At 66.6% G+C, this 57,671-nt stretch carries 38 protein-coding genes and 4 pseudogenes (1 of these 42 running past the window's edge); 21 read left to right on the plus strand and 21 right to left on the minus strand.

Features of this window, described 5'->3' with window-relative positions:
• Nucleotides 1–90 precede the first annotated feature (90 nt).
• From ABIA35_RS44245 to ABIA35_RS44255, 3 genes and pseudogenes are all read right to left on the minus strand, one after another.
• Nucleotides 91–438, minus strand: a pseudogene (locus ABIA35_RS44245) (integrase); the annotation flags it as partial.
• A gap of 332 nt (nt 439–770) precedes the next feature.
• On the minus strand, nt 771–2,192 hold the full coding sequence (locus ABIA35_RS44250) for a hypothetical protein (protein WP_370346826.1): 1,422 nt from the start codon (nt 2,190–2,192) through the stop codon (nt 771–773).
• Nucleotides 2,193–2,674: 482 nt separating this feature from the next.
• Nucleotides 2,675–2,869: pseudogene (locus tag ABIA35_RS44255) on the minus strand (transposase); the annotation flags it as partial.
• Nucleotides 2,870–3,143: 274 nt separating this feature from the next.
• On the opposite strand from ABIA35_RS44255, the gene istA reads away from it, so the two are divergent.
• From istA to ABIA35_RS44275, 4 genes are all read left to right on the plus strand, one after another.
• Nucleotides 3,144–4,406 (plus strand): IS21 family transposase, encoded by a 1,263-nt coding sequence (gene istA, locus ABIA35_RS44260; RefSeq protein WP_370346824.1) that lies wholly within the window; start codon nt 3,144–3,146, stop codon nt 4,404–4,406.
• Complete coding sequence (istB, locus tag ABIA35_RS44265) at nt 4,403–5,218, plus strand: IS21-like element helper ATPase IstB (protein WP_370346822.1); 816 nt, start codon at nt 4,403–4,405, stop codon at nt 5,216–5,218. The genes istA and istB overlap by 4 nt, the downstream gene beginning before the upstream one ends.
• Nucleotides 5,219–5,252: 34 nt before the next feature.
• Entirely contained in the window at nt 5,253–5,429 is a 177-nt protein-coding gene (locus ABIA35_RS44270; RefSeq protein ID WP_370346820.1) for a hypothetical protein, read from the plus strand.
• A gap of 448 nt (nt 5,430–5,877) precedes the next feature.
• Nucleotides 5,878–6,249: a hypothetical protein gene (locus tag ABIA35_RS44275; protein WP_370346818.1), complete on the plus strand. Its 372-nt coding sequence runs from the start codon at nt 5,878–5,880 to the stop codon at nt 6,247–6,249.
• A 37-nt stretch (nt 6,250–6,286) separates the two neighbouring features.
• Here ABIA35_RS44275 and ABIA35_RS44280 read toward each other — a convergent pair whose 3' ends face one another.
• On the minus strand, nt 6,287–7,342 hold the full coding sequence (locus tag ABIA35_RS44280; RefSeq protein WP_370361988.1) for an integrase core domain-containing protein: 1,056 nt from the start codon (nt 7,340–7,342) through the stop codon (nt 6,287–6,289).
• Nucleotides 7,343–8,445: 1,103 nt separating this feature from the next.
• On the opposite strand from ABIA35_RS44280, the gene ABIA35_RS44285 reads away from it, so the two are divergent.
• The 3 genes from ABIA35_RS44285 (at nt 8,446) to ABIA35_RS44295 (ending at nt 10,556) form a co-directional block, all read left to right on the plus strand.
• Entirely contained in the window at nt 8,446–9,216 is a 771-nt protein-coding gene (locus ABIA35_RS44285) for an enoyl-CoA hydratase/isomerase family protein (RefSeq protein ID WP_370346814.1), read from the plus strand.
• A gap of 84 nt (nt 9,217–9,300) precedes the next feature.
• Nucleotides 9,301–9,651, plus strand: coding sequence for a TraR/DksA family transcriptional regulator (locus ABIA35_RS44290; RefSeq protein WP_370346812.1), 351 nt, complete (start codon nt 9,301–9,303; stop codon nt 9,649–9,651).
• Nucleotides 9,652–9,851: 200 nt separating this feature from the next.
• Nucleotides 9,852–10,556: an integrase catalytic region gene (locus ABIA35_RS44295; RefSeq protein ID WP_370361989.1), complete on the plus strand. Its 705-nt coding sequence runs from the start codon at nt 9,852–9,854 to the stop codon at nt 10,554–10,556.
• Here ABIA35_RS44295 and ABIA35_RS44300 read toward each other — a convergent pair.
• From ABIA35_RS44300 to ABIA35_RS44310, 3 genes are all read right to left on the minus strand, one after another.
• Nucleotides 10,524–11,846: a tyrosine-type recombinase/integrase gene (locus ABIA35_RS44300; protein WP_370346808.1), complete on the minus strand. Its 1,323-nt coding sequence runs from the start codon at nt 11,844–11,846 to the stop codon at nt 10,524–10,526. The two genes, ABIA35_RS44295 and ABIA35_RS44300, sit on opposite strands and share 33 nt — an antisense overlap.
• Nucleotides 11,847–12,362: 516 nt before the next feature.
• Nucleotides 12,363–18,620, minus strand: a complete 6,258-nt coding sequence (locus tag ABIA35_RS44305) for a carbohydrate binding domain-containing protein (protein WP_370361990.1) — start codon at nt 18,618–18,620, stop codon at nt 12,363–12,365.
• Nucleotides 18,621–19,081: 461 nt separating this feature from the next.
• Nucleotides 19,082–19,471, minus strand: coding sequence for a hypothetical protein (locus ABIA35_RS44310; RefSeq protein WP_370346804.1), 390 nt, complete (start codon nt 19,469–19,471; stop codon nt 19,082–19,084).
• A gap of 88 nt (nt 19,472–19,559) precedes the next feature.
• Between ABIA35_RS44310 and ABIA35_RS44315 the strand changes: the two genes are divergently transcribed.
• Both ABIA35_RS44315 and ABIA35_RS44320 read left to right on the plus strand, forming a co-directional pair.
• On the plus strand, nt 19,560–26,624 hold the full coding sequence (locus ABIA35_RS44315; protein ID WP_370346802.1) for a DddA-like double-stranded DNA deaminase toxin: 7,065 nt from the start codon (nt 19,560–19,562) through the stop codon (nt 26,622–26,624).
• Nucleotides 26,625–26,762: 138 nt separating this feature from the next.
• A complete protein-coding gene (locus ABIA35_RS44320; protein ID WP_370346800.1) occupies nt 26,763–27,278 on the plus strand; it encodes a hypothetical protein in 516 nt (171 codons plus the stop codon).
• 323 nt (nt 27,279–27,601) lie between these two features.
• Here the strand turns inward: ABIA35_RS44320 and ABIA35_RS44325 are convergent, their stop codons facing one another.
• The 4 genes from ABIA35_RS44325 to ABIA35_RS44340 all read right to left on the minus strand — a co-directional run bounded on the left by ABIA35_RS44325 (nt 27,602) and on the right by ABIA35_RS44340 (nt 33,445).
• Nucleotides 27,602–29,137, minus strand: a complete 1,536-nt coding sequence (locus tag ABIA35_RS44325) for a restriction endonuclease (RefSeq protein ID WP_370346798.1) — start codon at nt 29,135–29,137, stop codon at nt 27,602–27,604.
• 473 nt (nt 29,138–29,610) lie between these two features.
• Nucleotides 29,611–31,683: a DUF262 domain-containing protein gene (locus ABIA35_RS44330; protein WP_370346796.1), complete on the minus strand. Its 2,073-nt coding sequence runs from the start codon at nt 31,681–31,683 to the stop codon at nt 29,611–29,613.
• 276 nt (nt 31,684–31,959) lie between these two features.
• Nucleotides 31,960–32,820, minus strand: coding sequence for an integrase core domain-containing protein (locus ABIA35_RS44335; protein WP_370346793.1), 861 nt, complete (start codon nt 32,818–32,820; stop codon nt 31,960–31,962).
• 295 nt (nt 32,821–33,115) lie between these two features.
• On the minus strand, nt 33,116–33,445 hold the full coding sequence (locus ABIA35_RS44340; protein WP_370346791.1) for a hypothetical protein: 330 nt from the start codon (nt 33,443–33,445) through the stop codon (nt 33,116–33,118).
• Between the two features lie 208 nt (nt 33,446–33,653).
• Between ABIA35_RS44340 and ABIA35_RS44345 the strand changes: the two genes are divergently transcribed.
• From ABIA35_RS44345 to ABIA35_RS44360, 4 genes and pseudogenes are all read left to right on the plus strand, one after another.
• Nucleotides 33,654–34,100: a hypothetical protein gene (locus ABIA35_RS44345; protein ID WP_370346789.1), complete on the plus strand. Its 447-nt coding sequence runs from the start codon at nt 33,654–33,656 to the stop codon at nt 34,098–34,100.
• Nucleotides 34,101–34,330: 230 nt separating this feature from the next.
• Nucleotides 34,331–34,699: a hypothetical protein gene (locus tag ABIA35_RS44350; RefSeq protein ID WP_370346787.1), complete on the plus strand. Its 369-nt coding sequence runs from the start codon at nt 34,331–34,333 to the stop codon at nt 34,697–34,699.
• Between the two features lie 24 nt (nt 34,700–34,723).
• Nucleotides 34,724–35,161: pseudogene (locus ABIA35_RS44355) on the plus strand (transposase family protein); the annotation flags it as partial.
• Between the two features lie 320 nt (nt 35,162–35,481).
• Nucleotides 35,482–35,856 carry a hypothetical protein gene (locus ABIA35_RS44360; protein ID WP_370346785.1) on the plus strand — a complete coding sequence of 125 codons (375 nt, stop codon included), beginning with the start codon at nt 35,482–35,484 and terminating at the stop codon, nt 35,854–35,856.
• Here ABIA35_RS44360 and ABIA35_RS44365 read toward each other — a convergent pair.
• On the minus strand, nt 35,840–39,022 hold the full coding sequence (locus ABIA35_RS44365) for a tetratricopeptide repeat protein (protein WP_370361991.1): 3,183 nt from the start codon (nt 39,020–39,022) through the stop codon (nt 35,840–35,842). The genes ABIA35_RS44360 and ABIA35_RS44365 overlap by 17 nt on opposite strands.
• 140 nt (nt 39,023–39,162) lie before the next feature.
• Here ABIA35_RS44365 and ABIA35_RS44370 point away from each other — a divergent pair, with 140 nt between their 5' ends.
• Complete coding sequence (locus tag ABIA35_RS44370; protein ID WP_370346781.1) at nt 39,163–40,581, plus strand: NB-ARC domain-containing protein; 1,419 nt, start codon at nt 39,163–39,165, stop codon at nt 40,579–40,581.
• A gap of 316 nt (nt 40,582–40,897) precedes the next feature.
• Here the strand turns inward: ABIA35_RS44370 and ABIA35_RS44375 are convergent.
• The 6 genes and pseudogenes from ABIA35_RS44375 to ABIA35_RS44400 all read right to left on the minus strand — a co-directional run bounded on the left by ABIA35_RS44375 (nt 40,898) and on the right by ABIA35_RS44400 (nt 45,754).
• Nucleotides 40,898–42,225 (minus strand): annotated as a pseudogene (locus ABIA35_RS44375) (M3 family metallopeptidase).
• 27 nt (nt 42,226–42,252) lie between these two features.
• Complete coding sequence (locus ABIA35_RS44380; RefSeq protein ID WP_370346779.1) at nt 42,253–42,921, minus strand: hypothetical protein; 669 nt, start codon at nt 42,919–42,921, stop codon at nt 42,253–42,255.
• Between the two features lie 331 nt (nt 42,922–43,252).
• Nucleotides 43,253–43,639, minus strand: coding sequence for a hypothetical protein (locus ABIA35_RS44385; protein ID WP_370346777.1), 387 nt, complete (start codon nt 43,637–43,639; stop codon nt 43,253–43,255).
• The gene (locus ABIA35_RS44390; protein WP_370361992.1) at nt 43,636–43,863 is read right to left on the minus strand and encodes a hypothetical protein; all 228 of its coding nucleotides are present in this window, start codon (nt 43,861–43,863) and stop codon (nt 43,636–43,638) included. The genes ABIA35_RS44385 and ABIA35_RS44390 overlap by 4 nt, the downstream gene beginning before the upstream one ends.
• Before the next feature lie 84 nt (nt 43,864–43,947).
• Entirely contained in the window at nt 43,948–44,634 is a 687-nt protein-coding gene (locus ABIA35_RS44395) for a YbhB/YbcL family Raf kinase inhibitor-like protein (protein WP_370346773.1), read from the minus strand.
• Nucleotides 44,635–44,833: 199 nt separating this feature from the next.
• The gene (locus ABIA35_RS44400; protein ID WP_370346771.1) at nt 44,834–45,754 is read right to left on the minus strand and encodes a LysR family transcriptional regulator; all 921 of its coding nucleotides are present in this window, start codon (nt 45,752–45,754) and stop codon (nt 44,834–44,836) included.
• A gap of 114 nt (nt 45,755–45,868) precedes the next feature.
• Here ABIA35_RS44400 and ABIA35_RS44405 point away from each other — a divergent pair, with 114 nt between their 5' ends.
• Nucleotides 45,869–46,489 (plus strand): hypothetical protein, encoded by a 621-nt coding sequence (locus tag ABIA35_RS44405; protein ID WP_370361993.1) that lies wholly within the window; start codon nt 45,869–45,871, stop codon nt 46,487–46,489.
• Entirely contained in the window at nt 46,486–47,148 is a 663-nt protein-coding gene (locus tag ABIA35_RS44410; RefSeq protein ID WP_370346767.1) for an alpha/beta family hydrolase, read from the plus strand. Before ABIA35_RS44405 ends, ABIA35_RS44410 begins: the two co-directional genes overlap by 4 nt.
• 44 nt (nt 47,149–47,192) lie before the next feature.
• Here the strand turns inward: ABIA35_RS44410 and ABIA35_RS44415 are convergent, their stop codons facing one another.
• From ABIA35_RS44415 to ABIA35_RS44425, 3 genes are read right to left on the minus strand one after another with little or no spacing between them, the layout of a single operon-like run.
• Nucleotides 47,193–48,572 carry a sensor histidine kinase gene (locus tag ABIA35_RS44415; protein WP_370361994.1) on the minus strand — a complete coding sequence of 460 codons (1,380 nt, stop codon included), beginning with the start codon at nt 48,570–48,572 and terminating at the stop codon, nt 47,193–47,195.
• Nucleotides 48,553–49,230, minus strand: coding sequence for a response regulator transcription factor (locus ABIA35_RS44420; RefSeq protein ID WP_370361995.1), 678 nt, complete (start codon nt 49,228–49,230; stop codon nt 48,553–48,555). Before ABIA35_RS44420 ends, ABIA35_RS44415 begins: the two co-directional genes overlap by 20 nt.
• A gap of 3 nt (nt 49,231–49,233) precedes the next feature.
• Nucleotides 49,234–51,396 carry an MMPL family transporter gene (locus tag ABIA35_RS44425; RefSeq protein ID WP_370361996.1) on the minus strand — a complete coding sequence of 721 codons (2,163 nt, stop codon included), beginning with the start codon at nt 51,394–51,396 and terminating at the stop codon, nt 49,234–49,236.
• 220 nt (nt 51,397–51,616) lie between these two features.
• Here ABIA35_RS44425 and ABIA35_RS44430 point away from each other — a divergent pair, with 220 nt between their 5' ends.
• The 5 genes from ABIA35_RS44430 to ABIA35_RS44450 all read left to right on the plus strand — a co-directional run.
• On the plus strand, nt 51,617–52,759 hold the full coding sequence (locus ABIA35_RS44430) for an extracellular solute-binding protein (protein ID WP_370346759.1): 1,143 nt from the start codon (nt 51,617–51,619) through the stop codon (nt 52,757–52,759).
• A 5-nt stretch (nt 52,760–52,764) separates the two neighbouring features.
• Entirely contained in the window at nt 52,765–54,528 is a 1,764-nt protein-coding gene (locus ABIA35_RS44435) for an ABC transporter permease (RefSeq protein WP_370346757.1), read from the plus strand.
• On the plus strand, nt 54,521–55,660 hold the full coding sequence (locus ABIA35_RS44440; protein ID WP_370346755.1) for an ABC transporter ATP-binding protein: 1,140 nt from the start codon (nt 54,521–54,523) through the stop codon (nt 55,658–55,660). Before ABIA35_RS44435 ends, ABIA35_RS44440 begins: the two co-directional genes overlap by 8 nt.
• A gap of 31 nt (nt 55,661–55,691) precedes the next feature.
• Nucleotides 55,692–56,402, plus strand: coding sequence for a GntR family transcriptional regulator (locus ABIA35_RS44445; RefSeq protein ID WP_370361997.1), 711 nt, complete (start codon nt 55,692–55,694; stop codon nt 56,400–56,402).
• A gap of 88 nt (nt 56,403–56,490) precedes the next feature.
• On the plus strand, nt 56,491–57,671 hold the 5' portion of the coding sequence (locus tag ABIA35_RS44450) for an acyclic terpene utilization AtuA family protein (RefSeq protein WP_370361998.1). 190 nt of this gene lie beyond the right edge of the window; only the first 1,181 of its 1,371 coding nucleotides appear in the window; the start codon lies at nt 56,491–56,493; its stop codon lies off the right edge, out of view.

Here is a 57,671-nt window from a genome sequence, read left to right on the forward strand (position 1 = left end):
AACTTCGAACACTTCCCTACGAACGTCCTGCGATGGCTCCCAACGCGCTAGAGCCCAGCTCAAGGTCAGTTACACCACACCAGCGGACGTGACCCGGATCGAGGCCACGGTCCGTGGGCGCCCGGAACGCTTGGGCCTGCTGCGAGCGGCATGGCGCCGGTTGAGCAGATCGCGGTGCCAGCGCAGGAGGGTGTCAGGGCTCATGACCAGCTGCAGTCGCCGCAGCGTCGTGCGCGGCAGCATGCCAAGCAACGCCGCCAGCAACGCCTGATCCGCAGGTTCGAGCCGGACCCGTTGACCGCCCAACTGCCGCTGCAAGATCCTGATCTGATGGCGCAGGGCCAAGATCTCGGCGTCCTTCTCTCGATCGCTCATCGGGAGTAGCCGCAACGCAGCGAACGTGTTCGCCACCGCCAGATACGCGATCCGGACCAACACGACCAACCATCATTGCCGCCCCGGGCAGGCGCCGCACCCAAAGCCGGCTGATCACTCGCCGACTCGAAGAGACGCGCCAAACCTATCCCGACCAGCATGGACGACATTCTCGGCACCGACAGATTGTTGAGAGAGTTTCTGAGGATCCTGACCTCGGCTCGCCAACCGCCGGAGTTGTCACCTTCCCGGAGCCGTCTGCACTGATATCCAAAGCGACCTGCACGCTGCTCAGTTCCGGCATCGAGCGCCAGAGGCGGCGCCGCAGGCAAGTCGGAGTCGACGAAGCTTCATGTACGTAGTAGCTCCAGTTCCCCATGCATGGCGGGGTTTGATCATCCGTTCCGAAGCATTTTACGAAGAGCATTGATGCCGGTGAACGCAGGACCGCCCTCTGACGAGAACGCATCTACCGACCCTCCCAGCATTTCCAGCGTGAGCATTGGGCAGCCGTCTTCATGCTCGTTGTAGTCGCATGATGTACGTAGGGACTGCATGCTGGGCCCTGCGAGTAGGAGATCGACCGGGTACAGACTGAACGGGGGGCCGGCGTGGTTGACCAGGGTGGTGCCCGGGATCCCGTTCACGACCCAATCCACGGCGACGGTCCAGGTGATCTCGTTCGCCGTCGTGGCGGCCTGCACCCAAAACTCCTCGGGGTCGTTAGGGCTGACGGTCAAGGGGAAGTCGTGTTCCCCCCGCATCCTCATCTGCGGGTTCTCGCAGTCGAGGTCGACATCGAAGCGTCGGACGTTGAGTACGCCGGCAATGCCCTTGATCAGGCACGCTCGCCGCGGCGGTTGGCGGGAGAGCACAACGGCCCGTACGCCGTGCAGGATGACGGCGCGTGGTGCTCTGGCCTCCACGGTGACAACGAAAATCGACCCGCTCGGGGCCATGGGCTGCGGAGGGTTCCCTTCCGCCACGATGACGGGCCTGCCCCCAGCCGGATCCGGCAGGACTTTGGTGGTGGTGATGATCGGATCCTGGACGCGCGGGTCGAAGTCGATATCGGGGTCGGCTACGACCGTGGGGGCGCTCGGTGTCTGACCACCGTTGCCGGTGGTCGCCACCTTCTCGCCGAGGAAGACAATCCGCACGCCGTAGATCTCCTCCAGCACTCCGCGCAGCGACGAGATCAAGTCGAGCACATCCTCATCGACCCAGCGCACCCCGAGCAGGGCTTTTACGTGCGTCCTGAGCAGTCGCACATGCTGGTACGCAACAGACAGATCCGCCGCGGGCAGGATCTTGGGTCTGGCCACGCATCGAGGCGTCTGACGACTGCCCTGGGCCCGCGCTAGTTGACCCAGCAGTTCATCGGCGCGGGCTGGCCGGCTCGCGACCAGGTTGCCCAACTTTCCAAGGATGTCCTTCGCTTCGTATGCCAGGTAAGCCGCGGCATTCAGCAGGGTGCCGTCGTCCAGGCCCCTCAACGAGGACCGGCCAGACGCGTACGCGCGCCCTGCGGCCTGGTTGTCGCGGATCTGTTTCGCCTCGGCCAGCAGATCGAGCCACCCCTGGACATCTCGGGGTGCCCCGCGTAGATCCGTGTCGGCTCCGGCAAGTTGCAGGCACAGCTGCACTACTTCTAGGAAAGGCCGGGTGTCGTTGGGCAGATGTGCGCCCTTCTTCCAGTCGTAGAGCGTGTTGCGCGATACCGCCCCCTTCAGCGCTCGCACCACGCTGTCGGGACTGGACCCGGCAGCCTCCAACAACGTGGTGAACGCCGCCCCGAAGTCCTCCGGCCCTCGCATGCTGTGCCTCACTCTCCTCCGCTCGCGGTACTCCGTGTGTCCGAACCCTTCGGACATAGTTGCAGCGGTCAATGTCCTGATCTGCCTGTGAGTGCGGCTGGCCGTCCGACGTTGTCCTACCCAAGTACCGGACCGGCGCCTGCCGCTTGCATCCTGCCACCATGATGCGAACCCGCACCGGCCCTGGCGCCGGCCGGCTGTACGGCCCAGCTATCGCAGCCGGCCACGCTGGCATGTGGCTGATCTGGCCCCGTACGGCAACACTGATGACCGTCGTGGACATCGGTCTGGTAGCTGCCGGCCTGACGGTCATCGGAACGGCGCTTTTCGCTCCGGACCACATCAGTGACCGAGCCTTCCGTTTGCTGCCCTGGTCCACGGGCGCAGCAGCGCCCGACACCCGGGCTGTTGAGTAACATGACCGTGTCGGTGCCGAATATTTGGCTCTGGCAAGATTTTCGTGATGTCCCCAGTGGCTGCCGTCACAGCAGCAGGACGCGCTTTCGGAGGAGCGGGAGCCCGGCTCGTCCATACATCTGCCGTTTGACCAGCTTGATTTTGGTGACTGTGCCTTCGACGATGCCGGAGCTCCACGGTGAGGTGACCGCGCCGAGCACCGCGTCCCAGTCCTTGTCCAGGCCGATGGCAAAGGTCCTGAGTGCCGGTAGGGTGTCCGATTGGGCCGCGGTCGCCCGGTTCGAAACGGCGGATCGGGCGTTGCTGGCGGCGCTGCTAGGCACGCTGCCGCGCACGACGCTGTGTCGGCTGCAGCTGGTCATGAGCCCGAACGCGGTCTTGCGCTGGAACCGCAATCTGCTCAACCGGCGCCATGCCGCTCGTAGCAGACCGAAGCGTCCCGGGCGTCCGCGGACTGTGGCCTCGGTCTGTCGCTGATTCGTGAAAACTGACCCCCTAGCGATCTCTGAAAGTTGACCCCCTGACGCTAGGGAGGTGTTGAAAGTGGAGGACTGGGCCGAGATACGCCGTCTGCATCGAGCTGAGGGTGTGCCCATCAAGGAGATAGCCCGGCGGCTTGGTGTCGCTCGGAACACGGTGCGGGCCGCGTTGAACTCGGATCGGCCGCCGAAGTACCAGCGGGCTGCACGCGGATCGGTGGTCGATCCGTTCGAGCCGCAGATCCGGGCGCTGTTGACGGAGTGGCCGCGGATGCCTGGGCCGGTGGTCGCCGAGCGGATCGGCTGGCCGTACTCGATGGCGCCGTTGTGCAGGCGGCTGGCGCAGGTCCGGCCGGAGTACGTTGGGATCGACCCGGTGGACCGGTTCGTCTACGAGCCGGGGCAGATCACGCAGTGCGACCTGTGGTTTCCCGAGACGCAGGTGCCGGTCGGGTCCGGGCAGCAGCGGGTGCTGCCGGTGCTGGTGATGACGCTCGGGTTCTCCCGGTTCATGACCGCCACGATGATCCCCTCCCGGCAGGCCGGGGACATCCTGGCCGGGATGTGGTTGAACATCGCCGGGGTCGGGCGGGTGACCAAGACGCTGGTGTGGGACCGGGAGTCGGCGATCGGCGGGACCGGGCGCGTGTCGGTGCCGGCGGCGGCGTTCGCCGGGACCTTGGCCACGAAGATCACCTTGGCACCGCCGCGTGATGCGGAGTTCAAGGGCATGGTCGAGCGGAACAACGGCTTCCTGGAGACCAGCTTCCTGCCCGGGCGGTCCTTCGCCTCCCCGGCGGACTTCAACGACCAGCTCAAGCAGTGGCTTGTGAAGGCGAACGGGCGCACCGTGCGTGCGATCGCCGGACGCCCCGTGGACCTGCTTCAGACCGAGCTGCCGCTGATGGTGGCTCTGCCGCCGCTGGACCCGGTCGTCGGCCTGACCCATCGGATCCGGCTGGGCCGGGACTACTACGTGCGCATCGACACGGTCGACTACTCCATCGACCCGCGCGTCATTGGACGCTTCGTCGACGTCACCGCTTCGGCGAGCACCGTCACCGCGCTTTGCGACGGGCAGTTGGTCGCCCGGCACGCCCGGTCCTGGGCCAAGGCCGGGGTGGTCACCGACCCCGGGCACGTCGAGATCGCCAAGGCCATGCGCGCGGCCCTGGCCGAGGATCGCAGGCGCCGGGAAGCCGCGACCCGACATCACACCGACGGCCACGCGGTGCAGTTGCGGGCGCTGCCAGACTACGACGCCCTGTTCGGCGTCGACTTCACCAACCCCATCACGACGAAAGCGAGCAGCGAATGACCACGGCCACCAAGGCCACCGGCACCTCGGCGACGAAGGACGGTATGCCGTCAATGATCGCCTACCTAACCAGGGTGTTGAAGACCCCGACGATCGGCGTGTTCTGGGAGGAGCTGGCTGAGCAGGCCCGCGACCAGAACTGGTCCCACGAGGAGTACCTGGCGGCGCTGTTGCAGCGCCAGGTCGCCGACCGGGAGTCCAAGGGCACCGTGATGCGGATCCGCACCGCACACTTCCCCCAGGTCAAGGCCCTCGAGGACTTCAACCTCGACCACCTGCCGTCACTGCGCCGCGACGTGCTGGCGCACCTGGCGACCGCGACGTTCGTCGCCAAGGCGGACAACGTCGTTCTGCTGGGTCCGCCGGGGATCGGCAAGACGCACCTGGCCATCGGGCTCGGAGTGAAGGTCGCGCACGCCGGCTACTCAGTGCTATTCGACACCGCCAGCAACTGGATCACCCGGCTCGCCGAGGCCCACCAGGCCGGGCGGCTGGAGGCCGAGCTGAAAAAGATCCGCCGCTACCGGTTGATCATAATTGACGAAGTCGGCTACATCCCGTTCGATCAGGATGCTGCGAACCTGTTCTTCCAGCTCATAGCGTCAAGATACGAGCAGGGCTCGGTGATGGTCACCTCCAACCTGCCCTTCGGGCGCTGGGGAGAGACCTTCTCCGACGACGTCGTCGCAGCCGCGATGATCGACCGCCTGGTCCACCACGCCGAGGTCCTGACCCTCACCGGCGACTCCTACCGCACCCGAGCTCGGCGCGAACTATTGAGCAAGGACCGCGCCGGCCGCGACGGTGCCTGACGCCACCAGCGCGTGGACACGGCTGGCCACAACCATGGCCTCTGCCAGCGAAGACCTGTCCCGCCTCGCTGACGAGCTCGCCGCGCCCACCGGCCCCGAGCACGAAGACCAGATCGCCGAGCAGACCGTGTTCCTGGCCGCGCGCATCGCCACCGCCGCCTCGAACGCACTACACGCACGCTACCCGTGCCATCCGGCATCCAGCGGCTGAGGAATCAAGAACTGTCGAACAGACCCAGGGGTCAATTTTCCCGGAGCGCCTGGGGGTCAATTTTCGCGCAGCGTTGACACGGTCCGGCGCCTGGTACTGCGGATGGCGCGCGAGAACGGCACCTGGGGCTGTCGGCGTATCCACGGCGAGCTGGCTTTGTCAGGCGTCAGGGTCGCCGCGTCCACTGAACCGCACCGGGATTGTGCCGTGCTCCTCCGTTTGCTGCCAGGTCAGGGGCGGGACGTCGCAGTCAAAGGTGTCGCCGTGGCCTGGGCTCGGGGCGCTTCGATCCCGATCCCGCTCGACATCGGCTGTCAAACGAAGGAGCATGGCATAGTCCCGGTGCGGTTCATGGCTATCATGACGTTCTCCCCGCGTCACGCGGATCACGACGCGTTCGCACGGTATCCTCCGATACTGACGGTGGTGTTCGCTATCGTTCGCGATCGTGGATGCTGAGGAACTCGACCGCAGAGCCAGGACGTACGACGGCTGGCTGCGTCCAGAGGTCGTGACGTCCCTGGTAGATGCCGGCTATGTCGATGAGCTGCGCCGACAAGCCGAGGCTGGCGATTGGTACTGCGCGCGCATGATGGCGCGGATACCTGCTGAGCAGGAGCGCCCCGATGAGGCTCTCGGGTTCCTCGACGGGTTCGTACATGCAGGCTGGTGGACAGCTGTTGACGAGGCGCCGGCGATTCTTGACAAGTCCGGCCGCAGCGACGAGGCGACCACCCTCGTCCGGCCGTTCGCCGAGGCCTGTACCGCGCCAAAACCAGTGAATATGTGCCCTGATCAGCTTGTACCGTGCCAAAACTAACGTATACATGCTCTGGCCAGCTGGTTCGGCGAGTTGGTCAGGCGGCTCGGTGGTACTCGTGGATGGTGGTGGCGGGGACTTGTCGGCGGCGGATCTGTCCTTCGGTTGGGATGGCCTCAGCTGGATCGGCGTCGGGAGGGGTCTGCTCCCGGGCTTGGTGTGGCCGGTGCTCGTTGAAGTGGTCTTCGTAGGCGGCGAGGACTTTGCGGGCGTGGGCCTGGCTGAACAGCAGGACGTTGTCGGTGCAGTCGTACCGTGCTCCGCGGATCCACCGCTCGGCCCAGCAATTCGACCTGGGCTGGCGTGCGGGGGTTCGCACGACCTCGATGTTCTCCGAGGCGAACACCGCGTCGAGTTGGTCGATGAAGTTGGCGCCGCGGTCGCGGATGAGGAATCGGAAGTCGTTTGTTCGGTCTTCCAGCGTGGCCATCAGTTGCCGGGCCTGCTGAGTGACCCATTGGCCGGTCGGATACGCGGTCACGCCCAGGACATGCACGTGGCGGGTCTTCACCTCCATCACGAACAGGACGTAGAGCCGCTTGAGCGTCACCGTGTCGATGTGGAACAGATCGGTGGCCAAGATTCCGTGAGCCTGGGCCTTGAGGAACGTCCGCCAGGTGGTGTCGGCACGTCTTGGCGCGGGCGGGATCCTGCGTTGCTTCAGGACTCTGCGGATCGTGCCTTCCCCGACGCGGTGGCCCAGGCGGCGAAGTTCGCCTTGGATCCTTCGGTGGCCCCATCCAGGATTGTCGCGCGCCAATGTGACGATCAGGTCGCGGATCTCTTCGGACAGCGGCGGCCGACCGGGTGAGCGGGGCTGGGGCCATTTGCGTTTCACCAGGCGCCGGTGCCAGGCCAGCAGTGTTGCCGGCGTCACGATCCGATGCGCGCGCAACTCGCGCGGCAGAAGCCGAGCCAGAGCTGCCAGTACCGCCCGGTCAGCCCAGGACGGTTTCGGCTTCCCGGTCTGACGACGCAGAATCTCGACCTCGTGCCGCAGAGCCAGTATCTCGGCATGGTTCGCGGCATCGTTGCGAGCGAGCAGCGCGAGCCAGGCGAAGACCTTGAGGACGAGCTGGTAGACGAGTTTCACAGCCACAGTCATTGAGCCTGCGGGACAGCTCCACCAATCACACAAACGAGCAGGTCAATAGCTACGCGTCCGTTCTGGCGCGGTACAGGATCACGGAAATGGAACGCCTGCCGACTGGTGGCGCGGGGTCCGGCGTGTACAAGCCGATCAGCGGGCAGGAGAGCGCGCCCAACGCGTTCGAGGCCGCCGGCAGCGTGATCGTCTCAGCCGACCACCGCTTCCTGTTCGCCACCAACGGCGCGCGGTGGTCGATGCAGGGAGGCGGGCGATCATGTTCACACAGATGTAGTTGGTCCAGGCCGACGAGGCGCGGATCAGCGCACTGTGAAGCGGGCCGAATTCGCCGCGGCACGGCCACCACCGTGACCCACCCCGACCGCCGCCGCAGCATTGGTGACTGGCTTCCACGACGCCCGTTCCTGCACTGTGCCGCAGTTGATGCGCTTCAACCGAGTAGCCGCCCAGCGATCTGGGCGGGTGGTCACCTCTCCCGCGTCCGCCCCCTACCCAGCAGCCAGCCGTCTATGCCGATCGCGCACAGTACTGTCACGCCCTTGTCGTGATCGCCGCAGTGGGAATTTTGTGCAATATGAATATCGTCGCTGATGCCGCAGTCGATGGTGGAACGGATTGCATGCCCAACGCGAGTCGTCAGCGCGCGCTTATTGCTGCAAGCCACGATAATTGCCCAAGGGGCAAGTGCCGGAGCCTCAGTAAGGTCGGCCGCACGGGGCACGCGGACCGCAGGCAATATCGGAGAACGGACGTCACGGTGGTGCCACCGAGGATTGTCGTAGAGGGCGCAGCCTTTGCGGGCATGGCGCGCGTAGGCCGTCTCGACATACCGATCATGCCCACCTCCTGCCGGTCCCATTCGTCGCTGCTGCCACAGGTCGCGGTGGGCGCACTGCCTCCGAGGGCTGACGGGCGACCGATACGTCCACAACGTCCTCACGTTCGGCAGCGCCGCCCGCGCGGTCTTCCGCCATTCGGTGGTCTTATGGCTGCTATCGGGAAAACCATCGCTCGGCGCTTGAATCGTGATCTCTCCGACGCTTTCATGGAGTTGGACAATCCAGAGATGAAATGGGGATAGGAACGAAATGGGCAATCCGAGCTACTTCGAAGCCTACAAGAACCTTGCGATGACCCGGGATGAGAACGGTGTGCTGACCGTCCGCTTCCACACCGATGGCGGCCCGATCGTGTTCACCGGTCAGACCCATGAGGACCTTACGCATGCCCTCGAGGCGATCTCGCTCGACTCGGACAACCGCGCGATGGTGCTGACCGGCACGGGTGATGCGTTCATGGACCAGATCGACGGGCCCAGCCTCGGCGAGATCTTCAAGCCCGCAGTGTGGGAGAAGATCCGTGTTGAGGGGCTGAAGGTGCTTCAGCGGCTTGTCGAGCTCCCCATGCCAGTCGTCGGGGTGGCAAACGGCCCGGCCACCATCCACTCCGAATACCTGCTGCTCTCCGACATCCACATCGCCTCCGACCGCGCCGTCTACGGCGACTTCCCCCACCCGGCGTTCGGCATCACAGGCGGCGACGGGGTGCAGGTGGTGTGGGAGGAGACCGCAGGCACCGCGCGTGCCAAGTGGCTGCTGTGGACCGGCGAGAACATCGACGCGCGTACCGCCCTGGAGTGGGGCGTGGTCAACGAGGTCGTTCCGCATGAGCAGGCCTACACCCGCGGCCTCGAGATCGCCACCAAGCTTGCGGCCAAGCCCGACGTCTACCGCCGCCTGCAAAAGCAGACCCTCAACCAGCGCATGCGGCGCCGCATCATCGAGGGTGTCCCCTACGGAATGGCACTCGAGGGCCTGACCGCCGCCGACCTCGCCTACCAGAGCCAGGCGTCCAGCTGAAGCCAGACATCGTACTGCCTAACGCCAGAGGCCTGCCGCCTCCGGGACCGGCGTAGAACAACAGACCACGAAAGGCGTCACCAGATGAATCCGGAAGCGGCGCGATCCCTGCTCAACGCAGAGCACGACCAGTTACGAGAGCAACTCGCCGCGGTCGGCCGGGCCGAAGTAGAAGATCGGCAGGCCGAAGACGAGATCGGTGACGAGGCCGATTCCGCGCAATCACTGGAGGCGCAGGGCATCGACGACGCCTTGGCTGCATCCCTGCGGGACCGGCTCTCAGTGGTCGAGCGTGCACTTCGGCGCATCGACGACGGGACCTACGGTCGCTCCGTCCGCAGTGGCACGCCGATTCCGGACGCCCGCCTGGAGGCGGATCCGGCTGCTGAACTCACCGTCGCGGAGGCAGCCGAGGATCAGGGGCCGACCCGGTAGCGCCGTCGTCTGGAAACGGGTCAGAGCCGGCCGGATCGGAGCCCATCTTGAAAGCCGGTCTGCGCCGAGTTCGACCATCAGTTCGCGCACATAACCTACGTGGACCTTGAGGGGCGGATGGCGAGCGCGCTGCCTGTCCTGCGCCAATACTCGGCCATAGGCTGTGACCTGGGCCGGGGCACCTGCAAGGATTTCGCTTCGTGGCTGTTCGTCTGCTGTATCGGATCTTCGTGGCCGTGCTCGGTTGGCTGGTGTTGTTGGCCCGGTCCTCGGCAGCCAAGGACGCGGAGTTACTTGTTCTCCGGCAGGAGGTCGCGGTGCCGCGCCGGACCAACCCGACGCCGCGGATCGACTGGCACGACCGGGCACTGCTGTCCGCGCTGGCCAGGGTCCTGCCGAAGGCGCTGCGGTTGCACCGGTTGGTGACCCCCGGCACGTTACTGCGGTGGCATCGTCGGCTGATCGCGAACAAGTGGCGCGAGCCCAAGCCTCCCGGTCGTCCACCGATCCCGGACGATATGGTGGCGTTGATTGTCCGGCTCGCGACTGAGAACCCGAGCTGGGGCACGGTGCGGATCCAAGACGGGCCGCGCCGACTCGGCCATCGTGTCGGGGCCTCCACGATCCGCCGGATCCTTCGCTCGCGGAGGATCCCGCCGCCGGACCGGCGTGACAACACGTGGCGGACGTTCCTGCGCGCCCAAGCCGAGACGATCCTGGCGGTCGACTTTCTGCACGTCGACACCGTGATGTTGAAACGGCTGTATGCGGCGGTCGTCATTGAGGTCGGCAGCCGCCGGGCCTATCTGCTGGGTACAATCACACAAACGGGCAGGTCAACGGCCATGCGTCCATTCTGGCGCGGTACAGGCTCAGATCATCGCCTCCTTCCCCGCCGCCGCTGAAATGATGTTGCGCCGGTCCGGTGCCTTAGCCGGCGTCGACAGCATCGACGTCAGTGGTCGACGGGTCGAGCTGCGCCGCCTGCGCCCGCCCTTCCCGGTCGGGTCCGGCGGGCCAACCTTGCGCCGCGTTACGTGATTCGATCCCGGAGCGTATTGCCCAGCCTCGGCCACGAGCCGCGCGGTCTTTTCCGCAGCTTGCATCGCCAGCGCCGGCAGCACGCTGACATAGGTGTCTGCGGTCAGCACGATGGAGGAGTGCCCGAGTTGGTCGGAGACCACCTTCAGGTCTACGCCGGCCTGTAGCGCCAGTGAGGCTGCGCCGTGCCGCAGGTCATGCAGCCGGATCGGCGGCAGGCCATGTTTGGCCACCAGTTTTACGAAGCGCCGGTACAGGTATTCCGGTGCCAGCGGCTGGCCATCGATACGGGTGAACACGAACCCGGACGGAACGGTGCCGCAGGCGTGGCATTCTTCTTCCTGTCTGTGGCGATGCACCTTCAACGCCTTGACCGTGGTCCGATCCAACGCCACTGCCCGCACACTTCTCGCGGATTTCGGTGGGCCCTGCAGGATCTCGCGGTCGCGGCGCTGCACCTGGTGGGTGATGAAACACAGCCCACGCTGCAAGTCCAGATCGCACCAGCGCAGACCTGCGGCTTCGCCCCCCCGCAGTCCGCGTAGCGCGATCAGATGGAACGCCGCATACAGCCGGTCCTCCCCGATCGCGGTCAAGAAGTCTGCGGTCTGTGTGGCTGTCCACACCGCCACTGGCGGACGTTCGCCGGTCGCCTTCCAGTGCGCGATCAGATCGTCCGTCCACACCACTGCCCGGGGCCGGCGCCAGCGAGGTGGCTCGGCTTCCCGCGCCGGGTTCCACAAGATCAGCCCGCGCCGTAGTGCCGCATTCAACCCGGCCCGAAGCGTGGCATGGATGTGGAGGATCGTGCCGGCGGACAGAACGCCGCCACCGCGCCGAGTTCGCCGTCGTGCAAGCGTGGCATAGAAGTCGACCAGCTGCTTGATCGTGAGCTCGGTCAGCGGTATCTGGCCGAGAACCGGGTTGATGTAAACGTTGATGTGCTCGATGTACGACACCCGTGTGGAGGTTGCTAAACGAGCGCGTCCGGCAATCCACAGCCGCAGCCATTCCCCAACGGTCACACCGGCCTCCGGATCGGCACCATCGCGAGTCCGCCGCAGCGCCTCCTCGGCAGCCGCCGGGGAGGCATAGCCGCCGCGACGAACCAGAACTGACCGACCCGGAAAGCCCTCCACCGGCGGAACGCTCACCGCGAAATACCACGAGCCGTGCCCATCCTCGCCACGTCGCAGACAATCCCGACCGTGGCGATGACGGCACCCACACCGCCAATAGACCGAGCCTGCACCCAAAGCGCCCATCCCGACCGCCTCCTTCGACGAACGGCCGGTCAACCAGTGGCACGACGCGGCAGCCGGCCGCTATATCCAGTTTCCAACAGTTCGGGGCCACCGCAGACCGTAGCGAGCACGACAGAATCCCTGGCCAGACGGACGGTGGTTGCTGGAGGCGAAAACCCGTCTGATCGCGGATCAACCAGCGTGGCCACGGTCGGTGTCGGGCCAATGCATATCTGGTCAAGCTTCGGCGTTGGGCCCTGAGCATCGATCGGAGAGCGACCGGGCTTGAACTCGGTAACGGGCTTCGGTCTGCTTTCACCGGCAGCCCTGGGTCTTTGCGAACGATCAGCCGGGAGTGAATGCGCGAAGGGCGCTGCCGATACGGCAGCGCCCTTCGGTTGGTTCGGCCGCTATTGCGGCTCCCGGTCAGTTCTTGGTCAGGGTGAAGTCGTCGCAGGCGGAGGTGCCTGCTGTGGATCGGTAGCAGTAGATGTCGACGGTGGTGTTGGTGGGGCCGGTGGTGAATTGGCTGCTGAGTTGGGTCCAGGTGGTGGCGGTGGTGGTGTTGCCGGTGTCGTCGTTGGGGTCGGCGTCGTAGTTCTTGGTGCCGATGTTGGTCACGCCGCCGTCGGTGCGGATCCAGCCGGTGAGGGTGTAGGTGGTGTTTGGTGTCAGGCCGCCCACGATTTGTTCGATGGATCCGTTGCCGCCGGTGGGTGCGTTGATCTGCCCGGCGTAGGTGCCGCCGTGCGGGTTGGTGGTGGTGATTCCGGAGTTGTAGGACGCGCTCCAGCCGGACACGTCACCGGACTCGAAGTTGCCGTTGGCCACGGTTGCCGGGGTTTGGGCGAGGCTGAAGTCGTCGCAGGCTGAGGTGCCTGCTGTGGATCGGTAGCAGTAGATGTCGACGCTGGTGTTGGTGGGTCCGGTGGTGAACTGGCTGGTGAGTTGGGTCCAGCCGGTGTTGGTGGTGGTGGCGCCGGTGTCGTCGCCGGTGTCGGCGTCGTAGTCCTTGGTGCCGAGGATGGTGGAGCCTCCGTCGGTGCGGATCCAGCCGGTGAGTGTGTAGGAGGTGTTGGGGATCAGCCCTGTGACGACCTGCTCGATGGATCCGTTGCCGCCGGTGGGTGCGTTGATCTGTCCGGCGTAGGTGCCGCCGTGGGGGTTGGTGGTGGTGATGCCGGAGTTGTATGCGGCGCTCCAGCCGGCCAGGTTCCCGGTCTCGAAGTCGGGGTTGGCCACGGCCCCTGCCGCCGGCGTGGCCATCAGGGTGAAGTCGTCACACGCGGAGGTGCCTGCTGTGGATCGGTAGCAGTAGATGTCGACGCTGGTGTTGGTGGGTCCGGTGGTGAATTGGCTGGTGAGCAGGGTCCAGGCGGTGGCGGTTGTGGTGTTGCCGGTGTCGTCGTTGGGGTCTGCGTCGTAGTTCTTGGTGCCTATGTTGGTTACGCCTCCGTCGGTGCGGATCCAGCCGCTCAGGGTGTAGGAGGTGTTGGGTTTCAGACCATTGACGACCTGCTCGATGGATCCGGTGCCACCGGTCGGCGCGTTGATCTGGCCAGCGTAGGTGCCGCTGTGCGGGTTGGTGGTGGTGATTGCGGAGTTGTAGGACGCGCTCCAGCCGGACAGGTCCCCGGTCTCGAAGTCGCCGTTGGCGATGGTCGGGCTATTGAGGATGTAGACCTTGTTGGTGGTGGTGGCGTTGACGTTGTTGGAGTCGGTGACCGTGGTGGTCACCGTGTAGGCGCCGGTTGCGGTGTAGGTGTGGGTGACAGCAGCGGCCGTTCCGGTGACCTGGGCCGAGCCGTCGCCGAAGTCGAAGCTGTAGCCGGTGAGGGCGGCGCTTCCCGGGAGAGAGCCTGAAGCGTCAACAGAGACCGGGACGTTGACTTCGCCGGCAGACGGTGTAGCGACCTTTGTGTTCGGTCCGGTGCCGTGATCGGGTGCGGCGAGCAGTGTGTCCAGGCCGATGGTGTAGCCGGATGAGGATGGGTTCTTGCCAGCGACGGAGAACGTGAAGGCATATGTGCCGGGGGCCGGGATGTGGATGGTGCCGAAATTGGTGTCGGCTTCGCCGACCGTCGAGGCGTAGGTGTCCGTGGTGACTGGCAGTGTGACCGGGTTGGTGGCGCTGGTCCCGGCGCCCTGCGCTACGGTGAGCTGGACTTGGCCGTTGCCCGGGCCGACGGTCATCGTGGGACTGATCGTGTAGTCCCCGGCGTAGGGCATGTACCAGTCCACGCCGTAATGATCACCGGTCTTCGTGGCGGCCAGAGTGTAGGCGCTGCCCGAGGCGTAAGCGGAATTGCTGACGACAGAGGCGGTTGCGGTCGCCTGTTCGGAGGTGAATTGGGCGAGCACGCTGCCCTCGACATACTTCTTTTGGTTCAGGCTTGCCGGCGGTTGCCATTCCTGGGCGACGTTGGCTGTTGCCGTTGTTCCGCCGTCGGAGCAGTTGGCGATCCACATCTGCTGTATGCCGGTGCCTTGGAAAGGGTTGTCAAGACATTTTCCAGACGCCGGATTGTAGATGTTCGCCCAGCCGATCTGGGCGTTGGCGGCGGCACCTGGGGAGGATCTCATGAACCAGCGCTGGTTGGGCGCGATATCCCCGTTCGTCATCGGTGCGCAGCTGTTGATCTGTAGTGGGGAGCCGGCCATGGTGCCGTTGCTGTCGGTATAGACAGATTGGACCTCGGCGCACTGCGTCGGGTCGCCGGCCCAGCGGATGGTCCCGTCGGTTTCCACATTCCACGCCTGGGCGGCGCTCCCGTTGCAGACGTACGACCGGATCGGGGTGCCCGGCGCGGTGTTTGCCCGCGCGAGGTCGAGGCACATGTTGTTGGAACCCTGATCGATGCCGAGCATGATGGGACCGCTGCTGCTCACCGTCGGAAGGCCGCTGGACGCCGGCGAAGTCCCGGTGGACGCGCCGTTCAGCGATGCGATGTTGTTGTTCGCGGCCCAGCCGGTGTGCGATTCGTTCCAGTCGGATCCGGTGTTCAGCGCGCTGCCGGAGACGCCGGGAACGAGCGCCAGCTGACCGTCGGACGTGAGGTACCCGAGCGCCGGCTGGCCGGCTTCAGAAAAGCCGCCCTTCGAATCCGGGGGCGTCGGGCTGCCGGGGGACACTAGCGTCGGATACAGACTCGGCGTCAGCTGGCCCTTCGTGCCGACGATTGTGGCGTCGGCCTGGTTGCCCAGGCTCGTCGGGTCCTCGCTGCCGTCGCCGTTTCTCTTGTTCGTGAACTGGTAAAGGGTGCCGGAATTGCCGTCCCGCGCCCACAGGTCCGGCAGCCCGGAGGCGGTGGTCGGGCCCGGTGCTATCAGGTCGGCATTCAGCCAGTTGAAGAACTTGGCGTCGGTGTCCGCGGCCACCAGGACGGGATTGGTCAGCTGGTCGCCTCCCGCCGGGGAGAACATCCAGACGTTGGCGCCGTGGTTGCCGTCGGATTCGATGGTGATGAGATTGGTGCGGCCGGCGAAGGTTCCCGCCTTGCCTCCGGCGGCGTTGCCCAGGGCCAGGATCTGGACCACGTGGCTCCAGTCGGAGGCGTAGCCCGCACAGTTCCCGGAGGCAGCGCTGCGGACGCAGGTCGGGCGTGTGACATTGACCCGCTGGGTCTGGGCGAACATCTCAGCGTTGGCGGTCTGCCCGAAAGATGACTTGTTGAGGTAGTAGGACATCGTGTGAGTGAGGGTGTTGAGGGCGAACAGGTCGTCCACGGTGATGCCGCGTAGTGCTCCGCGGTGGGTGATCAGGGTGTTGGTCCATGAGGTGCCATCGGGTGCCGCTGCCGAAGGGGCGGCTTCGAGGGAGTTGTTAACGTTGCCCAGGATGTTCGGGTCCTCGTTGCCTGGGAACACGACGAGGTGTTTGGCGCCGGTGGTGCTGTTCGGGTCGGGTACCACGGCCAAGACGTCCGGGACGCCGTCACCGGTGACGTCGCCGGGTGTGGCGACTTTGTTGGGGTTGCCGGGCAGGTAGAAGTCGTATTGGGCGACGGGGGATTCGTTGCCTGCGACGTCGACTGCGCGGACGTAGATGGTGTTGTTGCCCAGTGTGGTGACCCCGGCTGGGACAGGGATGGTGGCGTGGGCGGTGTTTCCGTTGGGGTTGTTGGTGTCGTAGCTGGCGACTTGGACGTGGCTGCCGCCGTTGGCGTCGCCGACTTTGGCGGAGTCCTGGTTGATGACGTAGTCGAAGTGGTCGATGTTGACGCCGCCGGTGGTCCCGGTGATTTGGAAGCCTGCGTCGGACATGCCGGCGAACATGCCTGGTGCCGAGTTGTTGCCCAGTCGGGGGAAGTCCGGGGCGGTGATGGCGGGCGGGTCGGGGCTGGTGAATGCCACGGTGAAGTAGCACTGTTGGGTGGAGGAGGCCACGGCGGTGTTCAGGTAGCCGGTGTCGTTGGCGTCTTGGGCGTAGGGCGCGTACAGGTAGGTGTGGCCGTCTTGCAGGTTCGGTTGGCTGGCTGGGCCGCCGTATTGGTAGAGAGTGGGGGAGTACAGCGGTGCTGTTCCGCCACCGACTGATGTTGAGCCTGTGGTGGGGTTGTTGGCGTCGCCGTAGTAGCCGCCGGATGGGAGGTAGTAGACATTCCCCGGCTGGCCTGGTGTGACGTCTTGGAATTCGTAGTTGCTCTGCAGGGGTTCGCTGTTGGAGAGGTCGAAGACGGAGCCGTTGAGGGTGACCTGGTTGCCGATGTTCTTGCGGATGTAGCCGGCGTTTGCGGGGTTGGCAGGCTGCGCTCTTGTGCCGCAGTCGGTTTTCGTGGGTTGCGGGTTGGTCGACACCCCATTGATGTAGGGCGCGGCGGTGTAGGTGACGCTCAGGGAGGCGGTTCCCACGCCACCGTTCACGGTTTCGCTGTGGAACCAGGACCAGTAGTAGGGGTAGGAGGCGGATTCGTAGGGGTCTGCCACCCGGATGCCGATGGTTGCTGTTCCCTCGCCGCCGTTGAAGCCGTTCTGCAGTGCGTCCTTGACTTGTTGGGTGTCGTCGATTTGTACATAGCCGCCGAATCCGCAGCCGCTTGGGGTGCGGGTGCCCAGGAAGAATGCCTGTGATCCGAATGCACCACCGGATCCCTTACCGTCGGTGGCCCATGTCACGGCGTGCACATCGATGGGGCCGGTTCGGTAGAGGTCGAATGGTGGTACCGACGGGCAATTCTGTGCGCCCTGTGCGGTGAGTGTGAGGGTGGCTGAGGTGATGTTGGTGCCGTATTCGTCGATGTAGTTGCCTAGTGTCTGGCCGTTCGTGCTGGAATCCAGGGCGCTGATGGGTCCGTACACGTTGAACGACATCATGCCTTGGATGATGCCGATGGCTGTGCCGTTGACGATGTCCGGGTCCCATCCGGCGCGTACCCAGTTCCCGTTGCTGTTGGAGCCGTTGCTGTAGAAGGACGAGGTTGGCTCCCCGGACCTGATCTCGGCGTATTTGTCGGTCAGGCCCATGCTGATCGGCGGGTCGTAGTAGATGGGGTAGACGGTGTGGGCGTCGGATAGTGTTTTGGGGTCCGGTGTGATGGCGATGTCTGATCCGGTGAGGGCGATGTGCATCGGCGCGGTGTGGGCGCCGTCTGGTGCTGAGGCAGCCGGATCGGTTACGGCCGCCGGTGTGGAGACGGCGGTTTTTGCCTTGGCCGATGCGGTCGCCGGCGTGGAGTCCCACATGAGTGGCGTGCTGCCGACGAAGACCATCTTGTTCTTCGCGTCGGTGACGGACAGGGTGCCGGAGGGGTCGGTCTTGATGGTCAACCCCGGGGCGGTGATGCCGAAGTGGATGGTTTTCAGTGCGGGGCTGGTTGCTGCTTTAGCGTCATGGATGACCAGGACGTCGCGCACGGTCTCGTTTTCGGCGGTGACCTGAAGATCGACGCCGGGTGTGACGTTTTGGAAGATCGCTTTGTCGGCGGAGACTTGCGGGGTCGGTAGCGGACCGAGCGGCCAGGTGATGTTGACCTGGGACGTTCCTGTGCCGATGGTTAACAACGTGCTGGTGCCGCCGTTGGAGATGCTGATATCTGCGGTGGTCGCGGCGGTGTGCAGTCTGCCGTCTTCGCCGACAGACAAGTTTGTGTTTATCGCAACCCAGGCGCCATTCTGCCTGACCCTTTGTGGGGCCAGGGTTTCGGTGAGTGTGAGCGTCCCGTTGGGATTGGCTGCTGTGGTGGAGCTGTCTGTGGTCAGCTCGGGTATGGGAGCTGCTTTCCCAGTGGCTTTGGCTTTTGCCACAGCTGCGGCAGCGGCTTGCTGCGCGGGACTGGCGGGCGAATTTGTGACCGCTGCTGTCTTGTCGGTGGTGGAGGTCACCGATTCCGGCTTGGGAGCGTTGAGCTCGATGGGCTTTGCGTTCGGCTGTTGCGGCTTGGTCGGCTGCGTCGTGGGGTGGCTGTCTGGGGGGTGCGGAGCGGCGTGCGGTGTCGGGCCGGCGGTATGCGCCGAAGCCGGAACCGCGGCGGTCACCGGGCCGAGGGTAGTCGCCAGCGCGGTGATACCGGCGATCCACCAAGACCGGCGCCGGGCGCGTGGCGGCATGCTTCGGCTCGGTGGTGTGGTGTCGGGTCTGGGTCTGGGTCTGGGTCTGGGTCTGGGTCTGGATTTGGGTCTGGTGTAGGTCATCTCGCCCCCTCCTGGGTCAGTACGTCCCCACGCTGTAGCGATGCAGCCGCCCACCCCTGTAAGTGTCGGGTCGCGTAGCCAAAGAATCTTGGTGTGTGAGAACTCTGGTTCGCTATCCAAAACGGGATTCGCCCAAACCTGTTGCTCATACCGCGCGCTGGCTTCTGCGTCAGGAATCCTGTCAGCTGCAAATTCAAGGTTTTGTCAAATAACACCTATGCCAGCCTTCGATATTCGACTGCTGAGGCTCTGGCCTAAACCGTTTGCAGCTGCTAGCGTCCGCCCCTGGTTCGAAGAGATCTTCGATGGGGGCGTCGCCGTGCGCGGGCCTCGGGGTGGGAGTGGATCTTGAGTGGGAATCGGGCTGGCCTGCATCACCGGCGCCGCAGTCGTGCGGCGGTGCGGATGCTGGCCGGGTTGACTGCTGCGACGCTGTCGCTGGGTGTGCTGACCGCGAACTCCAACGGGTTGCCGACCAAGCCCGGCGGTCCGCCCAAGCCGGGCAAATACAACGGTCACGCTTTGGACCTGGGGGTGTCGACGCCGGGTAAGCCGTGGTCGGCCCAGCCGGTGAAGTCCCCGGCGATGCCCAAAGGTGCAGTTGTCACGCCACCGGTGTTTCCCGCGGCCGCCGCGGTCGACATCTCGATGCCGTCCGCGAAGACAGCGGCTGTCGCGGGTGCCGCGACGTCGCCCGCATCGTTGTCGCGGGTGCCTGGTACCCCGGTGCTGATCGGTGCCGCGGCCTCGTCGGCGCCGGAATCTGCCAGGGTCCGCAGCGGGGCAAGCCCTGCTTCGGTGCATGTCACTGTTGCCGACCATGCGCATTCTTCCGCTGCCGGTGTCAACGGCGTGGTCGTGTCGGTGGCGCGCACCGACGGGCAGACGACGTCGGGCTCGGCCACTGTGGCCGTTGACTATTCGGCTTTCGCCCAGGCTTTCGGCGGGGACTTCGGTGACCGCCTGCAATTGGTCTCGCTGCCGGCTTGCGCGTTGACCACTCCGCAACTGGCCTCCTGCAAGACCCAGACTCCTGTCAAGTTCACCCACGACTGGACTCATCAGCAGCTTGTCGCCGGTGTTTCGTTGCCTGCGTCGAAGAGCGCCGCCGATGCGGCTTCGAAGACGGCGCCGGCTCTGGTGCTGGCTGCGACCTCAGCGCCGAACGGCCCTACCGGCACGTACACCGCTACCAGCCTGTCCGCGTCGAACTCCTGGGAGGCCGGTGGGAGCAGCGGCTCGTTCCAGTACAGCTACCCGATTACTGTTCCGCCGTCGATCGGCGGGGCTGCACCGTCGGTGGCGCTGGCGTATGACTCGGGTTCGGTGGATGGCAAGACCACCGCGGAGAACAACCAGCCGTCGTGGATCGGCGATGGCTGGGACTACGCACCGGGATACATCGAGCGGTCGTACACGCCGTGTTCCAAGGCTAAGCCGACTGCGTTCGCCAACAATTCGGAGTCGTGCTTCGCGCTTGATGCCAACGGCAAGCAGCTTCCGGCGTTGACGTTGTCGTTCGGCGCGCATGGCGGGCAGCTGGTCCACGATGATTCGGACACCAGTTTCACCCATTTCAAGCTCGCTAATGACGACGGAACGCAGATCGACCGGCTGACCGGCGCGGTGAACAACGGGACCTCCAACGGAGAGTTCTACCGGGTGCATACCCCGGATGGGACCACTGCCTATTTCGGCGCCGATCAGTTCCCGGTGGATGCCGGCGGGGTGAGCGGCAAGGGTCCGGAGTCGGATTCGGCCTGGACCGAGCCGGTGTTCAACGATCCGAACAACGCCGCGTGCAAGGATCCGACCACCGTGACGGCTGCGGCGGTCCTGAATTGCATGCAGGCGTGGCGGTGGAACCTGGACTATGTGGTCGATCCGCATGGCAATGTCACCGAGTACTCCTATATCAAGGAGATCGGCTGGTACGGTCACGGCACCGGCAGCGCTTCGGTGGCCTATGACCGTGGCGGAGTGCTCAACGAGATCGACTACGGCTGGCAGCGGGCCGACACCATCAACACGAACCCGCCGCCGAACCTGAGCCACGAACCGGCGGCGAGGGTCGTGTTCAACACCGCCAACCGCTGTGTCGACCCGAGCACCGATGACGTGTACAGCAACAATGCCGCTGGCGGCGCTTCCAACGGTGCTGGGCCGTCGGGGTGTGGTGCGGTGGGCTTCGGCCAGTCGTTCAGCGGCGGGATGTTGGACACTCCGGCGGACCAGGCCTGCTCGGGGTCGGCCACTACCTGTACCAACACCTTCCCGACGTTCTGGTCCACGCGCCGGTTGGCGTCAATCGACACCGAGGTCGCGCTCGGCGGCACCTACAAGAAAGTCGACCACTACGACCTGTTCGACCAGTTCCACAACCTGGACACCACCACCGCGACCACAGGGTCGCTGATGTGGCTGGCGGCGATCCGGCACTGTGCGGCCTCGGCGTTGCCGTCCGGTGCGTCCATCTGTCCGGCAGCGAAGGAGGACGGGACGGCAAACCAGGCCACGCTGCCTGACGTCCAGTTCCTCCCGGCTGCCAACCAGTATCAGCGGGTGCCTGGTGTTGTGGTCCCGCCTGGGGATCAGAACCTGCCGAAGTACCAGCGTGAGCGGCTCGGCACCATCTACAACGAGCTCGGTGCGGCGACCACAGTGGGATACGACGATCCCAGCGTCGACTCGAGTACGGGCCAGCCCAACTTCGCTCCACTGGGCTGTACAGCGCCTCCGTCCACGGTGGACTGGCACAACCATCAGCTGTGTTATCAGGAGTATTGGACTCCGCCGGGGACGTCGACGCCGATCACCGACTGGTTCCAGAAGTACGTCGTCACCCAGGTCACTGTCGCCGATGAGACCGGTACCTCCAACAACGTCGTCACCAACTACAGTTACGACACCACGCAGGGTGCGGCCTGGCACTCCAACGACTCGGATCTGGTGACCGACCCGGCGTCACGGACCTACGACCAGTACCGGGGTTTCGCGAAGGTCACCACGACGGTCGGGCAGCCGGGAGATGCGAACCATCCGCAGACCCAGACGGTCACGCAGTTCCTGCGCGGTATGGATCAGGACCCGGACAAGACCGCGGAGACCTCGCACTCCTGTGGGACTGGCGGTGTGGACTGTCCGGGGGTCTCGGTTTCGGACGATTTGAGCGGTGTCCCCACCGTCGACGACAACGCGTTCGCCGGGCAGGTGCTGGAAACGCAGACCCTGAACGGCGCCGGCGGTTCGGCGTGGTCTACGACGGTTACCAAGCCGTGGAAGTCCGACCCGCAGGCCACGCACGACCGTGATCTGCTTCCGGCGTTGCGTTCCCGCCAGTTGGGGACCGCCCAAACCATCACGTCGGTTCCACTGGCAGCCGGTGGCAACCGCATCACGCAGAGCCTGAACTTCTACAACGAGGCCGCAGGCGGGCGTCTGGTCCTGACCGACAATCTCGCGCCGGTGCTGCAGAGCGGCGGCCCAGTTCCCGGCGATGCCACACCGGAGACGTGTTCTCACACGTCTTACGCTGTTTCAGCGCAGCCGTCGTGGATCACCACCGCGGTGTTGCTGTGGATGAACGCCGCGAACCAGAAGCTGGTGCAGACGGCTCCGTGCAACTTCACCGGCTCCGGTGCCCTGTACGTGGGCTCGGTCGCCGGTTTGGAAACGACCAGTCCGCTGAGCGGCGCAGTGGTATCGGCTACTCGCACCTTCTTCGACAACACCACGACGTTCCCGAGCACCGTCACCATCGGCGACGCCACGCGCACCGAAGGCTCGAACTCGCAGGCGTCCGGTGTGCCCGGTTCCTGGACGATGCAGTCCGGAGCGACCTATGACGGCTATGGCCGGGTCCTGACCGCGACCAACGCACTCAATGCGACCACGGCTACCACCTATGTGCCGACCGCCGGTTCGCAAACGGCGATGGAGCTGCCGGTGTTGGTCAAAACGGAATCTGCGGACCCGGTGACCGGCCAGCCCAACCCGGCGTGGACCAGCACCACCACCGCGGACCCGTCAAGGACCGCCGGATTCGTGGACACCACCGATGTCAACGGGCGCCTCACCCACACCATCTACGACGCCTTCGGCCGCAGCACCGCGGTGTGGGGACCGGACCATCCTGTGACGGCGTATCCGAACCAGCCCAACGCCCGCTTCGAATACGTGATCTACGGCCACACCCCCGGCAGCACGTCGCAGCCGTCGACCGTGGAAACAGACACGCTGCGCGACAACGGCACCATCCTGCCTTCGGTCACCTACCTGGACTCCCTCGGCCGGACCCGGCAGGTGCAGACGCTGCCGTCCAGTGACGATCCGGGGCGCGTGGTCACCGACACCACCTACGACACCGCAGGCCGCACCAACATTGTCGCAGGACCCTACTACGACGGGTCCAAGGCGCCCGGCGCCGGCATGTGGACTCCCACCGGTGCCGAGCTGCACCAGAGCCAGACCTACTACGACGGGCTGGGCCGGACCACTGATGTGCTGACCCTGTCCAACTCCACTGAGCTGTGGCGCACCCACACCGCTTACGCGGGCGCGGATCGCACCGACGTCACCCCGCCGGCCGGCGGGGTGCGCACGTCGACCGTGACCGATGCCCGCGGCCTGACCCGGGCCCTCTACACCTACCACTCGACCGATCCCACGGCTGTGCCCTGGGGCAGCACCGATCCCACCAAGGTCGACACCAACAACATCGACGTCACCTCCTACGGCTACGACGCGGCAGGTCACCAGAACCAGGTCACAGACGCCGGCGGCGCCAACTGGCAATCGACGTACGACATGCTGGGCCGCAGGACCGACACCTCCGATCCCGATACCGGCCACAGCCACTTCACCTACGACAACGCCGGCAATGTTCAAACCAGCACCGACTCGCGGGGCATCTCGCTGTACTACAGCCTGGATCTTCGGGGCCGGAAGACGGCCGAATACCAGGGGACGAACACCTCCGGAACCAAGCTGGCCTCCTGGAGCTACGACAGCGTGCCGGCCGTGGCCGCACCGGACTCCGACGGCAAGGGCAACCTGGGCCTGGCGGCATCCTCCAGCCGATACACCACCGGCGCCACAGGCCCGTACACCAACGCGGTCACCGGCTACGACGCCGGCGGCCGACCGCTGGGCACCACTATCACTATCCCCGGCGGGGACAACAACGGGGCACTCGCCGGCAGCTATACGACTGTCAACCACTACACGGACATGACCGGTCTGCTGCACAGCAGCGACCTGCCGACCGCGGGAAACCCGGCCACCGGCGGCCTGGCGGCGAACACCATCACCTACGGCTACAACTACAACGGTCTGCTCATCTCCAACGGCGACAACTACGCCGACCTGCTCACCGACTCGGCATACTCCCCATACGGGCTCATCCAGCGCCGGGTACTCGGCGACTACCCCAGCCAGGTGGTGGCGGACACCTCTTATGAGGCTGCGACACAGCGGGTAGCGAACACCACTGTCTCGCAGCTGGCGTGGAACGCCCCGGTCGACACCACCGCCTACACCTACAACCCGGCCGGACAGATCACCGCCGAGGTCGACGTCCAAGGCACCGCCCAATCCATCTCCAACGGATCGGTCACGGCGACCCCAGCCACCGACGCGCAGTGCTTCACCTACAACTACGCCGGAGCCCTGCGGACCGCGTGGACTGACACAGGCACAGTCACCGGGACCGTCTTCGGAAAGGTGAGCGGCGGCTCCGCCGTGCCCGCCGACCCCACCAGCCTCATCCCCGGGGCGCTGGGCGGCTGCGCCAACACCGCGCCCGCGGCGGGCAACATCGGCGGACCGGCACCCTACTGGGAGCAGTACACGGTCAACTCGGTCGGCAACCGCACCGCCATGACCGCCTACAACAACGCCGGCACAGTCGTGACCAGCCACACCTACGGCTACGGCGTCACCGTCAACGGCGTCACCACCCAACCCCACACCCTGACCAGCACCACCACCCCCGGAACCACCGGCGACCAGTACACCTACGACAGCACCGGCAACACCACCATCCGCGCCGTCAACGGCAAACCCACACAGAACCTGAAATGGGACGCCGAAGGCCGCCTGGCCTCCGACACCGACGGCTCCGGCGCCAACGCCTCCTACACCTACGACGCCGACGGCAACCAGCTCATCCGTCGCGACGCCACCACCACCACGCTGTACCTGGGCAGCAGCGAAATCTATCTGAACAACGCCAACCACACGATCACCGGCAACCGCTACTTCACCGACCCCGGCGGCCCCACCATCGTCGAATCCGGCGGCACCAACCCGACCGTCTCCTACGAGGCTGGCAACACCCAGGGCACCGCCAGCACCACCATCATGGCCAGCCCGCCCACCGACAACACCGGACAGGTCCGAGCCGACCAAGCCGTCACCGCACGCCGCGACTACACACCCTTCAACACCCCCCGCGGCACCGGCAACACCACCGGGCAATGGAACCAGCCCTTCCCGGACGACCACACCTTCCTCGGCAAAACCACCGACACCTCCACAGGGCTCGTCGACATCGGGGCACGCAAATACGACCCGACCACCGGGCGATTCATCTCCATCGACCCCGTGCTCCAGGTCGGCAAACCACAGGCGATGGGCGGCTACGCCTATGCCGGCAACGACCCCGTCAACGCCAGCGACGCCACCGGACTCGACCCCGGCGGCCAGGACTGCGTCACCCTTTCCGGCCAACCCACCACTTGCAGCGCCAGCGGCGCCCCCAACACCTCCAACAGCACCTGCTATCCCACGCTGCCGGGATGCCCGGGGTACGTAGCACCCGCGTCGAACAACGGTGGCGGCCAGCAGCCCGCGGTGCCCACTGCAACCTCGACCAGCAACCTCTCCACCGCGCCTGCTCCCGCCATCCTCACGCCGCCGCCTGTCATTCCCGGCGACGATCCGAACGCACAACGGTCTGGGGGCGACCCGTACTGGGACCTGGCGCCTCTCGCCGCAGGACTGGGAATTGTCACGTGCGCTGCGCTCTGTGAGGAAGCGCTGGTCGCCGCACTGGCCAACCCTGCTGGCGCGGGGACTCTGCTCGCCGTCGCAGCCTGTACCGCCGTCGGCGCCCCGTGTCCTGAGGTGGGCGGAACTGACGATGGCGGCGGCTCCCCTGCGGCGGGGGCATGTGGCCACTCATTTGCACACGACACCCAAGTGCTCATGGCCGACGGTACCGACGAGCCGATCCAGGACGTCAAAGTCGGCGACGAGGTGAAGAACGCGAAGCCTGGTGGCGGTGAAGAGACGCACCGCGTCGACCAGACTCATGTGACGTACACGGACAAGGACTTCACCGATCTCACCGTTGCGACACCGGCTGGCCCGAAGACCATCACGGGAACGCAGAATCACCCCTATTACGACCTCACCACCGGGCAGTTCACGGACGCTGGTCAGCTGAAGCCCGGTGATCGGCTGCAGACAACGGGTAGCAGCTACGCGGTTACCGTGCTTAGCGTCCGCAACTATTTCTCGTCGATGGTCACGTATGACCTGACGATCGACGGCGTCCACACGTACTACATAGTCGCGGGTGAGACGCCAGTACTCGTGCACAACGATGACGAGTCTTGCCCGTGGGTAGCTGCCGCCCGTGCAGCACTTGGGGATCGAGTCGACGGTGGATCGACAACCGGTGCATTGTATAATCAGTCGGGCAATCTTCTTCATGGGGCGATAGAAAGCGGAGGAAGCAGCGATCTCATCGATGAATCTAACGCATTGCTGAAAGACCCGCGGTCTGGCATGCCGTACTTGAACCCCTTGGCGAAGGCGGGATATCCGTCGGCTCAACATCCTGAAACACAGTTCGCGACGTGGATGCGCAACAACCGCGTCAAGGATGCGGTGGCGGTCATCAATAATGACTACGTCTGTCCTCGGGGATCGGGGACAATGGGTTGCCAGCAGGCGGTTGCAGCCATCCTACCGCCTGGCTATACATTGACAATCCAGTTCGATGGCGGCAGTCTGTCGATTCCAGGAAGTTCGCAAATTCCACTTTCACCCTGAGTTGAACTTTCTTCGGCGCTTCGGGGCGGCACGGCCGTGCCGCCCCGAAGCGCCGAAACTTAGAGTAGTAAGCTAGCTTCTGTGCGCTCGCGATCGCACAGAAGCTGGATCTTTTTTGATGGCTGTTAGGGAGTTCAAGTGACTCGAGTGTGGGCGACTAAAACCGATGCAGAGCGTATTCGCTGGGTGTTTGATCCGTGTGTCGGCGTTGGCCCGCTTGTATTCGGAATGAATCCGGGAGAAATTTCAAGTAAGCTGGATGGATTTCCGGGTTCTTTTTTGCGTCGCGACGGAGTGATCCACTACGGGTATTTTCACAGTCTTGGTGTGACGGTATACTTTAAATCTGAGAGACTGTTTTGTGTCGCAATTGATGCGCGAACTGGCCCTCAAGTGCTCTATGGTCAGGTTGCGTTGGTAGGCCGGGTGCCCTCCGAACTCGAGGGCGAATTTATTGCGCAAGCGTCATCGGATGGAATTGATGACTTTTGTGCTACGGGTATGAGTGATATTGGATCGGATGAACTCGGCGTCCTCTTGGGAGTTCAGCGGTCCGGGGACATCCTTCTCTCTAGGCCAATATTTTTGTCTCGCGAATACTCCAAATCAATCTGCGATGAGCAGGTCAGTAGTATCCCCGCTGAGGAGTGGTAGGAAATTATAAGTGTTTGAATTAGATCCAGTTTTGGTCAGTTTAGCTTAGTGGCTGCTGCTGAACCGCGCCTGGGTTTAGATCGCGGCAATAGCTTTGACAGCCAGGTCAGGGCTGTCCTCTGACCTGGTTGTCAAACGGATGGGCATGGCACCATCCCGGTGCGGTTCATCCCGCCCATTCGCGCCCCAGGCCGACGGCCAGTGGATTGTCTTTGATGGCAGGTCTTGCCACACCTAGAGCATGAGGCATCCCGAAAGCAGAAAGCCACGCAGATTCGCGTCCCATATCCTCCGGTTGCGGGGAAGGGTTCGCGCGCGAATTCTCAGTCCGTAGACGGGGCTGAACCGGGAGCCGGGTCCTGACCCGCGTCAGCGAGAGTCCAGCCCTTAGGCAGCTTGGCCAGACTGATCAGCACATCCATCCCGAGATGCTCCTTGAGCAGCGCTAGGAGCTGCCTTCCCTCGATGAGGGTGATGCGTCCGACCTCCTTGGCGAAGTCGTAGCTTGCTGGGCCGAAAGACGACGTGGTGATGACCAAGCCGGTGTACGCCTTCTTCTCCTGCATGGTGCCGAAGAGCGCGCGTACTGCTTCGATGGGGACGGTTTTGGTGTAGCGCTTAGCCTGGATGACCGCCACGCCGCCGATGGCGATGTCGTCGCGCACGGCGACCGCGTCCACGCCGTCGTCGCGGCTGTTCTGCGTCTTGTAGGAGCGGTATCCCATCGCGAGGAACAGGTTCTGGATCAGCTGCTCGAACTCGTAGGGGCTCATCGTGAGCAGGTCGACGCGGGAGTCCAGGCCAGCCAGCGCACTGGCTTCCTCGACGAGCTTGTAGCGTTCGAGGTCGAAGTTCACGATTGGCGTGACGGGTTCGAGGTCGAACGGGTTTGGCGACACCAAGGCTTTGAGGTGATGCAGGCAGCGCACCGGATCCAACCGCGGCTCGTCGAGCTCCACCTGATCGAAGTCTTCCCGCGACGCCAGAAAGGTCACCAGGCACGGGTTCACCGGCTTGCCAGTGGCTGGGTCGGTCGTACGGACATGACCGTTGACGGCGATGGTTTCGACCAACTCGGGTGAAGTGACCGCGGCGGCGTAGTCGGCGACACACAGGGTCATCCGGGCAATGGCGTCCTGGTAGATCTGTTGGACCTCAATAGCCTTGCGCGGCTCGGCCACGATTTCGCCACGTGCCGCGACGTACCGGAAGGATTTTTCGGTGGGGACGCGCTCTTTGCGTGGCAGGTCCACTGCCAGGGTCAGTCGGCGCGTGTCGGGCGCGTACACGACCTGAACAGGCCGGCCACGGCTCAGGAACGTCCGCTCCGCCAAAAGGTCTGCGACACGCGCGGCGTACGCTTCGGCGCCGTCCTCGTCGAATGCCGCGTCGGTGTCCGCCCGCAGATGTTCCAGATCCCGGTCGCGGCCCGACAGGATGCTGGCGATCGCTTCGATGGTGGCGCCGACCCGGCGAGTCCGCTCAGCGGCCTCGTCCTTGAGCCCCTGGACAACCTGCGCCTTTGCTGCACGATTTACCTCGCCGGCCGCCCTTTCCTCGGCACGCTTCTTGTCCCGGGCGTCCTGGGCCTCCTGCTTCTGGCGCAGCGTCTCCCGCTTCTCCATCTCACGGAGCACCTGCTCGACCTGACGAGCGTCGGCAGCTTTCTGTTGCTTCTCCAGCGCCTCTGCTGCCCGCTGAGCCTGCCGGGCCGCCAGTGTCTGTTCGCGGAGCGCGGTCTTCTTCGCTTTCTCCTCAGCGTCGCGCTCTGCCTTTTCCTGCGCCGCTTTCTGTTTGGCCCTGCGCTCCTGCGCCTCGAAGATCTGCTGAGCCAGACCCTTACGCTTCGGACCCGCCACCGGTACCGCCCTCCCGCTCCCCACGAGATACTGCTATATACGAACAATGGCTTGCCCGAGTCCTCGGCGGCTCAACCGAGGATTCATGGACAAGGTGCGCGTCTGGCAAGACACCTGGAGGCCAGCGTCCTGTTACGTCGTACTCGTTCACAACCCGTGATGTGCATTCTTCCTGCTGGTGACCGGGATGCGGGTCGTGGTGGCGCGGCCGGTTCGGATAGGGCACTGCCATCTTGGCGAGGACTCAATTTCCCATCGCACGAAACACGTGGTCAGCTGCAGCCGAACGACGGCTGCGGTGTCGGGCGTGTATTGGACCTACCTGGGCCATGCTGAACGTGGCCAGCGTAGCGCTATCCTGCACAGCATCCTGCTCGCGGAGATGCTCGAAGTCGATCCGGTGGATGTCGCGTGCGCGCTCCAGGCTCCGCATTAAGCAGGCGCTCCATGGCCGTGAGCGGTGCAGGGCTCTATCACTCTTCGGCACCGAGGCCGAGCAACCGGGCGAGGTCGTCGGCGGTGAGTCGCTGGTACGGGTCCGCCTTCTTGGTCTTTTCGTCGATCCGGACACCTTCAGCACGCAGGATGTCCAGGACATCGCCGCGATCTTCGCCGTTCCAGCGGAAGTTCTCCGCCACTTTGCCCGAGGAGTTCAGCACTCGCCATGCGTTGGTGACCCCTACGCCCTGGGCTAGGTGGGCTCCCACGGGTTGGGCGGCGGATCCGATCAGAGCTGCGAGCTCGCCGTAGGTTGTCCACGAACCAGGCGGCAATGCGGCAAGGGCCTGGTGCAGCAGTGACCAATCCTTGCCCCTCTCAGGCCTGCCGGACCTGGGCAGCGGCGCTGGCCACAGAGCTATCGCAGCGGCGGCAAGCTCGCGGCCGCGTTGGTCGATCTCCGTTGCACCCCATCGCTCGGTCGCAGCGATCCGCTTGTTTAGTTCCAGATTGCTGTTCGAGAGCAGGTCCTGCTTGCGCTGGAACGGTTGGTTCGACAGCTTGCTGTTCTGGGCGGTCAGAGTGAGGTTCCCCAGTGTGTGCTGGATCCTGGCATGTAGGTCGTAAACATCCTCTTCGCCTTGGGCGTCTTCGGCGAGGACCTCGAGCCATTCCTTCCCGGGAGTCTGCGGCAGGACGTGCTCGATCGTCAGCTTCGCAGCCGCGAAGTCCACCGGCTCAGGGTGTTCGTAAGACTCCTCGATGCGGCGCAAAACAAACGTTCGCTGGTTGGCCCGGCCATAGTGGTAGAACGGCTTGGTCAAGATCGCGTCGAGGAGTTCGACATCGGTGGGCCAGGCCCGGCGCTCGGTGGACAACAGCCGGTGGATGTCCTCGTCGACCGCGATGTCTGCGCTCATCTGCCCCGGGAGATCGGTGAAGATGCGGTTGAGGCCGGCCGAGGGGATCCGGCAGATCGTCCGCCGTACCAGATAGCTTTCGACATAACCCAAAGCGCGGGCGACCTGCTCGTCGTCAGCAAGCCCCTGTTCGCGGCGGTCCAGGAGCATCATGATGATTGGTGCCGTAACCTCGGCGTCCCAGCGGCGCAAAGTGGCCAGTGCGTCGCGGACCGCAGGGTTTTTCTCCGCCGCCGGGTTTGCCATCGTCTGATAGTGCGCGGAACGCCTGACCAGTTCGTGGACGTAGGCCTCGTACATGGCCTCGCCACCGGTGTCCGTTTCTTTGCGGGCCTCAAAGCGATCCTGTTCGGCCCGGTACACGTCCTGCCTCCGCGTGCGGTTCTCGCCTGTCAGGACGAGATGGAGCCAAATCAGGTGTTCGATCTGCGCGGGGTTGAGCCGCTTCTGTAACGGGGTCCACAGGTTCTCGTAGACAGCCTCGCCCCGGGTCGGCAGGTGCATGAAGATGTAGTTGCGCAGCAGGTCGGCCTGGGTCAGGTCCAGTCCTGTGTTGTTGAGCGACTGGAAGATCCGGTAGACGTTGTCGCGCGCGTCCGCGGTCACTTCTACGAGGGTGAGCCGGGAGGTGATCGCCTCTTCGATCTTGTCGATGGGAGGAAGGTCGGGGTCCCCGGCGACTGCGGCGAGCTTGGCACGGAAGAAGCGGTAGGCCACACCGACCGTCGATTCGTCGTCCGCGGTAGGCGGCGTCTCGGTGATGTAAGCCTTGTAGGTTGCGCGGTCGGCTTGGGTCGGCACCACCTTGACCTCGTCGTCACCGTGCATGCGGCTGTTGACCAGAAAGCGGCGTGAGATGTCCCTGGACCATTCCTGATCATCGGCCGCGACGTGGTCGCGAAGGGCGGCCAGGGCGAGTGACAAGGTTGTCAGCCGCTGCTGGCCGTCGACGATCAACGCGCGCGGGAAAGCCATGGTGTTCTGGGGCGACGGGGCATGGACGACAGAACCGATGAAATGCGTCGGGCCGTCGGTGCCCTCAACTATCAGCTCAGCCTGTTCAAGGATGTCCGACCACAACTGCTTGAGCTGTGTCTCCTGCCAAGAATAGGGCCTCTGGAACAGCGGAACCTGGAGTTGCTTCTTGCCGTCCAGCAGCCCCGCCAGCGTCGTCTCGACCGCGCGCATATTTCGAACCACCCCTGCCGCCACGATAACTCTGTTACGAAGTGCGACTGTAGCGGTCTCCGCAACGGGTGTGTCGACCCTCGGTGACGATGCCGCGCCATCTAGCTAAGCGGCCGTAGGTTCGAATAGGGCTGTTGGCAATACGCGAACGAGGCTGTCTGGCGGAAGCGAGTCGTGTGATGGCCGGCAGGTCCCGGTCCGTCTCTGTTCGAAGACTGTGATAGACGACGCGGCGCGGCCCGGCAGTGAGCGTGCCGAGAAGTTCGTCCGTGCAGGTCAGGCGATCAGGTGGTATTCGTGGAGAACGCCTCCGACACGGCTGCGCCGGGCGACGCGAAATTGGTCGAGGTCGATGACGTTGTCGGGAAGTGGTCGTAGTGGCGCGGCCTGGCCGAGGGCTCGGTGAGGGCGATGCTCGTTGTAGAAACTCTCGTGCTCGGCCAGGACGGTCCGTAGATGTGCCAGGTTCCAGACGAGTGTGCGGTCCAGGAGCTCGGTGCGTACCGACCGGTGCCAGCGTTCCTGGATTGCGTTCATGACGGGGGTACGGACCGCGGTGGTCACGATATCGATGTCCGCGGCCTTGAACACCACGTCGAACGCGGTGGTGAACTGCGGGCCGTGATCGCGGATGAGGTACTTGAACCGGCTGGCGTGCTCTTCGAGGTCCATCAGGGCGTTGCGGGCCGTCTGCACGGTGCACGCGGCGGTCGGATGCGCGGTGGCGCCGAGGATCTGTATCCGGCGGGTGGCATGCTCCATCATCGTCAGGACGTACGCGGTCGTGCCGTCGAGCAGTTCGACGGTGAAGAAGTCGGTGGCCAAGAGGGCCTCGGCCTTGGACCGCAGGAACTGCGCCCACGTGGGACTGTTGCGACGAGGCGCCGGGTCGATACCGGCTTTCTTCAGAATGATCCATACGGTGGACGGCGCGACCTTGATTCCGAGGCCGGCCAGCTCACCGGCGATGCGCCGGTAGCCCCAGTGCTCGCTATCCTTGGCCATCCGCAACACCAGTGCTTTGATGTTCCGGCGCGTCGGCGGACGGCCCTTCGGGAGGGACTTCGCGGCCCAGCGGCGGCGCAGGATGTCGCGACGCCACCGCAGAATCGTCCCGGGCGTGACCAGCAGCTTCAACCTGGGATGCCGAACCTTCGGGATCAGGCCGAGCAGCAGGGCGATCAGTGCCCGATCGGCCCACGACATCGTCGGCCGGGACTGCCCGAGCTGACGGTGCGCGATGGTGAGCTGGTGCCGCAACAGCAGGATCTCGAGGCTCTTGGAGGTTTCATCGCGACGAGCAAGCGGTAAAGCAGCGAGCGTACGGGAGACGATCAGGAACAGAAGACGTAGACACACAAGTCTCGATCATCGCCGGATGGCAAGTGCTGCCGCAAGACCGCGACCTGCATGGATGGACTTCTCGGCGCCCTCAGGCGACGGTGGGGATCCCCAGCGCCCGCCTTCGGGAACAGCGCCTCGTGGCGCACAACCCGACGTGCCACCGGTCCGCGGTGACCTCCCAGACGTCGCCTCCGTCCGTGGCGGTGGCCAGCCGGAACTTCGCCTTCCCTCGCCCGGTCTCGTCGATCCCGAGCCGCTCGACCGGCGGCGTGACCGCTGGCAGCGCCGTCTTCGCGTGGGCGAGGAACGCGGCGTGTGCTATCGGCCAGGAGATCTCGTGGTCCCCGGCGGACTGGATGACGGTCCGTCCCCGGTCGGCGATCGCGGCCCCGGCCGATTCCCGCAGCCGACAGGTCAACCGGGCCCGGCTCGGGATGGCCGGCAGCGCCTCAGTGAAGATTCACCATCCTGAAGTGGCTGTTCAGAGTGCTGGCATGGCGTGGTTTGTGGGTGCTCGTGCTGGTCGTGGGCGGCTGTCTGTGGTCTCGATCGTTTGACGTTCCGCCGTTTCGGGGTCGCGGGGCGTGGTGCTGTTCCTACGCTCGGTCGTTATGACGGATTCTGTGGTGCTGGGCCGGATCGCCGCTCGGCGTGCCGAACTGGATCTCCTGGAAGAGGAGCTGGTCAAGCGGCTGGCCGATGTGCGCGTCGAGCGTGACGAACTCGTGGTGGCTGAGCGCGTCGTGCAGCGGATCAGCGAGCAGGGTTTCGGTGAGTACTTGTCGCTGGCGCCCCCGCCGCCGGAAGCGCAGGTGGGCGGGCGGTCGGTGCTTCTGATCCCGGCCCGTGTCGGCGGCCTCGATGCCGAGGCGCTGCCGCCGGACTACCAGCGGATCTTGGCTATCGTGCGCGATGCGGCCGGGCCGGTGAAGGTCAAGGAGGTCGGCGCCAAGCTCGGTCTGCCGGTTCAGGTGCGCGGCAAGTTGGAGCCGCTGCGCGGGAAGATGACCAAGCTCGCCGATCGCGGCTGGCTGCGCAAACTCGCCGACGGCCGGTTCACGTCCGCCTTCTGAGCATCCCTTACCGTCATCGGGTCGGCCGTGGACAGCGAAACACACACTGACCTGGATAGAAGACGTGGATACGGCCCGCCAGACATTCATGCCCCGGGCGTCGGAGCGTGCTCAGGCCTGCGGGATGACGTCCCGCATAGCAGTGATTATGCGGCCTCTGATTTCACCCCAAAGTGGCGCGGCGACCGGAGCCGTGGGTAAGGGGCGTCCCCGGTGCTCATCGAGTTGGTGTGAAGAACAAGAATCAGCAGGCCGGGGACGCCGTACTGGTCTACCAGTGCCGCCTGCCGCTGTCCACGACCACCGTCACCTACATCGCCGACCTGCTGCGCAGACACCTGAAAGCGATCGGATCCAGGTGGCGGTCCCTACCAGCGGGACGGATCGCGGTCCTGGTGCTCGCGGTGCTGCGCCACGACCAACGCGCCGCCGACCTGGCCGGCGGCAACGACATCTCGGCCACCACCATCCGCCGCTGGACTCGTGAGGTGATCGACCTGCTCGCGACCAAGGCCCCGCGCCTGGACCGGGCCCTGGCCAAGATCGCCCGACGCGGCGGCGAGGTCGTCCTGATCGACGGCACCCTCATCCCCACCTAGCGCCGCACCGGCACAGCGAACCGGCCCAACTATTCTGGCAAGCACAAACGACACGGCCTGCACTTCCTTGCCCTCACCGACGAAAACGGACGGCTGATCTGGATCTCCGCCGCCCGACCTGGCCGAACGCACGACATCACCGCCGCCCGTCACGACCACATCGTCGACCGTCTCAAAGCCGCCGGCCTCGGCGCCCTGGCCGACCTCGGGTTCCTCGGCCTCGGTGAAACCGGCGAGGACCCCGTGGTTATCACCGGCTACAGGGCTACTAAGAAACGCAAGCTCACGACCGGCCAGAAGGCCGCCAACAAGGTGATCTCCGCAGCCCGCGCCCTCGTCGAGCACGGCTTCGCGCATTTGAAGAACTGGCGGATCCTCACCAAGCTCCGCACCGATCCCGCCCGCGCCACGAATCTGCTGCGAGCCCTGCTCGTACTGACGAACCTCGAACTCGACCGGTGACAGACGATCAAGACCGCAGACAGCCGCCCACCACCAGCACGAGCACCCACAAACCCAGCCACACCACGATACTGAGCAGCAGATTCAGCATGGTGGATCTTCAATGCCTCGGCCGCAAGCCGCACATTCTCTGAAGCGGCGGCCAGGCCCGTCTCCGTGGTCCACCCCATTTCAACGTCGCTACAACCCGCCAGCCGTACGGCCGCCTGTACGAACTGGGGCGGGATAGGGGACTCCACCCGCCCGTGGCTAGCAGGGTGGTGCTACCGCTCCGGCCAAGAACCCGTCGAGCGGCAACCCTGTACAGAAGGAGACCACCCGTGCGCACGCTCCGCAGTACCCGCCGCAGGATCGCCACGGCCGCGGCCGTCATCGCCGTCGGCGGTGTCGCCACCATCGGCACCGCGTCGTCCGCGTCCGCCGACGTGATCAAGGGGACCTGCCAGCCCAACAACAGCCAGATCCGGATCTGGCTCGGCTCGGCATACCAGTGCTTCTCCTGGAACTACGCCCCGCCCAGCGTCCTGAACGTCAACGACTGGTACGACGGTGTGGAGTCCGGCAAGTACACCATCAAGGTGGTCTGGCGCGACCTGTCGACCGGGCGTGACCTGCCCGGCATCCTCAACCCCGGCCAGACCTCCGACCAGCCCACCACCAACAGCGTGTTGTGGAACATCACCTTCGAGTCCTGACCCGGCCGGCGGAGCGGCCCGGCCGTCCGGTCTCCGAGGACGCCTGGATCCCGCCGCCCTCGGCCTCGGCCAGCCGGGCCTGAGCACGTTCAGCGTCCTTACGCATCCCCAGACGCCGGTAGATGTCCAGTGCCGCCGCCAGGTTCTCAATACCCTGTGTCGGATCGCCGACGGCGAGGTGGTGTTCACCGATGCCCTCCAGCGAGATCGCCTCGTCGTCGGCCATCTTCCGCTCCCGGTTGATGACCAGCGCCTGCTCATAGAGCGACAGGGCACGGTCGCGGTCGCCGAGTGCGGCGACGGTGGCCGCGTAGAAGTTCAGCGCCCAGCCCTCATTGCTGCGGCTGCCGAGCTCCCGGTAGATCTCCAGTGCCCGTTCCTGGACGGCCGCTGCCTCGGGATAGTCGCCGGTCAGATACCGCACCCGCCCCAGGTTGTTCAGGGCCGCGGCCTGGCCGAGGCGGCTGCCGACCTTCCGGAAGATCTCCAGCGCCCGCTCCAGGGCCGCCGCCGCCTTCGGATAGTCCCCGAGCCGCGCCCGCACCTCCCCCAGTTCGGTCAGATTGATGGCCTCGCCGTGCAGGTTGTCGATCTGCCGGAAGATCTCCAGGGCCCGCTCCAAGGCCAGCGCCGCCTCCGCGTCGTCCCCGATCCGGCCTCGCACCTCCCCGAGATTGGTCTGGGCGGCGGCCTCCCCGAACCGGTTGCCGGCCTGCCGGTAGATCCGCAGAGCCCGTTCCTGGGCATCCGCCGCCCCCGGGAAGTCCCCGGTCATGTACCGGCCCCGCCCCAGGCCGTTCAAAGCAGCGGCTTCGCCCAGACGGCTGCCGAGCGCCTGGAAGATCTCCAACGCCGGTTCCTGAAGCTCCGCAGCCCCCGGATAGTCCCCGGTCAGATAGCGCACCTCGCCCAGCTCGACCAGCATGACGGCCTCGCCGAAACGGTCGCCGAGCTGCCGGTAGATCCGCAGCGCCGGCTCCAGCGCCTCGGCAGCCTGCGCATAGCCACCCGTGATCCGCCGCACACGCCCCAAGTCGCCCAGGGCTCCGGCATGGACGCCGGGCGGGCCGGAGCGGGCGACGGTCTCGGCGGCCTCGTGGACCTCGAGCGCGCGGGGCCAGGGGCCTTCGGTACGCAAGGTCTCGGCCAGACCGGTGGCCAGGGCGATGGCGTGGTGGTCGAGGCGGCCCGTGTGGGCGTGGTTCCAGGCGGCTTCAAGGTTGGGGAGTTCACCACGCAGCCAGGCCCGTGCGGCGTCGGGATCGCTGAGCGCAGGGGCGTGGGCGGGTGCCGGGCCGTCAGGCCCGGGGCGCGGCACCCGGGCGATCGTCTCGGAGGCGGTCTGCGCGCAGTGGGAGTAGTAGCTCAGAAGCCGGTCCATGGCCGACTCGCGCTCACCGGCCGGATCGACAGAGCGGGCAAGGGTGCCGGCGTGCAACCGCAACAGATCTTGGAGACGGTAGCGACCTGGCGCAACCTCCGCCAGAAGGTTGTGATCGACGAGGTCTTGCAGCAGGTCGTCGGCCGTGTCCGGATCGGTGTCCAGCAGCGCGGCGACGGCGAGGGCGTCGGCATCGGGGCCGGGCACCAGGCTCAGGGACCGGAAGGTCCTGCGGCCGGCAGCGTCGAGCGACTCATAGGAGAGGTCGAACACCGACGCCAGGTCCCGATCGCCATCGAAGAACGCCGTCAGATCGGCGCGGCCGGCACGCAACCGGGTCACCAGGTGTCGCAGAGTCCAGCTACGCCGGTTCCGCAGGAGCGCGGCAACGATCCGCAGAGCCAGCGGCAACTGTCCGCACAGCGCCACGACCTCCTCCAGCAGGGGATCGTCCGCGGGCACCCGGCCAGGAGTGGCGATACTACGGAACAGCGCGATCGCGTCAGCAATGGGCAGGACGTCCAGGTTCAGGGGATAGGCGTCGTCCAAGCCCTTGAGCCGCACGCGGCTGGTGATCAGAACCAGGCATCCACCAGTACCCGGCAGCAGCGACCGAATCTGCTCCTCGCTACCGGCGTTGTCCAACACCAGCAAGGTGCGCGTACCGGCCAGCCGGTCCCGGAAGGCGGCGGCACGGGCCCCGGTCTCGGCGGGGATCCCGCCCGGCGGCACACCGAACGCCTGGAGGAACTCGGCCAAGACGTCACCGGGATCGCGCGGTGTCTGTTCGTGAACGCCTCGCAGGTCGACGAACAGCTGCCCGTCGGGGAAACGTTCCGTCAGTGCGTGCGCGGCACGCAGAGCCAAAGCGGTCTTGCCGACGCCGCCCATACCGTCGATGGCTGAGATCACCACGGTGCCCGCCGCGCCGTCCGGCTCGGAAAGCGCCGCCACCTCCAACAGCTCGGCGAGTTCGTGGTCGCGTCCGGTGAACGCCCTGGTGTCCAGGGGAAGCTGGTTGAGCCGGGTAGCGGCGGTCCCACTGCCGACCGAACGCCCTCCCAGGGCATCGCTTTGCGCCCGCTTCAAAGCCGGACCGGGCTCACGGCCTTCGCGACGCGAGGCACGAATCGTGCGCGTCGCCAGATCCGCGGCCCCGGCACTGTCGCCGACCGCGATGAGCGCCTGGATGAGCAGCGTCGCGGACGGCTCGTTCCCCGGCTCCTCGGCGAGCAGCCCGCGCAGCACCTCGACCGCCTGGTCGGCCTGCTGGTTCTCGACGTGGATCCGGGCCAGCAGCATGGCGGCGGACCTGCGGGCGCCTTCCAGCTCCGCACGGCGCTCGTCGAGGTAGGGCGTGTCCAAGCCGCCCAGCGCGGGGCCGTGCCACAGGTCCAGAGCCTGGCGCAGCCGGGTGGCGGCGGCGGCCGGCTCGTTGCCGTCCAGGTCGGCCCGGGCCTGCCGGACCAGATCGGTGAACCGGTGGGCGTCGGCCGACATCGGGTCGAACTCCGCGGTGAAGCCCGACGCCCGGGCGACCAGGCGGATGTCGGACCCGGCCGGGCGCAGGGCCTGGCGCAGCCCTGAGATGTAGTTGGCGATCAGGTTGCCCGAGGAGTCCGGCGGATCAGCGGGCCACGCCCACTGCGCGATCTGCTGCCGGGAGACGGTCCGGCCGGCGTTGAGCAGGAGTACCGCTAACACCGCTTGCCGACGCGGTCCGCCGAGGTCCAACTCGGCGCCGTCGTGGAGCACTTGGAACTCGCCGAGCAGTTGGACGTCCACCCGCCGAATTCTGCCACGGGAGGGACATCGGAGCTCGGGTACCAGATCTCGGCCACCAGAGCTGGAGGCTGCCTGGAGCCGTTCTGTGAAGTCCTGACGAGACGGTTCGGCCATCAAGACCTGCGGGCGGGGGCGATGGCGTGATTGAGGAACACCACGGGACGGTGCCGGATCCGGACCAGGTCCGGGACATGGCCGGACTCATAGAGGCACTGAATCTGCTGCGGGCGGCGTCGGGGAACCCCTCGTTCCGGACGCTGGCCAGGTCGGCGGGCCTGAAGCTGCGGCCGCCGCAGGCGCTGGCCCACACCACGGTCAGAGACCTGTTCCAGGCCCGCCGCCGCCGGTTGGACATCGACCTGCTGATGGCCACGGTCCGGGCCCTGGGCCTGCGGGATCCGGAAGCGGCCCGGTGGCAGCGGGCCTGCGCGCGGGCCCACGTCGAGGCCAGGCTCGGCGGGCCGCCGAGGGTGCTGCGCCAGCTGCCGGCCGCGACGGCTGTCTTCACCGGCCGTGAACGGGATCTCGCGGCCGTCCTGAAGCCGGCCACGGCGGCCGCCGACGGCGACCACGGCGCGAACGGGGCCGTGACCTTGGCCATCGACGGCATGGCCGGGATCGGCAAGACGCAACTGGCGCTGCACGCGGCGCACGAGCTGGTGAACAGCGGCCGGTTCACCGACACCCAGCTGTACGCGGACCTGTGGGGGTTCGACGCCGATCACGCACCGGCCGACCCGGCGGTCGTCCTGGGCACGTTCCTGAGCCAGTTGGGCGTGGCGGCCCAGCGCATCCCCGCGGCGTTGGAAGAGCGGGCAGCGATGTTCCGCGATCAGATGCACGACAGGAAAGCACTCATCCTGCTGGACAACGCCGCGGGCGCGGAGCAGATCCGGGCCCTGATCCCCTCCGCCCCGTCCTGCCTGGTGCTGGTGACCAGCCGCCGCAGCCTCGCCGGGCTGGACACGGCCTTCCTGCACACGCTGGACGTGTTCAGGCCCGTCGAGTCGGTCACCCTGCTGGCACGCATCGCCGGAACCGTGCGGATCACGGCCGAACCGGCGGCCGCCACCGCGATCGTCGAGGCCTGCGGTTCCCTCCCGCTCGCGATCGCCTTGGCCGCTTCCCGGCTGCGCTCCCGGCCGGCGTGGACGCTCGCCGACCTCGCCGACCGGCTGCGAGCTCCGGGGCTCGGCGCTTTCAGCGCGGCAGGCCGAACGCTGTGTCCCGTCTTCGACCTGTCGTACCGCCGGCTTCCGGCCCCGGCCAAGTTCCTGTTCTGCGCACTGGGCCTGCACGCGGACGATGAGTTCAGCGCCGCGGCAGCCCTCGCCGCGGCAGCAGCCGACGGCATCGGAGCCGCTGAGGCCGACGAGATCCTGGAGCGGCTTCAGGACGACCATCTGGTGCGGCGTACGACCGGTGGGCGCTATCGCTTCCACGATCTGATCCGCCGCTACGCCGCCGGGCTCGCCCACACGGAGCTGACTCCGGAACAGCTGCGTGTCCTCGCCCGCCGGTCGGCGGCGCAGGGGGTCACCGAAGGTAGCGGTGCTTGATGCGATCGGGGTCGTAGCCCTCGGCGCGGAGCCGGCGCTTCGCCTCTGAAGCGTCCCGGGTTCGCGCCACGGTCACGGCTTTGACAGCCAGGTCCGGGCGCTCCTCTGACCTGGCTGTCAAACGGAGGGGCATGGCATAGTCCCGGTGCGGTTCACCGTTCTGTGAGAGCGCGGGTCTTACGGTTTCGCGTCTCGCTCAGGCGCATCGTGGTGAAGTACGTCCACGGATCGCGTCGAGGTTGAGCCGTTCACTGACAGGGGCAACAACGCCGTCGCCGCGTGCACGGTCGACAGCTTTCAGGGGCGCTCGCTCGACTCACAAGCCCATCTCGCGTAGGAAAGCTTCGTTGGATGGTTCGCGGTCGAGGAAGTCGTGGACCATCGCCTCTGCGTCGGCAGTTCCGCCGCGCTCCAGGACGGTACGGCGGTAGCGTGCACCGGTCGCCCGGTCGAGCGGGCCGGCTTCTTGGAAGCGGGTGTACATGTCGTCGCCCAATACTTTCGACCAGAGGTAGCTGTAGTACGCGGCGTCGTACCCGAACAGGTGCGTGATGCCGGATTGCAGGTGAGTGCCCTCGACATAGGATTCGCCGTGCTGGGTGTACACCTCTGCGTAGGTCGCGGTGCTGTTGCCGCCGTATTGGGCCGAGTGATAGGCCGCGTCGAGCGTCGCGAGTGCCAGCTGCTGCATGGTCAATACTCCCGATGCGGCGGTCTTCGCGGTCGCCAGTGCGTCCAGCAGGTGCTTCGGTATCGGCTCGCCGGTTCGGTGGTGACGTGCGAACCCGGTGATGACAGCTGGTTCCCAACACCAGTGCTCAAGCATCTGCGAGGTGCCTCCACGAAGTCGATCTCTGTCTCGGCGCCGGAGTACCGCAGGTGCTCGGCGCGGGCGAGTATCTCGTGGAGCACGTGGCCGAACTCGTGGAAGAGCGTGACGAGTTCGGCGTGCCGCAGTAGCGATGGTGCGTCGGCATGCGGGCGGGTGAGGTTGGCCAGCATCACCGCGACAGGCTGCTGCCAGGAGCCGTCCGCGAGTCGCCGTCCTGGTCGCAGGGCGAGGGCCATCGCGTGCTTGTACTTGTCCGGACGGGGGAAGAGGTCGAGGTGAAAGCGCCCGAATGGCGCGCCGCCCGTAGCTTCGCCCACGTCGAAGGTTCGCACGTCTGGGTGCCAGACCGAGGCGTCGGCCACTTCTTCGAACCGGATCCCCAACATGGTGCCGGTTGTCGCGAACAGCCCCTGAAGGCAGGCTTCCAGCGGAAGATACTGCGTGATCTCCATATCGTCGAAGGCATAGCGCGTCTGCTTGAGCCGACTGATCGCGTAGGGCTGGTCCCACTGCGTTATCTCACGCGAACCGCCGGCATCCTCGTTGGCGTCGGCCATCTCAGCCATGTCGGCGGCGGCCTTCGGCGCGATCCGGGAGCGCAGGTCGTCGAGGAACGCTGCGACCGCCTCAGGCGTCTTGGCCATCCGCGTCTCCAGGACGTACGCGGCCCAGCATGAGTAGCCCAGGATTCCGGCGATCTCGCGGCGTACGACGAGGGCGCGTTCAAGCCGGGCGACATTTTCCGCACCGCCCTTGCGTAAGTCCTTCTCCAGCAGCTCCCGCCGCCGCTTGGCCGAGCGGGCGTCACACATGAAGGGCCAGAACTCGGGGTTGTCCAGTTAGACCCGGTAGCAATCGCCGACACGCTCGAGCCCTTCGATGTACGCCTCCGGCAGACCCGCCAGCTCGTCCCGGTCCACGACGATGCCGTCCCGCCAGCCTGCCAGGGTCGCGGTGAACCCGGACCCGAGCTCAACCAGCTCGTCGAAAAGCACCCGCAACCTCTCGCGCTGCGCAGTCGGCAAGCCGATCCCACTGCGCTGGTAGTCACGTTGCAGATCGCCCAGCAGCCGGGCGTCCACCCCGGTCAGCGCCGGGGCCTGCGTGCCGTTCGCGTACTCGCGCACCGCGCGGAACACCTGCTCGTCGAGGCCGATACCGACCGTGCGCTTGTCGAGCCGTTCGGCCCACTCTTGCGCGGCCCCCCGCAGGTCCTTGTCGGGAGAAACCTCCGCGAGCAATCCCCAGGCCGCCCGGGCCTCTGTTACCGCAGCGCGGGCCTCCTCCACAGCTACCACCGTGTTCTCGAACGTGCGCTGCTCAGCCGGGATCGCGATCAGCGCGGCGATACGGGCATCGCAGTCGTCGAGCGCTGCTCGACAGGCCAGGGCCAGCTCGCCGGGCGTGACGTTCGCATAATCAGGATGATGGCGCACCATGCGCGGCACCCTAGCCCCGTGCGCGGCGACGATCACCCGTTTTACCTGCGCTCGCGGCAGATAGATCACTTGGACAGCCAGCTTCGGCGATCGCCTTGCGGTCGACCGCAGGCGTGCGACTGGCGAGCGCTTCACTCGCGTACCAATCCGTGCCAAGAATCCAGGCACACCGGCGCCACCTAGCGTCAAGAATCGTTCACCGTCGCAGGTTACATCGACGTCCAGATGCCACGTATCGAGTCACGTCACAACCGTTCGGCATCGCCACCTGCGGTGGACCAGCTGGAAGACGGCGCGGCTCCCTACCGGACGAGATGCGTGGCCACCTCAAGCCGTACGCGCTTCCGCCGGTGTGCCCTGCTGTGCGTCCTGTGGGTGCCGAATATTTCATCCATGCAGGTCAGGCCGCGTGCTCGTACTCGTGCAGGATGCCGCCGAGTCGGTCGCGTCTTCGCACGTTCAGGTCGACGATGTCGGCGCTGCCAGTGATCGGTTCGGGCACAGGTTGCAATGGGGCGCCCTGTTCCAGCGACCGGTGTGGCCGGTGCAGGTTGTAGTGGGTCTCGAATTCGGTTAGCGCGTGCAGCAGGTGGGCTTGGTTCCAGATCAGCATCCGGTCCGGCTCGCCTCGGATCCTTCGGTGGCCCCATCCAGGATTGTCGCGCGCCAACGTGACGATCAGGTCGCGGATCTCCTCGGACAGCGGCGGCCGACCGGGGGAGCGGGGCTGGGTCCATTTTCGTTTCACCAGGCGCCGGTGCCAGGCCAGCAGCGTAGACGGCGTCACGATCCCCGATGCGCACGCAGCTCACGCGGCAGAAGCCTGGCCAGAGCCGCCAGCACTGCCCGATCGATCCAGGACGGTTTCGGCTTCCCGACCTGACGACGCAGCATCTCCACCTCATGCCGCAGCACGAGTAACTCGGCGTGGTTCACGGCGTCGTTGCCAGCAAGCAGCGCGAGCCAGGCGAAGACCTTGAGGATGAGCTGGTAGATGAGTTTCACGGCCACAGGCATCGAGCCTGCGGGACAGCTCCACCAGTCACACAAACGGGCAGGTCAATAGCCAGGCATCCGTTCTGGCACGGTACACGGCTACTTCGCCGGGGCCACGGTCGGGAAGATCACCGAGGCCCGGGCGATGGTGTGGCTGTCGATCGCGAAGTTGAGCAGGGCGCCGCTGGTAGTCGCGCCGAGTCCGGTGGTGGGCTCGTCGAGGGCGGTGATGGTGATGTAGTAGTCGTGGATGCCGGAGCCGACCGGCGGGGCCGCGCCGATGTAGCGGTCCATGCCGGCGTCGCCTTCGAGCTGGATTGCTCCGGTGGGCAGGGTGGTGGAGTCGAGTGTGCCCGCGTTCTCCGGCAGGCTGGTGGTGGTGGCCGGGATGTTCTCGACGATCCAGTGGAAGAAGCCGGCCTGGGTCGGCGCTTCCGGGTCGTACATCGAGACCACGAAGCTCTTGGTCTGCTTGGGGAAGCCGTGCCAGGACAGCTCCGGCGAGATGTCCTTGCCGCCGGGCACTCCGAAGATGCCCGACCACTGCGGGAGCGGCAGCGGGTGGCCGTTGTGCGCGGTGGTGCTGTATGCCGTGAAGGAGGGCACCTTCGGCAGGAACTCGTACGGGTTCGGCAAGTCGTGGTGGCGGGACGAGCCGCCGTGGGCCCCGGCAGCGACCGACGCGCCGCTCGCGGCGGCGCTGCCGGCGCCGAAGGTGTAGGCGGCGCCCACGCCGAGCCCGAGAGCCACGGCGGCAGCGGTGATCCTCAGTTTACTGATTTTCATTTCGCGCGGTCCTTCCTCACGATCGGATCGGCCGTCGGGCGGCGGCCGCGAGCGTCTTCGGCCTCTGGCTCGGTGCCGTTTGGCGCTTGGAAGGATCGTCTCGGACGCGCTTTCATTTGTCCAAGAACTAGAATCACTGATTTCCATAAACTGAATGCATGGAGCCGTCGGCGGCGCCGCCAACAGTGCCGGTTCGGCTCTACCGTGTCGGCGGACCGAGTCGATCGGTGATGTGGGTCGGGGTGACGAGGGTTTCGACTGAGATCGCGGAGACGAAGGCTGCGGTGATCGGGTCGGGGCGCACTCTGGTGTACACCGACAGGGGCCGCAGAACGGGCGGGTCAGGGCGCAGCAGGGCGCCGTCGAAGTGCCTGGGGACGATGTTTCCGGGCAGCAGGGCGAGGCCGATCCCCGCGCGGGCCAGGCTGAGTGCGGACGCACTCTGCTCGGTGCGCACCGAGAGTTTGGGAGTGAAGCCGGCTTGCCCGCAGGCGGCGTTGAGGATGTCGGACAAGCCGCTGCGTGCGGTGTAGTGCACCCACTCCTGCTGTGCGAGATCGACCATCGGGACTTGTGCACCGTCGGGATAGGGCAGGGCGTCGGGAGCCGCGGCGATGACGAACTCTTCGACGCCGATCGTCCGGCAGGGCCCGTCCCAGTTCGGCGGGGTGGGGCCGACCGCGACGTCGGCGGCTCCGGCCTCCATCGCCGCGATCAGATCGTTGGTGTGGGGAAACTCGACCAGGTGGACTTGGAGTTCGGGGTACTCACGCCGCCAGGTACGCAGCGCCCCGGGCAACACCCCGGTGCTGATTGAGTAGAGGGTCCCCACGTGCAGTTCGCCGGTCTCCACGCCGGATGCCCGGCGGGCAGCGCTGGAGGCACGTTGCGCGTGGGCCAGGCTCGCCCGAGCGTGTGGCAGGGCGGTGCGGCCGGCTGGAGTCAGCCGGACCTGGCGCGGTAGGCGTTCCAGCAGTGGCCCGCCGAGCTCCCGTTCCAGGGCCTGGATCTGGTGGGACAGGCCCGGCTGGCTCATGCCCAGCACTTCCGCGGCGCGGGTGAACGAGCCCTCATCGACGACGGCGATGAAGTACTCCAGTTGGCGCAGGGAAATTGTCATGCAAAAAATCTATCAGTTCGAGAACTTTCATTTGTTGGACATATGGATAGCTGCCGCAGCAGGATGAAGCACAGGGCCCCCTCACCCAGAGCCAACTCCCAACGGCGGTGACCCATGTCTGACCTACGCATACTGTGCCTACACGGCTACCACGGCAGTGGCGCGATCCTGCGCGATCAGATGGCATGGCTGACCGCCGCCCTGCCCACGGACGTCGAATTCGTCTACGTCGACGCACCCTCCCTGGCCACCGGAGACTTCGGCTGGTGGCACGAGGGCTTCGACGGCTGGGAGCGTACCCGCGACTGGGCGATCGAGCTGGTCTGTGCCGGACCCAGGTTCGACGGGGTCTTCGGCTTCAGCCAAGGAGCGGCCCTGGCCGGTCTGCTCACCGCGGTCCAGGAGAGCGGAGGCGCCCCGCCCGAATTCCACTTCCGCTTCGCCATCCTGGTCGGCGGCTTCACCAGCGACCTGCCGAAACATGCCGCACTCTTGCGGCACGAACTCACCACGCCCTCGGCCCACGTCATCGGACGCAGCGACGTGATCGTGCCGCGCAGGGATTCGCTGCGCCTGGCCGACCGGTTCGCCGACCCGCTGGTCGTCGAACACTCCGGTGGCCACATCGTCCCCGGCCACGACGCGGTGGCCGGGCCCATCGCCGCATTCCTCGAGGCTCGCACGGAGACAGAACTCGCCCGGAGGCAGAAGGAGACAGAAGGAGAGAGCCGATGAGTGACCGGGCGAATTCGATGGCTGACACCGGGCCGGCGATGGAATTCGTGCCCACCCCCGTCGGCGCGGCAGGAATCACCTGGTACCCCGCACCCGGCGCGCCGCGCGCTGTGGCCCTGCTCGGCCACGGCACAGCCACCGGAGTGGAGGCAGCAGACCTGCAAGCACTCGCCGCAGCCCTCCCGGCCCGGGGAGTCAGCGTCGCCCTGGTGACCCAGCCGTACCGGATGAACCGCACCCGCGACGGCTCCGACGAGCCCTCGCTCGACACCGCCTGGCGGGCCGTCTGGCCGATCGCCGCCGACCTGGGCGTCCCCGTCATCTCCGGTGGCCGCAGCGCCGGATCCCAAGTGGCCTGCCGCACCGCCGAGCGACTCGGCGCGCACGCCGTACTCGCCCTGGCCTATCCGCTGCTTGGACCCGGCAGCTCCCGAGAACTGCTTGCGACTGGCCGACCCACCCTTGTCCTGCAGGGCACGCGCGACCCCTTCGGCCGCCCCGAGCAGTTCCCGGCCTTGCCGGCCGAGATCGAACTCGTCGAGATCGCCGGCGCGAACCACACCTTCGGCACCCCCAGCGGCACTGCCCACCCGGAGACGATGGCCCTCATCACCGCTACGGCATCTCAGTGGATCGAGCGACAGCTGGCGCGGACCTGAACGGGCCCGCGTCGCCGAACTCGCGGGTCCGCGAGTATTGAGGACTATCGGCCGGCGATCGGCAGCCTGACCGTGAACTTCGCGCCACTGCGGTTCTCATCGCGGGGATGGGTGTCGTCGACGGTGATGGTGCCGCCATGGGCGGTGACGATGTCGCGGGCGATGGAAAGCCCGAGCCCGGTGCCCGCGGTCGCCCCGGACTTGCGGTCTCGTGCCGCCTGCACCCGGACGAAGCGGTCGAAGACCCGTTCCTGGTCGGCTGGGGCGATCCCGGGTCCGTCGTCGGCGACTTCCAGGACCACAGTGTCCGGCTCGGCTTCCGCGACGGTGAGGCGGACCCAGCTGTCGGCGTGGCTGTCGGCGTTGTCGAGCAGGTTGCGGATCAGGCGGGTCAGCTGGTCGGCGTCGCCGAGGACCTTAATGCCGGGCAAGGCGTCGATCTCGACGGGCAGGCGCGCCGGGGCGGCGTCGACCACCGTGCGGGCCAGCCGGCCCAGATCGACCGGTTCGCGGCGGCCGATCAGGGTGTCGTCGTCGGCGCGCGCCAAAACGAGCAGGGCGTCGACCAGGCGTTGGAGTCTGGCGGCCTCGGCGGTGGCGCGGGTCGCGAGCTCCGGCCAGGGGGCTTGGTCGGGGTGGGCGAGGCCGACTTCCAGTGTGGTGCGGATGGCGGTGACGGGGGTGCGCAGCTCGTGGGAGGCGTCGGCGACGAAGCGGCGCTGGCGGGCGGCGGAGTCCTCCAGCCGGCCGAGCATGGTGTTCAGGGTGCGGGCGAGCCGGCCGATCTCGTCGTCGCTGTCCGGTTCGGGGATGCGGCGGTGCAGGCCGCTGCCGGTGATCTCGGCGGCCTCGGCCCGCATGTGCTCGACCGGGCGCAGCGTGCGGCCGATCAGCAGCCAGGAGATGCCGATCGCGCCGAGCAGGACCAGGGGCACGGTGTAGAGGAGGTGTCCTCTGATGTCGCTGGTCAGAATGCTGAGAAGTCGCGTCGGACCGCCGGCGTAGACGACGACCGGCGTCGAGCCGGCCACGTACCGCTGCGCGACCACCTGTTCGTCTCCGTGCCCCACCAGGGTCGGTGAAGGCTTGGGCGAGGTGCTGCCCGCCGTGAGCATGTACATCGCGGGCCGCCCGGCGACGTTCTGGGTGGCGGCCAGGACCCTGCCCGAGGAGTCGACGACCTGCGCCCACATCCCCGGGTCGCCGGGGGCCGGCGGCAGGGGAGTGGGCCAGCGTCCGTCGACGGCCGAGTGCGCCACGGATTCCGCGTAGGTGTTCAGCGTGGTGGTCACGTTGGACCGCACCGAGCTGACGAGCGTGGCGACCAGCACGGCGGTCGCCACGGCCACGGTCACCGTGATGGCCAGCGTGGCCAGCACGGTGAGCCGCAGCCATAGCGAACGGCTACGAGTGGCGCGGATCAATGCGGTACCCCGCTCCCCGGACGGTCTCCACCAGCGCCGCGGTGAACGGAGCGTCGATCTTGCGGCGCAGGTGGTGGATCCGGACCTCGACGACCGCCGGATCGGACTGGGAGTTCTCGTCCCAGCAGTGCTCCAACAACTCGCTCTTGGACACCGCGCGCCCGTCGGCGCGCAGCAGGTACTCCAGCACCGCCAGCTCACCCGGGGTCAGCGCGATCGACTGGCCGGCGCGGCGGACGACGCGGGTCGCCGGGTCCAGGGTCAGGTCGCCCGCGGTGAGCAGGGCGGGCCGCGGCGTGGTGCCGCGGCGTAGCAGGGCACGGATCCGGGCCAGCAAGACCGGGTAGGCGAAAGGTTTGGTGAGGTAGTCGTCGGCTCCCAGGTCGAGGCCCTCAGCCTGGTCGAGGTCGGCGTCCATGGCGGTGAGCATGAGGATGGGCGTCCAGTTGCCGGCCTCGCGCAGGCGCGAGCAGATCTGGTAGCCGTCCAGGCCGGGAAGCATGACATCGAGGACGATCAGGTCGAAGTCGTGTTCCATGGCCTGCCACAGGCCCTCGCCACCGTCGGCGGCGAGGGCCACGGTGTAGCCCTCGGCCCGCAGGCCCCAGGCCAGGGACGCACCGGTGGATTCGTCGTCTTCGATGACGAGGACACGCATGACTCAAGAATGCACGGAGGTTTGAGGGCTCGGCGCGTTGACTGAGCCGAGGTCCGTGTCCTGCTCATCCGGCGCGGGCTTCACACGCAGCACCCGGGCCGCCCACGCGGGCAGGTACCAGTTGGCACGGCCGAACAGCACCACCAGCGCCGGAGTGAGCAGGGTCCGCACCACCACGGCGTCGATCAGGACGCCGGCCGCCATGCCGGTGGCCATCATCTTGATGGTCACGTCCGGCGCCGACGACAGCGACACCAGGGCCAGGAACAGGATGAGCGCGGCACTGGTGACCAGGCGTCCGGTCCTGCTGACGCCCTCGACCACGGCGTCATTCGTGCGCCCGGTGCGGTCATACGCTTCGCGCACGCGGGACAGGATGAACACCTCGTAGTCCATGGAGACGCCGAACAGGAAGGCGAACAGCAACATCGGGACGAAGGGGCTGATCGACCCGGTCGCCGGGATGCCCCACAGACTGTTCGACCCCCAGCCCAGCTGCCAGATCAGCACCAGCACCCCGTAGGCGGCGCCGACAGACAGTACGTTGAGCGCGACGGCCTTGGCCGGCAGCAGCAGCGAGCGCATGCCCCGGGCCAGCATCACGAAGGTCAGCAGCGCGACCACGGCCAGCAGGATCGGGAACCAGCTGGACATGATGTGCGTGACATCTGTCGACTGGACCAGGTCGCCGCCGATCATGGCGTTGTGCGGCACGGCGGCGTGCAGGTCCGAAAGGGCGGATCCGGCGTGCGAGGTGCCGATCTCGGTGACCGGCAGCCCCATGATCACCGAGCTGTCGGCGTGGTGCCAGGCCGGGGTGTCGGCGACCAGGACGCCGTGCATCGATGGCAGCGTACGCAGGGTCGCGGCGGTCGCGGCGGGATCGGTTCCCGCTGGGAGCTCGATCGGGACGGAGGTCAGCACGCCGGTCGGGAAGCCGTCATGCCGCAGTGCGACCAGGCCCTGCTGCGCGGGGCCGTTCGCGGCCAGCGATGTCGAGGCGGGAGAGGCGATGTTGATGGTCAGGCCGAAGCCGCACAGCGTGCCCAGGATCGCCAGGCCGGAAAGGGCCGCGGTCTTCGGATGGGCCACGATCGTCTTCGCAGTGCGCGTCCACATCGCGCCGGCGCCGGTGGTCTTCCGCGGGCGCAGCCGGATCTTGTCCAGTCGCGGTCCGATCGTGGAGAGCAGCAGCGGGATGGTGGTCAGTGCGACAAGGGCGGCGATCGAGGGGATGAAGATCCCGGACAGGCCCACACCCTGGAGGAACGAGACCGGCACGACGATCAGGGCGAACAGCCCGAGGGAGGCGATAAGCGCGCTGAAGGCGACCGAGTGTCCGGCGCGGCGCAGGGATCGCACCACGGCCTCGTGGTTGTCGGCACCCCCCTCGCGTTCCTCACGCCAGCGGTTGACCAGCAGGAGCGAGTAGTCGATCGACAGTCCGAGGCCCAGCAGGGCGACGATGAACTGCACCGAGGGGTTGATGTGGATGCTGGTCACGTACGTCAGGCCGTAGATCGCCAGCTGCATGGTGAGCACGGAGGCGATCGCCGACAGCAGCGGCAGCACTGCCAGCGCCGAGCCGAACACCCAGGCCAGCACGATCAGGGCGAGCCCGACTCCGACCAGCAGTTCGGTCAGGACGCTGGACCCGCCGCTCGTGCCGCCGGCGGACAGTTGTTCGATGCCGGTCTGTTGTACGACGGCACCGGGGACCTCCCCGGTGATCGCGGTGCTCATGTGGTCCATCACCGGTGACGGCACCGCGTTGCCGGAGACCGGCGGGTAGACCATCACCAGGGTCGACGTGTCTCCCGTGCCGACCAGGGTCCGATCGCCGGTGTTGGCGAAGGACAGGTCACGAACGCCCGGGACGGACGAGGCGGCCTTGTCGGCCGCGAGCAGTCCCGCCTTGGCGGCCGGGCTGTCGGCCGTGACGCCGTGCGGCAGGTCGACGACCAGGACGCTGGGGTTGGCGGCGACGCCGCCGTAGTCCTTTTGCAGGGCGACGTTGGCGTGATAGCTGGCCGCGTTGATCGTCGTACCGCTTTGCAGACGGCCGGCGACATTGGGCGCCATCAGCACCCCGACGATGGTGACGGCGACCCAGGCCAGGGTCACCAGCGCGCGGTGACGCAGGATCAGTGTGGCGAAGCGTTGCACGGTGTCCACCTCCAAGAACCGGCCGGTCCGCGGGCACGGGCGGCCAACAGTTCTCGACGCTACGAAGGGGTACCTTTCGATTCGCTTAAGCGCGTGCTTGCTATAGCAAGCCGCCTAGCAGTTCGTCCCTTTCGATTTGCTTAACTCTCTGCCCTGGCCAGAGAGGCAGATGTCCGCCAGGTTTCTTGCTATAGCAAATCTTCTCTGAAAGGAGCTCGTCATGTCCGCACGCCGCTCCCGCTCCGTCGCCACGGTCGCGGTCGCCGCCCTCGCCCTGGGCGCCGGCCTGGCCGGCTGCTCCAAGACCAACAGCGGGTCGTCGTCCACCGGCGGCGCGCCTGCCGCGCCGTCCGGCCCGGTCGCCCCCGCGGCTGTCGCCGAGCTGGTCACCAAGTCGCACAGCGAGTCCGGGCTGAACATCTACGGCAACACGCCCACGGCCGCGATCCAGCCGTTGCTGAATGCCTTCGCCAAGGCCTATCCGTGGATCAAGCCCGCGTACTCGCAGCTGTCGGACAACCAGGTCTACACGAAGTTCCAGTCCGAGCACGCCCAAGGCGCTCGGACCGCGGACCTCCTGATCTCCGACGCGATCCCGCAGGCGCTGCAGGCCGAAGAGAACAGCTTGATCGCGAACGTGACGCCTCAGGGCCTCGCGAACTTCCCGAGCTATATCAACCAAGGCCACGGCGTGTACGTGATGTCGCCGGACCCAGTGCTGACAGCCTGGAACACCAAGCTGCTTTCCGGCTCCGAAGTCCCCACCACCTACGCGCAGCTCGCCGCCGACATCAAGGCCGACCCGGCGAAGTACCCGATGGTCAGCTACTCGCCGGCCAATCCACTCGGCTACAACGCGGTCTACGGCCTCGAACACGTCCTCGGCACCAACGCCGTCAATGGCTACCTCGACGCCTACGGCCCGCACACCAAGAACTTCGACGAGGGCCTGGACGGGCTGACCTACCTGGCCGGCGGCGGCGCCTCGTTCGGATGGCTGGCCAGCGGTTTGGCGCAGTCGGTCGTCCCGCAGTACAAGGGCCTGATCAAGTACGGATACATGACTGACGCGACGCCGCTGACCCCGCGCCTGATCTCCCAGACCGCCGGCGCGGCCTCGTCGGCTTCGGCCCAGCTGTTTCTGGACTTCATCTACAGCGACCCCGGTCAGCAGGTCATGTGCGCGACGGGGATGGAGGCGTCGATGAACAACTTCAAGTCCGCGACCGGATGCACCGCCGACCTCACTGACCTGGCCACGCACGTCAACCCGAGCACCGAGTTCCTCATCCCGGTCACCCAGGACGTCGTCAACCAGCAGAAGGCCATCACCGACCGCTGGACCAAGGCCCTCGGCCACTGAGCGCCATGCACACAGTCACCGTCCCGAACAACCACGACGAACGAGCTGCCAGGCCGATCGCCATCCGCGACCGGCGCCGCCGCCACCTGCCCTCCGCACCAGGGCAGTACCTGGTGTGGGCCGGGGTCGCCGTGCTGACGCTGGCCCCGTTGGTCCCGCTGGTGATCACCGCTTTGCGGTCCAAGCCGTACTACCTGCCCGGCGGCGTGTTCACCACCGATGCCTTCCGGCAGCTTTTCGCGGATCCGGCGTTCCGTGCCGCCGCCGTCAACACCCTGCTGTTCGCGGTAGCGACCACGACGCTCGCGGTGCTGATCGGGGCCGCGTTCGCCGTTCTCATCACCCGCACCGACCTGCCCGGCAAGCGCTGGCTCGGCCCGGCTCTGCCAGCCCCGCTGCTGATCCCGCCGCTGGGCCTCATCGTCGGCTGGGAATCGCTGTACGGGCCGGCCGGCTATGTCACTCAGCTGTGGCACAAGAACCTGCACCTGCCTGTCTGGAACCTCTCGTCGATACCGGGCATGTCAGTGCTTGGAGCCGTCGTCACTCTCCCGATCGCGTACCTCACGTGCAAAGCGGTACTGGAGAGCGCGGATGGGACTTTGGAGGACGCGGTCCGGGCTTCTGGCGGCGGTACTGTGCGCGTCCTGCGCACCGCGATCTTGCCGATCCTGCGCACCGCGCTGCTGGATTCGGGGCTGCTGATCTTCACCTTGTGTCTGGAGGTTCTGGGTATCCCGCTGTTCCTGGGTCGCCCGGCGAACATCAGCTTCATCGCCAGCTACCTCTACGACACGTGGTCCGACAGCACTGTCCCCGATCCGCCGATCGTGTCCGCCGGCGCGATCCTCCTGCTTGTCGTGGCCTCTGTCCTGCTGATCGTTCGCGGCAGACTGCTGCGACACTCGGCCCGCTACACTGCCGGATCTCGCGCCACACCGCCCGCGCGGCCCCTCGCGCTGGGCCGCTGGCGCCGCTCGGCGGCGGTTCTCGTCGCCGGATTCGTCGCCGTCACCTGCGTGATCCCGCTGCTCGGCCTCGGCCTGATGTCCTCGGTCACCTCACTGACGACGCTGGTCGCGCCGTGGCACGAGTGGACCGCGAGCAACTGGGGCCAGACGTGGTCCGACCCCACCTTGCACCGGGCGATCACCGACAGCCTCACCGTCGCAGTGATCGGCAGCATCGGCACCGTGGCGCTGGTCGCGGTCGCCACCGTCATCGCCGGCCATTCGGGATTCCGGCTGCGCCGCACGCTGCCCGCCCTGCTGGTCTATCCCCGGTCCACCCCCGGCATCGTGTTCGGAGTCGGGTTCTTCTGGCTGTTCCTGATCGTGGATTGGCCCGGCGCCATGCTGCGCAACAGCCTGTGGGGCGAACTGCTGGCGCTGAGCGTACGCAACATGACCCTGTCGTACGTCATCATCGCCCCGGCGCTGGCCCGGATCGCCCCGGAGCTGGCCAAGGCCGCGGCGACGTCCGGTGCGGGCTGGTGGACCACCACCCGGCGTGTCACCCTGCCGCTGTTGCGTCCGGCGATCCTCAGCGCAGTGGTGCTGGTGTTCGTGACACTGGTCAGTGACTACGACCCGGTGGTGTTCCTGGCCAAGCCCGGCACTGAACTGCTCGGCACCACCATGCTCCAGACCTGGGGCAAAGGACTGCCCGGCCCGGTCGCCGCCCTGGCCCTCATCCAAGTCCTGTTGGTCGGCGGCGCCCTCGCCGTCGGCCTCGGCTGGGCCCTGCGCAAGAGAGCACGCCATGCCTGAGATCTCCGTACGTTCCCTGACCCAGACCTTCGGGGACGCCCGTGTCCTGGACGCGATCAGTTTCACCGTCCCGGACAGGCAGCTGGTCACGCTCCTCGGACCGTCCGGCTGCGGCAAGACCACGACCCTGATGTCCATCGCCGGGTTCCAGACCCCCGAGGCCGGTGCCATCAGTCACGGCGAGCGTGTGCTGTTCGACGCCGAGCGCCGGCGCGACGTCCCGGCCGAGAGGCGGGAGCTGGGTGTGGTCTTCCAGTCCTATGCGCTGTGGCCGCACCTGACGGTCGCCGAGAACGTGGCCTTCCCGCTCAAAGTCCGCCGCGCCGACCGAGCCGAGATCAGAACCCGCGTCGGCGAAGTGCTGGAGCTCGTCGAGTTGGGTCACCGGGCCGACGCTCATCCGCACGAGCTGTCGGGAGGACAGCAGCAGCGTGTCGCCCTGGCCCGCGCGCTGGCACCCGGACCGACCGCGCTGCTGCTGGACGAGCCGTTCTCCAACCTGGACGCCAAGCTGCGGGAACGGGCCCGCGAATGGCTCGGGGCCTTGCAACGCGATCTGGGCATCACCACGGTGTTCGTCACCCATGACCAGACCGAGGCGCTGGCCATGAGCGACCAGATCCTTGTCATGAACGGCGGCCGGATCGTCCGGGCGGGGTCGCCTCTAGAGGTCTACCGGCACCCTGGCAGCCGCTTCGCTGCGGAGTTCCTGGGACGTTGCAACTTCCTGACCGGCACCGCCCAGAGCATCGGCGCCGGTGTGTATGTGCTCGAAGTCCCCGGGCTGCCCGGCGGCGTCCGCTTCCGGTCCGAGACCGCGCCGCCGGCCAGGGCGGCGACCGTTGCCGTGCGGCCGGAAGCGCTGACCGTCACCGATGCGGCTCCGGGCACCGGTGGACCGGGCTGGCGGGCCCAGGTCGGCCACAGCACGTTCCTCGGCGAGTCCTTCCTGCTCACCTTGCAGCTGGGACCGCACGTCCTGCAGGCCTTGAGCGCATACCAGCCATCCTCGGCGACCGTCGACGTCACGCTGAGCGCTGACGCCGCGAGCCTCGTCACCGATGATCCCGCTGACCCGGCGCTGCCGGAAACCGCAGGTCCCGCTGCGGTCAGTGCCCCGAACCGGGTTTGACAATTTGCTACAGCAGAAATCGAATAGGCCCATGACCCTCCCGGAACTCACCACTCAGTCGCTCGCCGACCAGGCCTATCAGGCGCTGCGGGCGGCGATCGTCCAGGGCGACCTGCCCTGGGGCGACAAGATCACCGAACGCGGACTGGCCGCGAGCCTGGGAGTGAGTCCGACGCCGGTCCGGGAGGCGCTGCGCCGACTGGAACAGGAACAGCTCGTCGAACGCACTGGACCCCGCACGCTGCGGGTGGCGGCCGTGTCGCCGCTGGCCCGCACTGAAAGCGGGACCATCGAAGCCGCCCTGGAAGGCGTCGCGGCCCGGTTCGCCGCCGAGAAGGCCACGCCGACACAGCTCGACCGGATGCGAGCGCTGCTGGACGACGCAGACGACGCCGCGACCAGGCTCCGAAGCGACCGCGACGCCGGGCAGGATCTGGCTCCGGACCAGGTCGAGCGCATCTTCAACGCCGTCCGCGGGTTCCACGAGCAGGTGGAGCTCGCGGCCGACAACGCCCAGCTGACCCGCACGCTTCACCAGGTCCGGGCCTTCAGCCGGTCCGAACGCCTCCGGCTCGCCGCCGCCCAGCTCAACGCCGGCGGTTCCGCCGGGCAGATTCTGCGCTACGGCCAGCACCGCCAGATCCTCGACGCGTTGCTGGACCGGAACGCCGACCTCGCCGAACAGCTCGCTCGCACCCATGCGGCCTCCGGCATCGGAGACCTCGTGGGCTGGGACGCCTAGAAGACGTCCCCGAAGTGCCTCGCCTTCACGCTCGAGCTGATTGCTATAGCAAATTGCATGCCAAGGAACGTGAGAAGGGACATTCCACGTGGAGATCAGAATCCTGGCACCCACCGGAGCCCTCGGCGCGGGGTTCCGCGTCGAGTCGCTGCAACGCGGGGTCGCCATGAGGCCGCACGTCATCGCCTGCGATGCCGGGTCGACCGACAGCGGACCGTACTACCTGGGAGCCGGGCAACCGAAGCTGTCTCGGGAAGCCGTCGGTCGTGATCTGCGGCTGCTGCTCAAAGCCCGGGATGCCCTCGACGTCCCGCTCATCATCGGATCCTGCGGCACTAGCGGTCGTGACGTCGGCGTCGACCTGGTCGCCGACCTCGCGCGGGAAATCGCGGAACAGGAGAACCTGTCGTTCAGCCTCGGGCGCATCTACGCCGACCAGGACGCCGGATACCTTGTCGACCGCTACGAGCAGGGCCGTATCAGGCCACTGGATCCGGCGCCCCCGATCGACGCGGACACCCTGACCGACAGCCACGTGGTGGGCATGATGGGCGTAGAGCCGATCCAGCGGGCCCTTAGCGACGGCGCCCAGGTGGTGCTGGCCGGCCGAGCCAGCGACACCGCGCTGTTCGCGGCGCTGCCGCACGCGATGGGCGCGGACCCCGGCCTGACCTGGCACGCGGCCAAGACGGTCGAATGTGGCGCGGCCTGCGCGATCCCGCCGAGCGCCGACGGCCTGTTCGTCCGTCTGCGCGAGGACCATTTCGATGTCGAACCGCTCGACGCGTCCTCCCGTCTGACGCCGCACTCAGTGGCCGCCCACACGCTGTACGAGAACGCCAACCCCTATCTGATCACTGAACCGTCCGGGGTGCTGGACACCACCCAGGCCACCTACACCGCGATCGACGAGCGCACAGTGCGAGTCACCGGCGCCAAGTACGTGCCCAGCGACACCTACACGATCAAGCTGGAGGGCTCCCGCCTGGTCGGTTACCAGACCATCGCGATCGGCGGCATCCGCGACCGCGTGGTCATCGACCAGCTCCCGGCCTTGCTCGCCAAGGCCAAGGAGTACTTCCAGGCCAAGGTCCGCGACGTCTTCGACGGCCGCGTCGACCCCGACGACGTCGACATCGACTACCGGCTGTACGGCCGTGACGCCGTGCTCGGTGCGAACGACCCTGACCGTGATCAGCCGGTCCACGAGCTCGGTGTCCTGATCACGGTCACAGCGCCGACTCAGGCCCTCGCGCACGCGATCGCCAC

The sequence above is a fragment of the Catenulispora sp. MAP12-49 genome (assembly GCF_041262705.1).
Taxonomy (GTDB): domain Bacteria; phylum Actinomycetota; class Actinomycetes; order Streptomycetales; family Catenulisporaceae; genus Catenulispora.

What these genes read in the sequence shown, in the direction of transcription:
- ABIA35_RS44430 (WP_370346759.1), top strand. Translation starts at nt 51,617, where the DNA reads ATGTCCGCACGCCGCTCCCGCTCCGTCGCCACGGTCGCGGTCGCCGCC.
- ABIA35_RS44410 (WP_370346767.1), top strand. Translation starts at nt 46,486, where the DNA reads ATGAGTGACCGGGCGAATTCGATGGCTGACACCGGGCCGGCGATGGAA.
- ABIA35_RS44420 (WP_370361995.1), bottom strand. Translation starts at nt 49,230, where the DNA reads ATGCGTGTCCTCGTCATCGAAGACGACGAATCCACCGGTGCGTCCCTG.
- ABIA35_RS44435 (WP_370346757.1), top strand. Translation starts at nt 52,765, where the DNA reads ATGCACACAGTCACCGTCCCGAACAACCACGACGAACGAGCTGCCAGG.
- ABIA35_RS44445 (WP_370361997.1), top strand. Translation starts at nt 55,692, where the DNA reads ATGACCCTCCCGGAACTCACCACTCAGTCGCTCGCCGACCAGGCCTAT.
- ABIA35_RS44250 (WP_370346826.1), bottom strand. Translation starts at nt 2,192, where the DNA reads ATGCGAGGGCCGGAGGACTTCGGGGCGGCGTTCACCACGTTGTTGGAG.
- ABIA35_RS44400 (WP_370346771.1), bottom strand. Translation starts at nt 45,754, where the DNA reads ATGACAATTTCCCTGCGCCAACTGGAGTACTTCATCGCCGTCGTCGAT.
- ABIA35_RS44270 (WP_370346820.1), top strand. Translation starts at nt 5,253, where the DNA reads ATGGCCTCTGCCAGCGAAGACCTGTCCCGCCTCGCTGACGAGCTCGCC.
- ABIA35_RS44290 (WP_370346812.1), top strand. Translation starts at nt 9,301, where the DNA reads ATGAATCCGGAAGCGGCGCGATCCCTGCTCAACGCAGAGCACGACCAG.
- ABIA35_RS44395 (WP_370346773.1), bottom strand. Translation starts at nt 44,634, where the DNA reads ATGAAAATCAGTAAACTGAGGATCACCGCTGCCGCCGTGGCTCTCGGG.
- ABIA35_RS44440 (WP_370346755.1), top strand. Translation starts at nt 54,521, where the DNA reads ATGCCTGAGATCTCCGTACGTTCCCTGACCCAGACCTTCGGGGACGCC.
- istB (WP_370346822.1), top strand. Translation starts at nt 4,403, where the DNA reads ATGACCACGGCCACCAAGGCCACCGGCACCTCGGCGACGAAGGACGGT.
- ABIA35_RS44330 (WP_370346796.1), bottom strand. Translation starts at nt 31,683, where the DNA reads ATGCGCGCGGTCGAGACGACGCTGGCGGGGCTGCTGGACGGCAAGAAG.
- ABIA35_RS44405 (WP_370361993.1), top strand. Translation starts at nt 45,869, where the DNA reads ATGTCTGACCTACGCATACTGTGCCTACACGGCTACCACGGCAGTGGC.
- ABIA35_RS44285 (WP_370346814.1), top strand. Translation starts at nt 8,446, where the DNA reads ATGGGCAATCCGAGCTACTTCGAAGCCTACAAGAACCTTGCGATGACC.